This is a genomic window from Pseudomonas sp. F-14 TE3482 (assembly GCF_053629455.1).
On record NZ_JBRJII010000001.1, the window covers coordinates 5,522,961 to 5,578,042 of the forward strand.

52 protein-coding genes and 5 tRNA genes (1 of these 57 only partly in view) are annotated in these 55,082 nt (G+C 59.4%); 27 read left to right on the forward strand and 30 right to left on the reverse strand.

From position 1 onward, the window contains the following. Together AB7M26_RS24925 and AB7M26_RS24930 are read left to right on the forward strand one after the other, a co-directional pair. Positions 1 to 619: the 3' portion of a gamma-carboxygeranoyl-CoA hydratase gene (locus AB7M26_RS24925; RefSeq protein ID WP_123496604.1), read on the forward strand. 197 nt of this gene lie to the left of the window's left edge; the window shows 619 of its 816 coding nt (coding positions 198–816); its start codon lies off the left edge, out of view; it ends in the stop codon at positions 617 to 619. Beyond that, positions 619 to 2,574 (forward strand): acetyl/propionyl/methylcrotonyl-CoA carboxylase subunit alpha, encoded by a 1,956-nt coding sequence (locus AB7M26_RS24930; protein ID WP_123496602.1) that lies wholly within the window; start codon positions 619 to 621, stop codon positions 2,572 to 2,574. Before AB7M26_RS24925 ends, AB7M26_RS24930 begins: the two co-directional genes overlap by 1 nt. 39 nt (positions 2,575 to 2,613) lie before the next feature. Here AB7M26_RS24930 and AB7M26_RS24935 read toward each other — a convergent pair whose 3' ends face one another. After that, entirely contained in the window at positions 2,614 to 3,279 is a 666-nt protein-coding gene (locus tag AB7M26_RS24935) for a LexA family protein (RefSeq protein ID WP_123496600.1), read from the reverse strand. A 129-nt stretch (positions 3,280 to 3,408) separates the two neighbouring features. Between AB7M26_RS24935 and AB7M26_RS24940 the strand changes: the two genes are divergently transcribed. Both AB7M26_RS24940 and AB7M26_RS24945 read left to right on the forward strand, forming a co-directional pair. Then, entirely contained in the window at positions 3,409 to 3,750 is a 342-nt protein-coding gene (locus AB7M26_RS24940; RefSeq protein ID WP_123496598.1) for a DUF6124 family protein, read from the forward strand. A 482-nt stretch (positions 3,751 to 4,232) separates the two neighbouring features. Then, positions 4,233 to 5,384 carry a M14 family metallopeptidase gene (locus AB7M26_RS24945; RefSeq protein WP_123496596.1) on the forward strand — a complete coding sequence of 384 codons (1,152 nt, stop codon included), beginning with the start codon at positions 4,233 to 4,235 and terminating at the stop codon, positions 5,382 to 5,384. A 60-nt stretch (positions 5,385 to 5,444) separates the two neighbouring features. Here the strand turns inward: AB7M26_RS24945 and AB7M26_RS24950 are convergent, their stop codons facing one another. Then, positions 5,445 to 5,891, reverse strand: a complete 447-nt coding sequence (locus tag AB7M26_RS24950) for a winged helix-turn-helix transcriptional regulator (RefSeq protein WP_123496594.1) — start codon at positions 5,889 to 5,891, stop codon at positions 5,445 to 5,447. Between the two features lie 96 nt (positions 5,892 to 5,987). Between AB7M26_RS24950 and AB7M26_RS24955 the strand changes: the two genes are divergently transcribed. Next, positions 5,988 to 7,214: an MFS transporter gene (locus AB7M26_RS24955; protein ID WP_123496592.1), complete on the forward strand. Its 1,227-nt coding sequence runs from the start codon at positions 5,988 to 5,990 to the stop codon at positions 7,212 to 7,214. Positions 7,215 to 7,315: 101 nt separating this feature from the next. On the opposite strand, the gene AB7M26_RS24960 is transcribed toward AB7M26_RS24955, so the two are convergent. Both AB7M26_RS24960 and AB7M26_RS24965 read right to left on the reverse strand, forming a co-directional pair. Further along, the gene (locus AB7M26_RS24960; RefSeq protein WP_123496590.1) at positions 7,316 to 7,861 is read right to left on the reverse strand and encodes a cytochrome b; all 546 of its coding nucleotides are present in this window, start codon (positions 7,859 to 7,861) and stop codon (positions 7,316 to 7,318) included. Further along, positions 7,858 to 8,952 (reverse strand): catalase family peroxidase, encoded by a 1,095-nt coding sequence (locus tag AB7M26_RS24965; protein WP_123496588.1) that lies wholly within the window; start codon positions 8,950 to 8,952, stop codon positions 7,858 to 7,860. The genes AB7M26_RS24960 and AB7M26_RS24965 overlap by 4 nt, the downstream gene beginning before the upstream one ends. Positions 8,953 to 9,116: 164 nt before the next feature. On the opposite strand from AB7M26_RS24965, the gene AB7M26_RS24970 reads away from it, so the two are divergent. Continuing rightward, a complete protein-coding gene (locus AB7M26_RS24970) occupies positions 9,117 to 9,623 on the forward strand; it encodes an RNA polymerase sigma factor (RefSeq protein WP_123496673.1) in 507 nt (168 codons plus the stop codon). Further along, on the forward strand, positions 9,620 to 10,372 hold the full coding sequence (locus tag AB7M26_RS24975) for an anti-sigma factor family protein (protein ID WP_123496586.1): 753 nt from the start codon (positions 9,620 to 9,622) through the stop codon (positions 10,370 to 10,372). Before AB7M26_RS24970 ends, AB7M26_RS24975 begins: the two co-directional genes overlap by 4 nt. Positions 10,373 to 10,506: 134 nt before the next feature. On the opposite strand, the gene AB7M26_RS24980 is transcribed toward AB7M26_RS24975, so the two are convergent. Then, positions 10,507 to 11,343, reverse strand: a complete 837-nt coding sequence (locus AB7M26_RS24980) for an IclR family transcriptional regulator (RefSeq protein ID WP_123496584.1) — start codon at positions 11,341 to 11,343, stop codon at positions 10,507 to 10,509. A 244-nt stretch (positions 11,344 to 11,587) separates the two neighbouring features. Between AB7M26_RS24980 and AB7M26_RS24985 the strand changes: the two genes are divergently transcribed. From AB7M26_RS24985 to AB7M26_RS25020, 8 genes are all read left to right on the forward strand, one after another. Then, the gene (locus AB7M26_RS24985) at positions 11,588 to 12,613 is read left to right on the forward strand and encodes an ABC transporter ATP-binding protein (protein ID WP_123496582.1); all 1,026 of its coding nucleotides are present in this window, start codon (positions 11,588 to 11,590) and stop codon (positions 12,611 to 12,613) included. Continuing rightward, positions 12,610 to 13,479 carry an ABC transporter permease gene (locus AB7M26_RS24990; protein ID WP_123496580.1) on the forward strand — a complete coding sequence of 290 codons (870 nt, stop codon included), beginning with the start codon at positions 12,610 to 12,612 and terminating at the stop codon, positions 13,477 to 13,479. The genes AB7M26_RS24985 and AB7M26_RS24990 overlap by 4 nt, the downstream gene beginning before the upstream one ends. A gap of 6 nt (positions 13,480 to 13,485) precedes the next feature. Next, positions 13,486 to 14,280 (forward strand): ABC transporter permease, encoded by a 795-nt coding sequence (locus AB7M26_RS24995; protein ID WP_123496578.1) that lies wholly within the window; start codon positions 13,486 to 13,488, stop codon positions 14,278 to 14,280. Positions 14,281 to 14,287: 7 nt separating this feature from the next. After that, the gene (locus AB7M26_RS25000) at positions 14,288 to 14,578 is read left to right on the forward strand and encodes a (2Fe-2S)-binding protein (protein WP_123496576.1); all 291 of its coding nucleotides are present in this window, start codon (positions 14,288 to 14,290) and stop codon (positions 14,576 to 14,578) included. A gap of 289 nt (positions 14,579 to 14,867) precedes the next feature. Continuing rightward, entirely contained in the window at positions 14,868 to 16,223 is a 1,356-nt protein-coding gene (locus AB7M26_RS25005) for an FAD/NAD(P)-dependent oxidoreductase (protein WP_123496574.1), read from the forward strand. Beyond that, the gene (locus AB7M26_RS25010; protein ID WP_123496572.1) at positions 16,220 to 17,335 is read left to right on the forward strand and encodes an NAD(P)/FAD-dependent oxidoreductase; all 1,116 of its coding nucleotides are present in this window, start codon (positions 16,220 to 16,222) and stop codon (positions 17,333 to 17,335) included. Before AB7M26_RS25005 ends, AB7M26_RS25010 begins: the two co-directional genes overlap by 4 nt. An 18-nt stretch (positions 17,336 to 17,353) precedes the next feature. After that, positions 17,354 to 18,400 (forward strand): ABC transporter substrate-binding protein, encoded by a 1,047-nt coding sequence (locus tag AB7M26_RS25015; RefSeq protein WP_123496570.1) that lies wholly within the window; start codon positions 17,354 to 17,356, stop codon positions 18,398 to 18,400. 148 nt (positions 18,401 to 18,548) lie between these two features. Next, the gene (locus tag AB7M26_RS25020) at positions 18,549 to 19,853 is read left to right on the forward strand and encodes a leucine-rich repeat-containing protein kinase family protein (RefSeq protein WP_123496568.1); all 1,305 of its coding nucleotides are present in this window, start codon (positions 18,549 to 18,551) and stop codon (positions 19,851 to 19,853) included. A 92-nt stretch (positions 19,854 to 19,945) separates the two neighbouring features. On the opposite strand, the gene AB7M26_RS25025 is transcribed toward AB7M26_RS25020, so the two are convergent. Beyond that, the gene (locus tag AB7M26_RS25025) at positions 19,946 to 20,650 is read right to left on the reverse strand and encodes a YebC/PmpR family DNA-binding transcriptional regulator (protein WP_007903391.1); all 705 of its coding nucleotides are present in this window, start codon (positions 20,648 to 20,650) and stop codon (positions 19,946 to 19,948) included. Positions 20,651 to 20,881: 231 nt separating this feature from the next. Between AB7M26_RS25025 and AB7M26_RS25030 the strand changes: the two genes are divergently transcribed. Beyond that, entirely contained in the window at positions 20,882 to 22,306 is a 1,425-nt protein-coding gene (locus AB7M26_RS25030) for a type VI secretion system Vgr family protein (protein WP_123496566.1), read from the forward strand. Positions 22,307 to 22,464: 158 nt separating this feature from the next. On the opposite strand, the gene AB7M26_RS25035 is transcribed toward AB7M26_RS25030, so the two are convergent. Beyond that, positions 22,465 to 23,328 (reverse strand): LysR substrate-binding domain-containing protein, encoded by an 864-nt coding sequence (locus tag AB7M26_RS25035; protein WP_123496564.1) that lies wholly within the window; start codon positions 23,326 to 23,328, stop codon positions 22,465 to 22,467. 113 nt (positions 23,329 to 23,441) lie between these two features. Here AB7M26_RS25035 and AB7M26_RS25040 point away from each other — a divergent pair, with 113 nt between their 5' ends. From AB7M26_RS25040 to AB7M26_RS25050, 3 genes are all read left to right on the forward strand, one after another. Further along, entirely contained in the window at positions 23,442 to 24,551 is a 1,110-nt protein-coding gene (locus AB7M26_RS25040) for a 2-aminoethylphosphonate--pyruvate transaminase (RefSeq protein WP_123496562.1), read from the forward strand. Positions 24,552 to 24,699: 148 nt separating this feature from the next. Then, positions 24,700 to 25,527, forward strand: a complete 828-nt coding sequence (phnX, locus tag AB7M26_RS25045) for a phosphonoacetaldehyde hydrolase (RefSeq protein WP_123496560.1) — start codon at positions 24,700 to 24,702, stop codon at positions 25,525 to 25,527. Positions 25,528 to 25,717: 190 nt separating this feature from the next. After that, positions 25,718 to 26,266 carry a cytochrome b gene (locus AB7M26_RS25050; RefSeq protein ID WP_123496558.1) on the forward strand — a complete coding sequence of 183 codons (549 nt, stop codon included), beginning with the start codon at positions 25,718 to 25,720 and terminating at the stop codon, positions 26,264 to 26,266. A 170-nt stretch (positions 26,267 to 26,436) separates the two neighbouring features. Here AB7M26_RS25050 and AB7M26_RS25055 read toward each other — a convergent pair whose 3' ends face one another. Continuing rightward, positions 26,437 to 27,363, reverse strand: a complete 927-nt coding sequence (locus tag AB7M26_RS25055) for a 1-aminocyclopropane-1-carboxylate deaminase/D-cysteine desulfhydrase (RefSeq protein ID WP_123496556.1) — start codon at positions 27,361 to 27,363, stop codon at positions 26,437 to 26,439. 190 nt (positions 27,364 to 27,553) lie between these two features. Beyond that, positions 27,554 to 29,593, reverse strand: coding sequence for an NADPH-dependent 2,4-dienoyl-CoA reductase (locus tag AB7M26_RS25060; RefSeq protein WP_123496554.1), 2,040 nt, complete (start codon positions 29,591 to 29,593; stop codon positions 27,554 to 27,556). Positions 29,594 to 29,802: 209 nt separating this feature from the next. Here AB7M26_RS25060 and AB7M26_RS25065 point away from each other — a divergent pair, with 209 nt between their 5' ends. Together AB7M26_RS25065 and AB7M26_RS25070 are read left to right on the forward strand one after the other, a co-directional pair. After that, a complete protein-coding gene (locus tag AB7M26_RS25065; protein WP_123496552.1) occupies positions 29,803 to 30,933 on the forward strand; it encodes a carbon-nitrogen hydrolase family protein in 1,131 nt (376 codons plus the stop codon). 4 nt (positions 30,934 to 30,937) lie between these two features. Next, on the forward strand, positions 30,938 to 31,978 hold the full coding sequence (locus AB7M26_RS25070) for an AraC family transcriptional regulator (RefSeq protein ID WP_123496550.1): 1,041 nt from the start codon (positions 30,938 to 30,940) through the stop codon (positions 31,976 to 31,978). Positions 31,979 to 32,362: 384 nt separating this feature from the next. Here AB7M26_RS25070 and AB7M26_RS25075 read toward each other — a convergent pair whose 3' ends face one another. The 12 genes from AB7M26_RS25075 to AB7M26_RS25130 all read right to left on the reverse strand — a co-directional run bounded on the left by AB7M26_RS25075 (position 32,363) and on the right by AB7M26_RS25130 (position 42,949). After that, positions 32,363 to 33,217 carry a DUF2242 domain-containing protein gene (locus AB7M26_RS25075; RefSeq protein WP_123496546.1) on the reverse strand — a complete coding sequence of 285 codons (855 nt, stop codon included), beginning with the start codon at positions 33,215 to 33,217 and terminating at the stop codon, positions 32,363 to 32,365. Positions 33,218 to 33,445: 228 nt separating this feature from the next. Next, positions 33,446 to 35,317 (reverse strand): SurA N-terminal domain-containing protein, encoded by a 1,872-nt coding sequence (locus AB7M26_RS25080; RefSeq protein WP_123496544.1) that lies wholly within the window; start codon positions 35,315 to 35,317, stop codon positions 33,446 to 33,448. A gap of 102 nt (positions 35,318 to 35,419) precedes the next feature. Beyond that, positions 35,420 to 35,496: transfer RNA gene (locus AB7M26_RS25085), tRNA-Asp, on the reverse strand. A 53-nt stretch (positions 35,497 to 35,549) separates the two neighbouring features. Continuing rightward, positions 35,550 to 35,822, reverse strand: coding sequence for an HU family DNA-binding protein (locus AB7M26_RS25090; RefSeq protein WP_002552737.1), 273 nt, complete (start codon positions 35,820 to 35,822; stop codon positions 35,550 to 35,552). Positions 35,823 to 35,971: 149 nt separating this feature from the next. Continuing rightward, entirely contained in the window at positions 35,972 to 38,368 is a 2,397-nt protein-coding gene (gene lon, locus AB7M26_RS25095) for an endopeptidase La (protein WP_008073094.1), read from the reverse strand. Positions 38,369 to 38,631: 263 nt separating this feature from the next. Further along, positions 38,632 to 39,915, reverse strand: coding sequence for an ATP-dependent Clp protease ATP-binding subunit ClpX (gene clpX / locus AB7M26_RS25100; RefSeq protein WP_007946893.1), 1,284 nt, complete (start codon positions 39,913 to 39,915; stop codon positions 38,632 to 38,634). A 113-nt stretch (positions 39,916 to 40,028) separates the two neighbouring features. Continuing rightward, entirely contained in the window at positions 40,029 to 40,664 is a 636-nt protein-coding gene (gene clpP, locus AB7M26_RS25105) for an ATP-dependent Clp endopeptidase proteolytic subunit ClpP (RefSeq protein ID WP_007901795.1), read from the reverse strand. A 93-nt stretch (positions 40,665 to 40,757) separates the two neighbouring features. Further along, on the reverse strand, positions 40,758 to 42,068 hold the full coding sequence (gene tig / locus AB7M26_RS25110; RefSeq protein ID WP_008011426.1) for a trigger factor: 1,311 nt from the start codon (positions 42,066 to 42,068) through the stop codon (positions 40,758 to 40,760). 400 nt (positions 42,069 to 42,468) lie between these two features. Further along, positions 42,469 to 42,544, reverse strand: a tRNA-His gene (locus tag AB7M26_RS25115). A gap of 78 nt (positions 42,545 to 42,622) precedes the next feature. Next, a tRNA-Leu gene (locus tag AB7M26_RS25120) sits at positions 42,623 to 42,707 on the reverse strand. Between the two features lie 57 nt (positions 42,708 to 42,764). Further along, positions 42,765 to 42,840 (reverse strand) — tRNA-His (locus AB7M26_RS25125). A 32-nt stretch (positions 42,841 to 42,872) separates the two neighbouring features. Continuing rightward, positions 42,873 to 42,949: transfer RNA gene (locus AB7M26_RS25130), tRNA-Arg, on the reverse strand. 275 nt (positions 42,950 to 43,224) lie between these two features. Between AB7M26_RS25130 and folD the strand changes: the two genes are divergently transcribed. Both folD and pbpG read left to right on the forward strand, forming a co-directional pair. Continuing rightward, entirely contained in the window at positions 43,225 to 44,079 is an 855-nt protein-coding gene (folD, locus tag AB7M26_RS25135; RefSeq protein WP_123496542.1) for a bifunctional methylenetetrahydrofolate dehydrogenase/methenyltetrahydrofolate cyclohydrolase FolD, read from the forward strand. Between the two features lie 238 nt (positions 44,080 to 44,317). Further along, positions 44,318 to 45,256, forward strand: coding sequence for a D-alanyl-D-alanine endopeptidase (gene pbpG, locus AB7M26_RS25140; protein WP_123496540.1), 939 nt, complete (start codon positions 44,318 to 44,320; stop codon positions 45,254 to 45,256). A 68-nt stretch (positions 45,257 to 45,324) separates the two neighbouring features. Here pbpG and AB7M26_RS25145 read toward each other — a convergent pair whose 3' ends face one another. From AB7M26_RS25145 to AB7M26_RS25155, 3 genes are all read right to left on the reverse strand, one after another. Further along, on the reverse strand, positions 45,325 to 45,549 hold the full coding sequence (locus AB7M26_RS25145; protein WP_123496538.1) for a hypothetical protein: 225 nt from the start codon (positions 45,547 to 45,549) through the stop codon (positions 45,325 to 45,327). A gap of 12 nt (positions 45,550 to 45,561) precedes the next feature. Further along, entirely contained in the window at positions 45,562 to 45,777 is a 216-nt protein-coding gene (locus AB7M26_RS25150) for a DUF6021 family protein (RefSeq protein ID WP_123496536.1), read from the reverse strand. A 96-nt stretch (positions 45,778 to 45,873) separates the two neighbouring features. Beyond that, positions 45,874 to 46,602 (reverse strand): cysteine peptidase family C39 domain-containing protein, encoded by a 729-nt coding sequence (locus AB7M26_RS25155; RefSeq protein ID WP_123496534.1) that lies wholly within the window; start codon positions 46,600 to 46,602, stop codon positions 45,874 to 45,876. 172 nt (positions 46,603 to 46,774) lie between these two features. Here AB7M26_RS25155 and AB7M26_RS25160 point away from each other — a divergent pair, with 172 nt between their 5' ends. After that, on the forward strand, positions 46,775 to 46,945 hold the full coding sequence (locus tag AB7M26_RS25160) for a hypothetical protein (RefSeq protein ID WP_225603244.1): 171 nt from the start codon (positions 46,775 to 46,777) through the stop codon (positions 46,943 to 46,945). Between the two features lie 79 nt (positions 46,946 to 47,024). Here the strand turns inward: AB7M26_RS25160 and AB7M26_RS25165 are convergent, their stop codons facing one another. Together AB7M26_RS25165 and AB7M26_RS25170 are read right to left on the reverse strand one after the other, a co-directional pair. Further along, a complete protein-coding gene (locus AB7M26_RS25165; RefSeq protein WP_123496530.1) occupies positions 47,025 to 47,774 on the reverse strand; it encodes a TerC family protein in 750 nt (249 codons plus the stop codon). A 27-nt stretch (positions 47,775 to 47,801) separates the two neighbouring features. Continuing rightward, the gene (locus tag AB7M26_RS25170) at positions 47,802 to 48,044 is read right to left on the reverse strand and encodes a hypothetical protein (protein WP_123496528.1); all 243 of its coding nucleotides are present in this window, start codon (positions 48,042 to 48,044) and stop codon (positions 47,802 to 47,804) included. A gap of 158 nt (positions 48,045 to 48,202) precedes the next feature. Here AB7M26_RS25170 and nhaR point away from each other — a divergent pair, with 158 nt between their 5' ends. Next, positions 48,203 to 49,102 carry a transcriptional activator NhaR gene (gene nhaR / locus AB7M26_RS25175; RefSeq protein ID WP_123496526.1) on the forward strand — a complete coding sequence of 300 codons (900 nt, stop codon included), beginning with the start codon at positions 48,203 to 48,205 and terminating at the stop codon, positions 49,100 to 49,102. A gap of 3 nt (positions 49,103 to 49,105) precedes the next feature. On the opposite strand, the gene AB7M26_RS25180 is transcribed toward nhaR, so the two are convergent. After that, on the reverse strand, positions 49,106 to 50,260 hold the full coding sequence (locus AB7M26_RS25180) for an MFS transporter (protein ID WP_123496524.1): 1,155 nt from the start codon (positions 50,258 to 50,260) through the stop codon (positions 49,106 to 49,108). A gap of 330 nt (positions 50,261 to 50,590) precedes the next feature. Between AB7M26_RS25180 and sstT the strand changes: the two genes are divergently transcribed. Next, positions 50,591 to 51,841 (forward strand): serine/threonine transporter SstT, encoded by a 1,251-nt coding sequence (gene sstT, locus AB7M26_RS25185; RefSeq protein WP_123496522.1) that lies wholly within the window; start codon positions 50,591 to 50,593, stop codon positions 51,839 to 51,841. 79 nt (positions 51,842 to 51,920) lie between these two features. Here the strand turns inward: sstT and AB7M26_RS25190 are convergent, their stop codons facing one another. Then, entirely contained in the window at positions 51,921 to 52,430 is a 510-nt protein-coding gene (locus AB7M26_RS25190) for a DUF1993 domain-containing protein (protein WP_007901777.1), read from the reverse strand. A 140-nt stretch (positions 52,431 to 52,570) separates the two neighbouring features. Here AB7M26_RS25190 and AB7M26_RS25195 point away from each other — a divergent pair, with 140 nt between their 5' ends. Continuing rightward, entirely contained in the window at positions 52,571 to 53,218 is a 648-nt protein-coding gene (locus AB7M26_RS25195; protein ID WP_123496520.1) for a YceH family protein, read from the forward strand. Between the two features lie 184 nt (positions 53,219 to 53,402). On the opposite strand, the gene AB7M26_RS25200 is transcribed toward AB7M26_RS25195, so the two are convergent. Then, a complete protein-coding gene (locus AB7M26_RS25200) occupies positions 53,403 to 53,921 on the reverse strand; it encodes a cupin domain-containing protein (protein ID WP_007901772.1) in 519 nt (172 codons plus the stop codon). A gap of 194 nt (positions 53,922 to 54,115) precedes the next feature. Further along, on the reverse strand, positions 54,116 to 54,934 hold the full coding sequence (locus AB7M26_RS25205) for a shikimate 5-dehydrogenase (RefSeq protein WP_123496518.1): 819 nt from the start codon (positions 54,932 to 54,934) through the stop codon (positions 54,116 to 54,118). Positions 54,935 to 55,082 lie beyond the last annotated feature (148 nt).

Sequence of the window (55,082 nt, forward strand, 5' to 3'; positions counted from 1 at the left end):
TGCCGATCTGGCCTGGATGCAGCAATCGGCCGAACTCGATTACCACACCAACCTGGATGACGCCCGGGAACTGGCGGAGTTGATGTACAACCTCGCCAAACTGAAAGTTCCGACGCTGGCCGTGGTGCAAGGCGCGGCGTTCGGCGGCGCGCTGGGCCTGATCAGTTGCTGTGACATGGCCATCGGTGCCGATGACGCACAGTTCTGCCTGTCGGAAGTGCGCATCGGCCTGGCGCCGGCGGTCATCAGCCCGTTCGTGGTGCAAGCCATCGGCGAGCGCGCGGCACGCCGCTATGCCTTGACCGCAGAACGTTTCGGCGGGCAACGGGCTCGGGAAATCGGCTTGTTGTCGGAAAGCTACCCAATGGCTGAGCTGGAGCAGAAAGTCGATCAGTGGATCGACAACCTGCTGCTCAACAGTCCGGCGGCCATGCGCGCCAGCAAGGACTTGCTGCGTGAAGTCGGTCACGGCGCGCTGACCCCGGCGCTGCGGCGCTACACCGAGAACGCCATCGCCCGAATCCGCGTCAGTCCCGAAGGCCAGGAAGGCCTGCGCGCCTTCCTGCAAAAACGCTCGCCAACCTGGCAAGCCGAAACCACCCTCAAGGAGCCGCGTTGATGAGCGCACCTGTTCTCACCACCTTGCTGGTGGCCAACCGCGGCGAAATCGCTTGCCGGGTGATGCGCACCGCCAAAGCCCTGGGCCTGACCACCGTGGCCGTGCACAGCGCCACCGACCGGGATGCCCGGCACAGCCGCGAAGCCGATATCCGCGTTGACCTGGGCGGCAGCAAAGCCGCCGACAGTTACCTGCAAATCGATAAACTGATCGCCGCCGCGAAAGCCAGCGGCGCTCAGGCGATTCATCCCGGTTATGGTTTTCTCTCGGAGAACGCCGGGTTCGCCCGCGCAATCGAAGCGGCCGGTCTGATTTTTCTCGGCCCGCCCGCCTCGGCCATCGACGCCATGGGCAGCAAGTCCGCGGCCAAAGCCCTGATGGAAACTGCAGGCGTGCCACTGGTGCCCGGCTATCACGGTGAAGCCCAGGACCTCGAAACCTTCCGCGACGCCTGCGCACGCATCGGTTATCCGGTGCTGCTCAAGGCCACGGCGGGCGGCGGCGGAAAAGGCATGAAAGTGGTCGAGGACGTCAGCCAACTGGCCGAAGCCCTGGCCTCGGCGCAACGTGAAGCGCTGTCCTCGTTCGGCGACTCGCGGATGTTGGTGGAGAAGTACCTGCTCAAGCCACGCCACGTGGAAATCCAGGTATTCGCCGACCAGCATGGCAACTGCTTGTACCTCAATGAACGTGATTGCTCGATCCAGCGTCGGCATCAGAAAGTCGTCGAGGAAGCCCCGGCTCCGGGTCTGAGCCCGGAACTGCGTCGCGCCATGGGCGAAGCCGCTGTGCGCTCGGCACAGGCCATCGGTTACGTCGGCGCCGGCACCGTGGAGTTTTTGCTGGATGCGCGCGGTGAGTTCTTCTTCATGGAGATGAACACGCGCCTGCAAGTTGAACACCCGGTCACCGAAGCCATCACCGGTCTCGACCTGGTGGCCTGGCAGATTCGCGTGGCCCGCGGTGAAGTGTTGCCGATGACCCAGGATCAGGTACCGCTGATCGGCCATGCGATTGAAGTGCGGCTGTATGCCGAAGACCCGGGCAACGATTTTCTCCCGGCCACCGGGCGTCTGGCGTTGTATCGTGAATCCACCGCAGGGTCGGGGCGTCGCGTCGACAGTGGTGTCGAAGAAGGCGACGAGATTTCGCCCTTCTACGATCCGATGCTCGGCAAGCTGATTGCCTGGGGCGAAGACCGTGAGCAGGCGCGGCTGCGTTTGCTGAGCATGCTTGATGAGTTTGCCATCGGCGGGCTGAAAACCAACATCAACTTCCTGCGCCGAATCATCGGCCACCCTGCATTTGCCGCAGCGGAGCTGGATACCGGGTTTATTCCGCGTTATCAGGAACAACTGCTGCCAGCACCTTCAGACCTCAGCGATGAATTCTGGCAAGCGGCCGCGCAGGCATTTGCCCAGAGCCAGCCGAGCACGACCCGCACTGATGACCTGAGTTCGCCTTGGGGTATCGGCAACGGATTCCGCGCCGGACTGCCAACAGAAATCACCCTGCATTTGAGTTGCGAAGAGCAAGACCGGGCGTTGACTTTGGGTGATGCCGACGCTCATACCGCGCAGCTCAAGGGTGAATACCTGCTGACCGAACACAACGGTTTGCGTCGCCAGCACCGGGCAATCCGCCGGGGCGATACGCTGTATCTGCAATGGGACGGTGAGCTGCGCCGCATCGAGTCGTATGACCCGATCAGTGCCGTCGAAGCCAGTCACAGCCATCAGGGCGGACTCACCGCGCCTATGAACGGCAGCATCGTGCGAGTGCTGGTGGAGGCTGGGCAAACGGTCGAAGCCGGGGCGCAATTGGTGGTGCTGGAAGCGATGAAAATGGAGCACAGCATTCGCGCGCCACACGCTGGAATTATCAGGGCGTTGTATTGCCAGGAAGGCGAGATGGTCAGCGAAGGCAGTGCGTTGGTGGAGTTGGAACACGCGTAAAATGAAGATCGGTCCTACGCGTTGCGAGGACCGATCTGATTAGAATTTGGCAGTCGCCTGAACCACTACGCCGATAATTCGGCATTCCTCGGTGAAAAGGGCTTTCGGATAGGTCGGATTGAGCGGGACCAGGTAACGCTGCCCACCCTCTTCGATCAGCTTGCGAAAAACCGCCTCGGCGCTGCCGGGCCATTGGGCGATCACCAGTTTGCCAGGCTCGGGCACGATGGCCGGGTCCACCAGAATCAACATGTCCGCGGCAATGCTCACCCCCGTGGGTGCGGTCATCGCATCGCCAACCACCACCAGCCAGAACGCTGCGCCCTGGGCATGGTAATCGGACAACTCGAAGCGCGGCTTGCTGACAGTCGATGAGGCACCGTAAGCCGATAGTTCTCCATCGCGCACCTCTCCGGTTTCCCGCCAGTCACTGACCGGGTAGCGAAAGTACGGGTTGTACTTTTGCGTCAGAGAGATCTCCTCATCCTGTGAGATCTGCGGTTCCCTGATCACCATCGCGACTTCCAGATAGTCCATCCCCAGCGCCTTCAAGACACGGTTCATCTCTTGGATGCGGGGCTGACGACGTTTATTCAGCCAATGGCCGACGCCGCCCTGGGACATTCCGATGCGCTCGGCGAGTATTTCTTGAGTGACTTTGAGTTCACTCATTTTGGCCTTGACCAATTCAATCCATTTATCCATGTGCGGCACGATACGTGGGGTACTCCGACCAACAAAACACAAATTGTAGTATTTAAATTCAAGACACAAATACAGTACGTACTAAGCTGGGCTCACGGATTTGAATCTCTCACGGAGCTTGCCATCGTCATGACCATCCCCAGCATTACCCTGCCCGACATGCAATTCGACACCACACTCAACTCGCCAAAAGGCTCGGCTGCCGCGCAGCGGGCACTGGACTATTACTTGAAACCAGCTGTGTCAGAACAGGCCGGCGAAGAACGTTTCTTCGATGTGAACCGTAACATCAGCAGCGAAGAGGCATTGGTCCATGCTTCGGATCTGTTGCGATGTGCCGCCGCCACCGCGCATGAATCAGCCAACCAGCTGCAGGGCGCAAGCCGGGATCTGGCGTTTTCGACGGTGCACATGATCGACATGGCCAAGGCCATGGTCGATCGATCCCTGGAAGGGGCACAGCAGGGCTGAGGCGAATACGCAGGAGTAGAAAGGAAAGAATTTTCCAATCACGCAGATAAAAACATTTGACTTGCAAATGATAATGATTATTATTGCATGCAGCTGGTCGCGAGATCAGTCGATGGACCAGGAACCTTAGGTCGGTCTCCTGGACTATCTCCTCATCAGGCTAATCACGGTTTTTGACCCGGCTTTTTGCCGGGTCTTTTTTTGCCAGTTATTCTGGCTTTGGCTTCAGGCTAATGAAGTCTGTGGGTGCTGCAAAATTCGATTGGCGCGGATGATATCAAAAGAATATCTGTTGGCAAGAGAGGCCCGGTAGCATTGGGCCAAACTAACGCAAAATAGCACTTGAGAATCACTTGCACAGTCTCTAAGCTGCATCGGCGTCAAGGAGGACGCCCCCCCTTTCCACCCTCGCAATTTCCCCCGGTTTTTCCCTCCCTTGCGTGTAAAGTAGCAGCCATAAAAAACATACTCAGGAATTGATTATGGCCGTGGCTAGATCTTCTTTCGACATCAACGCGAACTTCGACAGTGGCAACATCGAAGTGCTGGACATCAGCAATCCTTTGCAAGCACTGCTGGCGATCAAGCCAGACACTCGCAGCCAGCATTTCCAGTGGTTCCACTTCAAGGCCAGCGGTCTGCACGTCGGACAGGAGCATTGGTTTCGCCTGAACAACGCCAGCAAATCCTCGTACAACAAAGCCTGGGATGGCTATCAGGCGGTAGCGTCCTATGACCACGTCAACTGGTTCCGGGTGCCGACCATCTTTGAAGGCGACTGCCTGCGTTTCAGCCTGGAAGCCACTGCCACACATGCCTGGTTCGCCTACTTCGAACCTTACAGCCGGGGCCGTCATGACTGGCTGATCGAACAGGCATTGACCAAAGCCGGCACCGAACTGCTGGCCACCGGCAAAAGCGTTGAAGGTCGTGACATCCAGTTGTTGCGCAAAGGGACGGGGGCCGAAGGTCAGCGCAAGGTCTGGATCATCGCCCAGCAACACCCCGGCGAACACATGGCTGAATGGTTCATGGAAGGCGTGATCGAGCGCCTGGAAAAACACGACGACCCGGTGCTGGAAAAACTCCTGGCCAGCGCCGACCTGTACCTGGTGCCGAACATGAACCCGGACGGCGCTTTCCACGGTCATTTGCGCACCAACGCCATGGGTCAGGACCTGAACCGCGCCTGGCAGAACGCCAGCCAGGAAGTCAGCCCGGAAGTGCTGTTCGTTCAGCAACAGATGGAAAAGTATGGCGTCGACCTGTTCCTCGACATCCATGGCGATGAAGAAATCCCCCACGTGTTCACCGCCGGTTGCGAAGGCAACCCGGGCTATACGCCGCGGATCGAAAAACTCGAAGAGCATTTCCGCAGTCATCTGAAACATCAGACCAAAGACTTCCAGACCAAGTACGGCTACACCCGCGACGAGCCTGGCAAAGCCAACATGACCCTGGCCTGCAACAGCGTCGGTCAGAAGTTCGACTGCCTGTCGCTGACCCTGGAAATGCCCTTCAAAGACCACAATGACGCACCGAACCCGCTGACCGGCTGGTCCGGCAAACGCTCCAAGCAATTGGGCAAGGACGTGCTGACGACCATCGCCGACATGGTCGATACCCTGCGCTGATTGTCCTTTAACGTCAAAAGATCGCAGGCTTCTGCCGAAGGCTGCGATCTTTTGACGTTTTCACTGGGCAGCGATCCGCACACAATCCTCCGGTCCCAACAAACGCCCATCCTCGGCACGCAACTCCAGCGCCCGCACCGGTCGACCGTTCTCACGATCGACAACCCGCGAATGCGCCTCCCCCGCCTCAAAGAAAAACGCCTCGCCCCACTGCCGCAATCCGATGATCAACGGGAACAGGCCCTTGCCCTTCTCCGTCAGCACGTATTCCTGATACGCGCTGCCATCCGACGCTGGCACCAGATCGAAAATCCCGTGAGCCACCAATGTGCGCAGGCGTGCCGAGAGGATGTTTTTGGCCATGCCCAGATTGCGCTGGAACTCACCGAATCGCCGCAAGCCATCGAACGCATCGCGCACGATCAATAACGACCACCAATCACCAATCGCGTCCAGTGAACGGGCGACCGGGCATTCGGCGCCTTCCATGCTTGTACGTTTAACCATGACCGCGTCCGCCGGCAAACAAATGTGGTTGCAATATAAAACCAGACTCCCTACCGTACAACTGGTTTTATTTTGAAACCACAAAAGGAAGCCGTGATGAAACCTGACCACCCGTTAAGCGGCGCAGTGGTGCTGCTGTTTGCCGTTGCCTGCGGCCTGGCCGTCGGTAATGTGTATTACGCACAACCGCTGCTCGATGCCATGGCCGAAGCCTTCGCCATGGACCCGGCAACCATCGGTATCGTCGTCACCCTTACCCAGATCGGTTATGGCGTGGGTCTGTTGTTGCTGGTTCCGCTAGGGGATCTGCTCAACCGCCGCCGGCTGATCGTCGTGCAAACCCTGCTGTCGGCGCTGGCCTTGTTGATGATCGGGTTTGCCTCGAACAGCATCTGGCTATTGCTCGGCATGGCGCTGACCGGATTACTGGCGGTCGTGACGCAAGTCCTGGTGGCCTACGCCGCGACCCTGGCCATCCCGGCGCAACGTGGACGTGTGGTGGGCGTGATTACCAGCGGCATTGTCGTCGGCATTCTGTTGGCACGAACGGTGGCGGGCGGCATGGCCGATCTGGCCGGTTGGCGTTCGATTTATCTGCTGTCCGCCGGGTTGACCCTGGTGATGGCGCTGCTGTTGTTTCGTGTGCTGCCCAAGCACGAAGATGCGCGACCGGATAGCGCTTACGCTGCGTTGATCGGCTCGGTATTCACGTTGTTCAAGGAAGAACCGGTATTGCGTCAACGGGCCATGCTTGCCCTGCTGACCTTCGCCAGCGCCATGGTGCTGTGGACACCCTTGGTGCTGCCGCTGAGTGCCCCGCCGCTTTCACTTTCCCACACCGAAATCGGACTGTTCGGCCTGGCCGGAGCCGCTGGTGCGCTAGCCGCTGCCCGCGCCGGGCATCTGGCCGACCGCGGTTTGGGCCAATGGACCAGTGGACTGTCGTTGCTGCTGATGCTCGCTTCATGGCTGCCCATCGCACTCACCCAATCCTCGCTATGGGCGCTGCTGCTCGGGGTGATTACGCTGGATCTGGGTTTGCAAGCCATTCATGTCACCAGCCAGAGCATGATCTACAGCGTGCGCCCCGAAGCGCAAAGCCGACTCACCGCCGGCTACATGCTGTTCTATTCGATCGGCAGCGCCTTGGGTTCTATCGGTTCAACGGCGATGTACGCTTGGGCGGGATGGATCGGGGTGTGTTGGCTGGGTGCGGGGATCAATGCCGTGGCGTTGATTTATTGGTGGCTGACGCTCGCCGCCAAAACACCCAACACCTGTGGCGAGGGAGCTTGCTCCCGCTCGGCTGCGCAGCAGTCGTAAATCAATCAGACGCAGGAGCGTCTGACTAACTGCATTTGGGGGCTGCTTCGCAGCCCAACGGGAGCAAGCTCCCTCGCCACAATGCCGTGCCAGCCTCCTGATCACCCGCGATCCTTGCCCCGCAGCATGCTGTTCAGCACATCGTCGCGGCGCACCCAACCATGAAACAACGCCGCCGCTAAATGCAGCAGCACAGTCAGAAACAGCAGATACGCCAGATACCCGTGCGCCTTGCGCAGGAACGCAAACACCTGCGCATTCGCTGGCAGAATCGACGGCAACTGCAACGAACTACTGAGCATCACTGGATCGCCGGCCGCCGAAATCATCGCCCAGCCCAGCAGCGGCAAAATCAGCATCAAGGCGTACAGCAAGGCATGCGAGGCCTTGGCCGCGACCACTTGCCAACCCGGCAGGTCCTCAGGCAGTGGTGGTTGGCGGGTCGAAAAACGCACGGCCAGGCGCACGATCACCAGCAACAGAATCGCAACGCCCAAAGGTTTGTGCAGATGGATCAGCCACTGATGGCGTTCGGACACCGAGGCCGCCATACCCGCGCCGATAAACAGCATCGAGAGGATCATCAGCGCCATCAGCCAGTGCAGCAGCCGCGCCAATGGCGCGAAATGGTTCGGTTGAGCGCTCATTGTTGAGACTCCTGTTTGGCGTTGGGCAACTGCTTCACTTCGCTGGTGCGGCGCAGGTAGGAGCGGGCGTAACCCGCTGAGCGAGCAGCAAGCAGCGGGTCGTCGGAGCCTTCGATACCGCTGGGCAATACCAGTGGGTCGTAGTTGATGTCACGGCATTCGCCATTGAGTTGCGGCTGGGTGCTTTCGAGCACCAAGGTACCGGCGTTCAGCACTTTTCGGCCGTCGGGCCACGCTTTGCTCGCGTCGTTGACCGGGTCCCCAGGGTTCGCCAGGGTGATGTTCAACTGCCAACGCAGCGGGCCGGCGGACAAGCGCTGCACCAGATCTTTCTCTAGGAAATCACCGCCCTCGGGAGCCGTCGCACCTGCCGCGTCCTGAGCAACCGGCGTCATGCTCCAACGCACCGCCTGCCGTTGCCCGGCCGCGTTCACCAGGTAAAACGCGTTGACGCTGTTATAGGTTTGCGTCGCGTAACTGGCCGACGGTTTGGCGGTTTTGATCCAGGCCAGAAACGGCGCGGCTTCCGGGTGAGAACCGAAAAACGCTGGAACAGCCGCCGGGTTTGGTTTGCCGGTAGACGGATCCGGTGACTGTGCTTGCTGCAACTGATAGAACGCCTCGGGCGTGCCCACCGGGAACACCGGCATGCTGTTCATCCCGGTGCGCCACTGCTGGCCGTTAGCCTGAGTAAAACGCAACGCCAGACTACGGATCGGCACGCTGTTGTCCGGCGCGTAAGGGTTACCGGCAGGCAGCGCGAAACGCCCGACCACCGGGGTCCGCGCTTCGCTGAACACTTGGGCGCTGGAATACTCGCGCGCTTGGCTGCTGCTCTCGAAATGCCCGATCACGCACACGCCTTTGGCGTGGTTACGACGGAATCCCGGGTGTACGCCGTTGTTTTTCTCCAGCACATTGACCAAGGCTTTCGGCGTCAGGCGCTGTGGGTCGAGTGTGCCGTTGACGTAGGCAAAAGCCCCGGCCAGCGCGGCGACCACCACGGCAATGCCGGTCAGGCGCAACGTCAAGCTCGCGGCACTCAGCGGTGGCCGGTCAGGCCCCGTTGGCGGTGATGAGCGATCTACCATGAATGACTCCAGGGCCATCGGCCACAAGTGAGAAGAATCAGGCAGACGAATCGCGCCAAGGTTTATTCCATCGCCCGGTGTTTATTTTTCCAGGCGTGGAATAACCTCGAATGCCGGGCGTCTTCCTGAACACTCACCACAGCGTAGTGACTGGTCAGAACTTCATGAACGATATCGACGAACAACTCAGGGAAGTCATTCCCAGGCTACGGCGTTTCGCCGTATCGCTGACGCGCAACCCCAGCAGCGCCGACGATCTGGTGCAGGCCTGCCTTGAGCGCGCGCTGTCGAGTTGGGGCGACAAACGTCCCGAGGGCGACTTGCGTGCCTGGCTGTTTTCGATTCTTTATCGGCAGTTTCTCGACGCTCATCGCCGCTCCCGGCGTTATGCGCGCATGCTCGAGTTCTTTACCGGCCGTGATGATGCGCAGCCTTCGGCAGAACGTACGGTGATCGCCCAATCGACCCTGCAAGCCTTCGATCAGCTCAGCACCGAACAGCGCGCACTGCTGCTTTGGGTATCGGTGGAAGGCTTGAGTTATAAGGAGGTCGCCGAAATTCTCGACGTCCCCACCGGCACCGTGATGTCGCGCCTGTCCCGCGCACGCCAGGCCTTGCGCCAGCTCAGCGACGGCGAAATCAACCGCCCTTCCCTGCGGAGACTCAAATGATCAGCATGCCTCCCAGCGAACGTGACCTGCACGCCTACGTCGATCATCAACTCAGCGATGCCGACCGACATCGGGTGGAGACTTATCTGGCCAACAACGCCGAAGTGGCCGCGCAAGTACGCGCCTGGCAACACGATGCCCAACAGTTGCGCGCGGCCCTGAGCGGCGCCTTGCAGCAACCGGCCAACCCGCAACTCGACCCGGCAATGATTCGCCAGCGAGCCAAACGCCAGTCACGCCGCCATCTGGCCAGCGCCGCAGTATTGCTGATCGCGGTCAGCGTCGGCGGATTGGGCGGTTGGCAGGCGCGACAAATGACCCTGGCCAGCGCCCCGCTGCCGATGACCGACGCCATGCAAGCCTACCGGCTGATTGCCCAGCAAGGCATCCTGCCGGCGGACTACAAAGTCAGCAATGACGGCGATATGCAAGGCTGGCTCGATCAGTACTTCAGCCAGGCCCAACGCCTGCCAAACCTGACCGCTTCCGGATACACACCCATCAGCGGGCGGCTGCTCAGCACCGAACAAGGGCCGGCGGCGATGGTGATTTATGAGGATCAGGCCGGCCACAAAGTCAGCTTCTACGTCCGCCCGCCAGGACCTAAAAACTTCCTCCTCCCTCGGGGTAGCCGCAGCGATGGTGAGTTGCAGGCCGAGTATTGGTCCGGGGCTGGGTACAATTATGCGATGGTCAGCCCAAGTGACACGCCTGCGGCGCAGATGCTCAAGCAAACTGCGCAGTTCTGATCACCACCGCCAATCCCTGTGGGAGCGGGCTTGCCCGCGATTGCGGCCGCACATCCAACACTGATGGTGACTGATCCACCGCTATCGCGGGCAAGCCCGCTCCCACAGGGTCAGCGATTATTTGGAGATTGTGGTCACCCCTGCCCGAACACCTGCGAAGGCCTTCGCAACAGCGGATCGAACGGATTGATCCGCGGCCCGATCAGGGCGGCTTCGCGTTTGAGCATCTCCACTACTGTCGGCAGGCGATCCGGCCCCAGGCGATCGCTGACCGTGGCCACACTCAACGCCGCCACCGCCCGGCCTTCGCGGTCAAGAATCGGCACGGCCACCCCGGCCATGCCTTGCAATACGCCGGTGTTGCGCCCGGCGTAACCGAGGGTGCGCACATTCTCGACTTCCGAGCGCAGGAACACCTCGTCATACAGGTGAAAATCCTTGAGCCGCGGCAAGTTGTAATGAATCACCGTGTCGCGCTCCTCTTCCGGCAGAAACGCCAGAATCGCCAGACTGCCTTGCCCTACGCCGAGCGCCACCCGCCCGCCGATGTCACCGGTAAACGTGCGGATCGGAAACGGCCCTTCACTACGGTCCAGACAGATCGCATCAAAGCCGCTGCGCGCCAGCAAAAACAACGAGTCCCCCAACGACGCCGACAGCCGCAGCAATGCCGGCCGCGCCAGCTCGCGCAAATTGCCGGTATTGCCGGCGCGGGCCGCCAAGGCAAAAAACTCCAGGCTCAGGCGATAGCGTTTGCTGCGCGCGTCCTGCTCGACCATGCCCTCGTCCATCAGGCTCCGCAGCAAGCGGTGGGTGGTCGGTTGCGACAAACCGATGCGTTGCGCCAGTTGCGTTACGCGCTCTCCACCCTCGATGGTATCCCCCAGACTGCGCAGCACTGCAAACAGTCTTGAGACCGCACCAACACCGACTTCATTTTTATTTTCATTCCGCTCAATGGAATCAGGCATGTGATTTCTCGACAATAAATTTACTCACTGAATGAAACTGAAAATAGTCATCGCTTCAGTGAAATAGGCCATTGAGCCCATCCTATTCTTCGTCCTACTCTGCGTCCATCAGGGGCGATTCGAACAACAGCGGCAGCCGACAGAAGTCGAGCGCCAACGCACCCCGGCAACACCCTTTTCGTATCTGCCCATACAAAAAAGCGCGCCTTTGGCGACGCATAACAATCTCAGGTGGAGCGCAGTCATGGCCTTCGTGCAACTTGAAAACCTCGGCAAACGTTACGGTGAGATCGACGCGGTCGTCGCCACCAACCTGTCGGTGGAAAAAGGCGAGTTCGTTTCCTTGCTCGGCCCCTCCGGCTGCGGCAAAACCACCACCCTGCAAATGATTGCCGGTTTCGTTGAAGTCAGCAGCGGGCGCATTGTGCTGGACGGTCGCGACATCACCCACGTCAAACCCGCCAGTCGTGGTCTGGGCGTGGTGTTCCAGAGTTACGCGCTGTTCCCGCACATGACCGTGCAAGACAACGTCGCCTTCGGCCTGCGTATGCGCAAAGTGCCCAACGGCGAGTTGCAGCAACGGGTGGATCGAGTGCTGAAACTGGTGCGGTTACACCTGCACGCCGAGCGTTACCCACGAGAACTCTCCGGCGGTCAGCGCCAACGTGTCGCGCTGGCCCGGGCGTTGGTGATCGAGCCGCCGGTGTTGCTGCTCGACGAACCGCTGTCCAACCTCGACGCCAATCTGCGCGAAGAGATGCAGTTCGAAATCCGTCGCATCCAGCGTGAGGTCGGCATCACCACGCTGATGGTCACCCATGACCAGTCCGAAGCGCTGTCGATCAGCGACCGGGTGGTGGTGATGCAAGCCGGGCGTATCACTCAGATTGACGCGCCCTACACCCTCTACGAACACCCGCGCACCGAGTTCATTTCCGGCTTTGTCGGCAAGGCCAATCTGCTGCCCGGCGAGCGGGACAGTGCTGGTGTTGTGCAAGTCTGCGGCCGTGGTGACGGTGAGCTGACCCTGAGCCTGCGCCCGGAAAAAATCGATCTGCGTGATGTTGGCCACGGTCGTTTGCAAGGCAGGATCGTCAGCCGCTTCTTCCTCGGCAGCCAATGGTTGTACGGCGTATCGACGACCTTGGGCGAACTCTGTGTGGTACGCCGCAACGACGGCTCGGCACCGCTGGCCGAAGGCACCGCGGTGGGGCTCGACTGGGACGCGGCGCTGCTGCGGGTGCTGAGTGTCGACGAGGTGTCGGCATGAGTACGCTTGCCGTCATCCGCCAGGGACGCCAGGGTTATTGGCTGTCAGCACCGGCCCTGGCCTTGTACCTCGGTTTACTGGTCATCCCGTTGGGCCTGACGCTGGTGCTGTCGTTCAACGTTTTCGACTACAGCTCGGGAATTAACAGCGACGCCTACACCCTCGATCACTACAGCAGCCTGCTGGGCGATCCGTACTTCTACGAGATTTTTCTGAGGACGTTCTGGATCAGCGCCCTGACCACCCTGCTCTGCGTGGTGATCGGTGTGCCCGAAGCCTACATCCTCAGTCGCATGGGCGCGCCGTGGCGCTCGATCTTCCTGATTCTGATCCTCACGCCGTTGCTGATTTCGGTGGTGGTGCGCGCCTTCGGCTGGAGCCTGTTGCTCGGCGCCGACGGCCTGGTCAACCAGACCCTGCAAGCCTTCGGTGGCTCGCCGATGAAGTTGCTTTATACGCCGTTCGCCGTGGTGATCGCGTTGGTTCACGTGATGCTGCCGTTCATGATCATTCCGGTCTGGACCTCGCTGCAGAAACTCGACCCGGCCGCCGAACAGGCCGCGCTGTCACTGGGCGCCAGCCACCTCACGGTGATGCGCAAAGTGGTGCTGCCGCAAATCATGCCCGGCGTGCTCTCCGGCACCTTGATCGTGTTCGGCCTCGCGGCCAGTTCATTTGCCATTCCCGGACTGCTCGGCGGACGCCGGATAAAGATGGTCGCCACGCTGATCTACGACCAGTACCTGTCGGAGCTGAACTGGCCGATGGGCGCGTCCATCGCCGTCGCGCTGCTGTTGCTCAACCTGCTGATCATGCTGTCGTGGAACCGGATGATCGAAGGCCGCTACAAGAAGTCATTGGGATAACTCGTCATGTCCAGAAACGGTCCTTTCGCCCTGCTGTTCCATACCCTTGTGGTGCTGTTCATGCTCGCGCCGCTGGTGGTGGTGTGCCTCGTCGCCTTCACCCCGGAAAACACCCTGAGCCTGCCGACCACGGAGTTTTCCCTGCGCTGGTTCCGTGCAGTGTTCGAGCGCGCAGACTTTGTCGATGCGTTCTACAACAGCCTGATCCTGGCGTTCTGCGCCGCCACGCTGGCGACGCTGATTGCAGTGCCGGCAGCCTTGGCGATCACTCGACTCGAGTTCCCCGGCCGGGACTTTTTCAACGGGCTGTTCCTGTCGCCGATCATCATTCCGCACCTGGTGCTGGGCGTCGCGTTGCTGCGCTTGTTTGCGCTGATGGGTGTCAACGGCAGCTTCGCCTGGCTGATCTTCGCCCATGTGCTGGTGATCACGCCGTACGTGCTGCGACTGGTGTTGGCCTCGGCCATCGGTCTGGACCGCAGTGCCGAACACGCCGCGCAATCCCTGGGCGCCGGACGCTTCACGCTGTTCCGGCAAATCACCTTGCCGATGATTTTGCCCGGGGTCGCCGGTGGCTGGCTGCTGGCGTTCATCAACAGTTTCGATGAGGTCACGTTGTCGATCTTCGTCACCTCGCCGGCCACGCAAACGCTGCCGGTGCGCATGTACGTGTACGCCACCGAATCCATCGATCCGATGATGGCGGCGGTGTCGGCCCTGGTGATTGCGCTGACGGCGTTGACGATGATTCTGCTCGATCGGGTCTATGGCCTGGATCGGGTGCTGGTGGGTAAACAATGAGGTCGCCATGGCTCTGCTGAAACGACTGGCCGAAGGCGACCGCCCGGCCCTGGACTTTATCCTCGACGGCAAGCCTGCCCGCGGCTTGCTCGGCGACACCCTGCTGACGGCCGTGCTGACCTGCAGCGAACACCTGCGCGGCAGCGACTTCAGCGCCGAACCCCGCGCCGGCTTCTGCCTGATGGGCGCCTGCCAGGACTGCTGGGTACGCCTGGGCGATGGCCGCCGGGTGCGGGCTTGCTCGACGCTGCTCGAAGCCGGCCAACACATCAACCGCGAACCAGGGCGATCGGTATGAACACCAACTTTCCCCGCAGAAACCCATTTCCCTGTGGGAGCGGGCTTGCCCGCGATAGCGGTCTATCAGCCACCACCTATGTTGAATGTGCCGCCGTCATCGCGGGCAAGCCCGCTCCCACAGGGGTGCAATGCCGATCACAAACAATGCGGCATACCTCAATCAACTGTGGGAGCGGGCTTGCCCGCGAAAGCGATCTGTCAGCCAGCATCAATGTTGGATGTGCCGCCGTCATCGCGGGCAAGCCCGCTCCCACAGGATTGGGGCGTCGATCACATATGGGGTGGGTATGAAGTCTGTGGTCGTCATCGGAGCGGGCCCCGCCGGAATCCGGGCGGCGCAAACCCTCGTTGCCCACGGCGTGCACCCCGTGCTGCTGGACGAAGCCGCCCGCGGTGGCGGGCAGATTTATCGGCGTCAGCCGGCGAATTTCAAGCGTTCGGCGGTCAAGCTGTATGGCTTCGAAGCACGCAAGGCCAACGCGCTGCACCAGACAATCGACGCACTGCGCGAGCAACTCGATTACCGTCCCGACACGCTGGTGTGGAACGCCGAAGCTGGGGCGCTCGACACCTTGCATGATGGCCGCGCCGCACGGCTGGAATTCTCCCGGGTGATCGTTGCCACGGGCGCCACCGACCGGATTCTGCCGGTGCCAGGCTGGACGTTGCCGGGGACATACAGCCTCGGTGCGGCGCAGATTGCCTTGAAGTTTCAGGGCTGTGCCATCGGCGAACGGGTGGTGTTCGCCGGCAGCGGGCCGTTGCTGTATCTGGTGGCGTACCAATACGCCAAGGCCGGCGCCAACGTGATCGCCGTGCTCGACAGCTCGCCCTTCAGCGCTCAGGCCCGCGCCCTGCCCGGTCTGCTGGCGCAACCGAGCACGTTGGCCAAAGGCATTTATTACCGCACCTGGCTGACCGCCCATGGCATCCCGGTGCACCATGGCGCTACCTTGAAACGCATCGATGGCGAACACCGCGTGCAATCGCTGAATTGGCATAACGCAGCAAGCGAACATCGAATCGAATGCGACGCCGTAGCCTTCGCCCACGGCCTACGCAGCGAAACCCAACTCGCCGACTTGCTGGGCTGTGAATTCACCTGGAACCCACTCAACCGCGCCTGGCTGCCGCAACGCGACAGCGCCGGTCGCAGCAGTGTCGCCGAGGTGTACCTGGCCGGTGACGGCGCCGGCATCATGGGTGCCGACGCCGCTGAAATGGCCGGTGAACGGGCAGCCCTGGCGCTGCTTGAAGACATCGGTTACCTGATCCCGCCACAGCGTGCCACCCAGCTGGAACAGTCGCTGAACACTATCGTCAGATTCCGCCAAGGCCTGGAGCGCGCCTTTGTCTTTCCCGAAGGCTGGGCCGCCGACGCCGCGGATGACCTGATGATCTGCCGCTGCGAAGAAGTGCGCGCCGGCGATATCCGTCAGGTGGTACGCGACGGCCATTGGGAGATCAATCGGGTCAAGGCCCATTGCCGGGTCGGCATGGGTCGCTGCCAAGGACGGATGTGTGGCGCCGCCGCAGCGGAAATCATCGCCTGCGAAAGCCAGCGCAACCTGTCCGACATCGGCCGGTTGCGGGCTCAGGCGCCGATCAAACCCCTGCCATTCGGTCTGGAGGTCGAGCCATGATCGAGGTCGATGCAATCATCATTGGCGGCGGCATTGTCGGCTCCTCCGCCGCCCTGTTCTTGAGCAAGGCCGGCCGTCGCGTCGCATTGCTGGAGCGGGACTTTTGCGGTTCGCACTCCAGCGGCGTGAACTACGGCGGCGTGCGTCGTCAGGGCCGGCCGCTGTCGCAATTGCCGCTGTCGCAACGGGCTCACGAGATCTGGGGGCAACTGCCGCAGTTGATCGGCATCAACGGCGAGTATCAGCGCAGCGGTCACCTGAAGCTCGCCCGCAGTCTCAATGACTTGCACGCCTTGCAGGATTACGCCGCCAGCAGCCAGGGGTTCAGCCTCGATTTGCAGGTACTCGACCGCAATCAGTTGCGCGCACGGTTTCCGTGGGTCGGCGAGGTCGCGGTCGGTGCTTCGTTGTGCCCGGACGACGGCCACGCCAACCCGCGACTGGTGTCTCCGGCCTTCGCGCAGGCGGCGCGTCGGCACGGTGCGCAAATCCATGAACAATGCGCAGTGACGGCGGTGGAGCATGACGGTCAGCGCTTTCACGTCAGCACTCAATCCGGCCTCGAGCTGCACGCCCCCTGGCTGCTGAATTGCGCCGGTGCCTGGGCCGGAACCCTCGCCGCGCAATTCGGCGAAGCGGTGCCAATGCATGCCGGTCACCCGGCGATGCTGGTCACCGAACCGTTGCCGTTGGTGATGAATGCCAGCACCGGCGTCGAGGGGGGCGGCATTTATGCCCGTCAGGTCGCTCGCGGCAATTGTGTGTTGGGCGGCGGCCAGGGCTTTGCCCTCGATGACGCCCGCGCCCGGCCTGGTCAGAACGCCGTCATCGAGATCTTGCGCCAGGCCGTCGAACTCTACCCGTTTCTCGAAGGCGCCCAGGCGATTCGCACCTGGAGCGGCACCGAAGGTTATCTGCCCGATCGCCAACCGGTGATCGGCCACAGCAGCACCCAACCCGGTCTGTTGCACGCGTTCGGCTTTGCCGGCGCAGGCTTTCAGATCGGGCCCGCGGTGGGCCAGGCGCTCACCGAGATCATCTGTAGCGGCGCGTCAAAGACGTCGCTGGATGCGTTTTCCATCACCCGGTTTCACTCCATCTCCGTTGCTTGATAGAGGAAGGTCGCGCCAATGAATAACCTCAAACGCACTGCACTGCTCGGTTTGTCCTGCATGAGCGCTCTGCTCACGGTCACTCAGGCCCACGCCGAACCGACGCTTTACCTGGGCATGAACGGCGGGACCATGGAGCGGCTCTACGCCGACAAGGTGCTGCCGGCTTTCGAGAAAGCCAATAACGTCAAAGTGGTGATCGTGCCGGGAACCTCCGCCGATATTCTGGCCAAGGTCCAGGCCAGCAAAGGCAACCCGCAGATGCACGTGATGTTCCTCGACGACGGCATCATGTACCGCGCCATTGCCATGGGCTTGTGCGACAAACTCGAAGACAGCCCGCCCCTGGCGCAGATTCCGGCCAAGGGTCGCATTAAGGATCAAGCGGTGGCGGTCAGCCTCGGGGTCACGGGGCTTGCGTACAACACGCGGCTGTTCAAGGAAAAAGGCTGGAGCGCGCCGACCTCATGGATGGACATGGCCGACCCGCGTTTCAAGGACAAACTGGTGTTTCAGTCAATGGCGTCTTCGACCTTCGGCCTGCACGGTTTCCTGATGTTCAACCGGATTCAGGGCGGCAGCGAAACCGACGTCGAACCGGGGTTCAAGGCGTGGCCGAACACCGTCGGGCGTAACGTGCTGGAGTACATTCCGAGTTCAGCGAAGATCTCCGAAATGCTCCAGACCGACGAAGCGGCGCTGTTCCCGCTGACGCCGACCCAGGTCACCGCGCTGAAACTCAAGGGCATGCCGGTGGAATATGCACAGCCCAAGGAAGGCTCCGTGGTGCTCAACGTCGCCGAATGCGCCATCGCCAACAACACCCAACCGGAACTGGCGCAGAAACTCGCCGCCTTCCTGCTGACGCCCGAAGCGCAAGCCGCCGCGCTTGAAGACGGCGATCAGATTCCGTCCAACCCGAATACGCCAACCACCGACAAGACCCGCGGTCAGGTCGAGGCGATGAAGCAGTATCTGACGACCGCGATCGCCATCGACTGGGATCAGGTCAACGAACAGCGCCCGGCGTGGAATGCCCGGTGGAATCGCAGTATCGAGCGCTAACGAAAATCCTGTAGGAGCGAGCGGTGCGGCGCTCCTACAGGTTCTGCATCTTGACTCACTGGTCTTAGGCCAAACCCGGCTTTCCCGCTATCATGTCGCCCATTTCCAGGCCCCCACGCCCTCCTCCTGATCAATAGCGAACCTGCCCATGGATACCCTCGCCCAACTGCGCGCCGGCCAACTGTCGGGCATCACCCGTCTGGATCTGTCCTGCGGCCTGACCGAGTTCCCCCGGGAAATCTTCGAACTGGCGGACTCGCTGGAAGTGCTCAACCTCAGCGGCAACGCCTTGCGCAGCCTGCCAGACGACCTGCACCGCCTGACCCGTTTGCGCGTGCTGTTCTGCTCGGACAATCAGTTCACCGAACTGCCCGCGTGCCTCGGCCAATGCACCGCGCTGACGATGATCGGCTTCAAGGCCAACGCCATCGAAAACGTGCCGGGCGCCGCCCTGCCGCCGCTGTTGCGCTGGCTGATCCTGACCGACAACCGCCTCACGGATCTGCCGACCAAACTGGGTGAACGCGCGCATCTGCAAAAGCTCATGCTCGCCGGCAACCGGTTACAGCGTCTCCCCGAAAGCCTGAGCCATTGCCATCGACTCGAACTGCTCCGCATCGCTGCCAATCAGCTCACCGAGCTTCCCGAGTGGCTGCTGACCCTGCCGAGCCTGACCTGGCTGGCGTACGCCGGTAACCCGCTGGAAACCGAAGCCGACGCGGCTGCGCTTGAAGCCACGGCGAGCATTCCCTGGTCCCAACTGAACCTGGAGAAAAAACTCGGCGAAGGTGCGTCGGGGGTTATCCATCAGGCGTTGTGGGAACAGACGAAACAGGTCGCGGTAAAGCTCTACAAAGGAGAAATGACCAGCGATGGCTCGCCGTTGCACGAAATGAACGCCTGCATCACCGCCGGCATCCACCCCAATCTGATCCGGGTCGAAGGGCGAATCGTCGGCCATCCGCAAGCGCAGGCCGGGCTGGTGATGCAACTGATCGATCCGAGTTATCGCAACCTGGCCGGGCTGCCGAGCCTGGCGTCCTGCACCCGCGACGTCTACGCCGACGACACCCGGTTCAGCGCTGGCGCGGCACTGCGCATCGCCAGTGGCATTGCTTCAGTGGCTGAACATTTGCACCGCCAAGGCATCACCCACGGCGACCTCTATGGTCACAACATCATGTGGAACGAGCATGGCGATTGCCTGTTGGGCGACTTTGGCGCGGCGTCTTTCCATGCCACTTCGGACAGCCTTGAAAGCCGCGCGCTGCAACGGATCGAAGTGCGGGCGTTCGGGGTGCTGCTGGGGGAATTGCTGGAGCGCATCGACTCGGGGTTGAGTGATGAACAGCGGGGCGCGTTAGAGGATCTACAGCAGCGTTGCTGTCAGCCGGATGTGCTGGCGCGGCCGGGGTTCAGCGAGGTTGTGCGGGAACTGGCTGAATTAAGCTAGCGGCAAATACAAAACCTGTGGCGAGGGAGCTTGCTCCCTCGCCACAGGCAAGCTCCCTCGCCACAAGTCAGACCACAAACTGTCGGAACCGCTTAACCCGCCAACCCGACAAACATATCCTGCACGTCATCGTGGTTATCGAGGCCTTCGAGGAACGCTTCGACTTCTGCCATCTGCTCATCGCTCAAACCACTGACCGGGTTCTTCGGCTGGTAGCCCAACTTGGCCGACAACACGGTGAAACCCTGCTCCGGCAGCGCTTTCTGTACCGCATCCAGGTCTGCAGGTTCGGTCAGGAACAGCGTCGCGCCGTCTTCACCTGGCTCGAAATCCTGGGCACCGGCTTCGATCGCAGCCATTTCCGGGTCGGCGTCAGGGCTGTCCGGGGACGCCTCGATCATGCCGACGTGGTTGAAGTCCCAGGCCACCGAACCGGAAGCGCCCAACTGGCCCTTACGGAACGCGACGCGGATTTCAGCGACGGTGCGGTTGATGTTGTCAGTCACGCATTCAACGATCAGCGGCACCTGATGCGGTGCGAACCCTTCATACGTCACGCGATGGTATTGCACGGTTTCGCCGAGCTGGCCGGAGCCTTTCTTGATCGCGCGTTCCAGGGTTTCGCGGGGCATCGAGGCTTTTTTCGCCTGTTCGACCACCAGACGCAGGTGTGCGTTGGTGGTGGTATCGGCACCGTTGCGGGCAGCGATGGTGATTTCTTTCACCAGTTTGCCGAAGATCTTGCCTTTGGCGTTAGCTGCCGCTTCTTTGTGTTTAACCTTCCACTGTGCGCCCATTACTCACTCTCTTGATCTGTGGCGCCGAGACATCTATTGGCCGACGCGTTGCGCAAGTTTATACGGCCTAAAGACGCCAATCGACCAAAAATTCCAAGATCTTCACCCCGTGACGAATCGACATCTTCATCAGTGTTTGTAGGGCGATTCTGAAAAGTCGATTTGCGGTGACGCTTCAGGGCTGTGGTTTCGTACCCTCTGCGCCCATCCTCCCTGGCAGAAGCGCGTTCGATGCACAACGACAAGGAAAGCCCCTTTACCCTGACACTGCTCGACGGCGGTTTGAGTCTGCAGGTGTTGCAGTTCAGCGGCCGTGAAGGTCTCAACCAGCCCTATCGATTCGACATCGACGTGATCGGCCTCGCACCGGCGATGCACCTCGACCAATGGCTGCAACAACCGGCGTTTTTGCGGCTGGCGGATAACCAGGGCATTCACGGCGTGATCCACAGCATCAGTCGCGAACATCGCGGCCCGCACCGGGTCGGCTATTCCCTGGTGCTGACGCCCCATCTGCAACACTTGGATCGACACAGTTTGCGTCGGGTGTTTCATCGTCTCAGCGTCCCCGCGATCGTGCGCCAGTTGCTGGAGGAGCATCAGTTGCCCGAGCACAGTTATCGTTTCGAACTGGCAAACGGCGGCTACCCGCCCCGGCCTTTTTGCATTCAGTACGATGAGAGCGATCTGGCCTTCCTGCAGCGGCTGTGTGAGGAAGAAGGCATCCACTATCACTTCGAACATCAGCCCGATGGACACGTACTGGTGCTGGCCGATGACAGCTTGAGTTTCCCCCAGGAGCCACTGTTGATGCCGTTCCAGGACGACGTATTCAACGACTCCGTCTTGCCGGTCATCAGCGAACTGTTCCAGCGCCATGAGCCGGTCCCCGCCCCGGCACGATGGGAAGCCAGAAACCGCGGCGCGCCGGTGGTCGGCGATGGAGCGGCTAATCATATGCTCGCCAGAACGGGCCCGGTCACGGCACGCCCTGCACCTGCACAGCTTCATCACGACCAGCTCAGCCGCCGACGGCTGGAACGCCTGCGTTGCCCGCAACGGCAGATCCACGGCCAAAGCAACCAGAGCGAACTGCGCAGTGGACGGATCCTGCAAGTGGCGCAGCATCCGCTCTCGAGTTTCAACGATCAGTGGCTGCTCACCGATATCCGGCACCAGGGGCAGCAGCCCTCGATTCTCGCCGAGGATCAGCCCGGCAGTGCCCGGCGCTATAGCAATCAGTTCACGGCCATTCCCTGGTCAACGGTCTTCAGGCCGGCGCTTAAACAGATCAAGCCGAGCATCCCGGGCTATCAGATCGCCCGGGTACTCGGCCCCGCCGGGCAACCGGCGGCACTCGATGATCAAGGCCGGATACAGGTCAGGTTATGGCCGACGCCGGCGTTCGAGGCGGATGAATCCGTCGGTCTCTGGCTACCGATCGCCCTCGCGGCGCCGGACGGTCGGATCGATCCGGCCAGGCTGCCCACGGCCGGCACCGACGTGCTGATCAGTTTTCTCGACAGCGATCCGGACCGGCCAGTGCTGTGTGCCGGCATGGGCCATCCAAAGCCTTCCCGGCCTGCTTCCGAGCCACGCCGCGATGGCCGTCTGCTACTCGATTGGCTGGTCAACCGCCCGGATCTCGCCCCTTGAGTTTCATCCCTTGTCGGCGCACCGGGAGTCTGGTGTAGGCAGGTCCGGCCTCTTCGCGGGCAAGCCGCGCTCCCACAGGGATTTGTGCTGGCCGCATATCTTGTGTACGACGCAAAACCTGTGGGAGCGTGGCTTGCCCGCGATCGTCGCGCCTCGGTCTACCTGACGAGCCCCAACCCAAAAAACGCCTGGATCAAGCGCAAATCCCGCCGCCGCTCCATGCACCCGATCATGTGCCGATTGACCAACCCCTCGCCAATAATCGGCACCGCCGCCACCCGCGGGTCATGGCTGACTTCCACCGACGACACCACGCCCACGCCCAACTCTGCGGCCACGGCCTCGGTCACTGCCTCGCGACTGTCCAGTTCCAGTAACACCCGTGGATTGATCCGGGCCTGAGCGCACGCCTCGTCGAACGTGCGTCGGGTAATCGAACTCGGTTCACGCAAGACCATGATCACCTGGTCCAGCTCCTTGAGCTGCACCCCTTTCGACTGCTGCGCCCACAGATGACCCGCGGGCACCAACGCGCAAATCCTCGACTCGCTCAACGCCTGCAGGTGCAGCCCCTTGCGCGGTTCGACCTCGGTCAGCACCGCCACGTCGGCATGCTCCGACAACAACGCCGCCAATGTTTCCTGAGCATTGCCCAACCGCAGGTTCACGGTGATCCCCGGATAACGCGCACGCAAACTGGCGAGCATCGGCATGACCATGTGCGGCCCGTCCGCCGCCACTTCCAGGCGCCCGGTCAGCAACTGCCGGTTGGCTTCCAGCATCACCTGCGCCTCTTCGGCCAGGCCAAACATCGCCCGAGTGATCGCTGCCAGTTTGGTGCCCTCTTCCGTCAGCTCGACGCGCCGCGCGGTGCGTCGCAACAAAGTGATCTGGTAGTGCTCCTCCAACGCCTTGATGTGCCCGGTGACCGCCGGTTGGCTGATAAACAGGCGCTCGGCGGCGCGGGTGAAGCTGCCTTCCCGAGCCACAGCGTCGAAGGCACGCAGCTGAAACAGATTCATGAATAACTCTCACTGATGGCTGGCATAACAATAAACAATTTGATTGATAGCTCACCGAATTGCAATTTATGTCCCGTAGCTTCATCCCACTGAGCTTTTGCGAGGACACAAGAATGAGTACTGCCGAGCCCATCCTGCTCACCCCCGGCCCATTGACCACATCGAGCCGCACCCGTCGGGCAATGATGGTCGACTGGGGCTCATGGGATGACCGCTTCAACCAACTGACCGCTAGCCTCTGCGAACAACTGCTGACAATCATCAACGGCGGCGACAGCCATCACTGCGTGCCGTTGCAAGGCAGCGGCACGTTCGCGGTCGAGGCAGCCATCGGCACACTGGTGCCTCGCAACGGTAAAGTTCTGGTGCTTATCAACGGCGCCTACGGCAAACGCCTGGCGAAAATCTGCGAAGTGCTCGGCCGTTCGTTCAGCACCTTCGAAACCGCCGAAGACGAACCGACCACCGCCGCCGACGTCGACCGCCTGCTGCGTGCCGATGCCAGCATCACCCACGTCGCGCTGATTCACTGCGAAACCAGCACCGGTATCCTCAACCCGCTGGCGGAAATCGCCCACGTCATCGAGCAGCACGGCAAACGCTTGATCATCGACGCCATGAGTTCGTTTGGCGCCCTGCCGATTGACGCCCAGGATGTGCCGTTCGATGCGCTGATCGCCGCCTCGGGCAAATGCCTGGAAGGTGTACCGGGGATGGGCTTCGTTTTTGCGCGAAAAGAAGCGCTGGCCAATGCCGCCGGCAATTCGCACTCACTGGCAATGGACTTGTTCGACCAGCACACCTACATGGCCAAGACCGGCCAATGGCGCTTCACCCCGCCGACCCACGTGGTCGCGGCGCTGCACGAAGCGCTGCTGCAATACAACGAAGAAGGTGGTTTGCCCGCACGGCATCAGCGCTATGCCAATAATTGCCAGGTGCTGCTCGATGACATGGCCAAACTGGGGCTGCGCAGCTTCCTGCCCACCGCGATCCAGGCGCCGATCATCGTCACCTTCCACGCGCCGAAAGACCCGCGCTATCAGTTCAAGGAATTCTACGAACGGGTCAAGGCCAAGGGATTCATCCTCTACCCCGGCAAACTGACCCAGGTCGAAACCTTCCGCGTCGGCTGCATCGGCCACGTCAACCAGGCCGAAATGCACGCTGCGGTGGCGGCAGTGGCCGAAGTGCTGCGCAAGATGGAAGTGTTGGAAATTTAATTCACCCCAGATCCCTGTGGGAGCGGGCTTGCCCGCGATAGCGGTCTGACGTTCAACATCAATGTCGACTGACAGGGCCTCATCGCGGGCAAGTCCGCTCCCACAAAAAGCCATTCAACGATTGCCAATTTTTTACAGGACTGACGCCATGAACTACAGCAACCCAACCAAACTCCAAGCCGCCATCCTCGACTGGGCCGGCACCGTGGTCGACTTCGGCTCTTTCGCCCCGACGCAGATTTTTGTCGAAGCCTTCGCCGAGTTCGACGTCCAGGTTTCCATCGAAGAGGCCCGCGGACCGATGGGCATGGGCAAATGGGATCACATTCGTACCCTGTGCGATCAGCCGCAAGTCGCCGAGCGTTACCGCAACGTGTTTGGTCGCACACCGACCGACGATGACGTCACTGCCATTTACAAACGCTTCATGCCGCTGCAGATCGAAAAAATCGCCGAACACTCGGCCCTGATTCCGGGCGCCCTGGACACCATCGCCAACCTGCGCCAACAAGGGATCAAGATCGGCTCCTGCTCCGGCTACCCGAAACAGGTCATGGACAAAGTCGTCGAACTGGCCGCCACTAACGGCTACGTCGCCGATCACGTAGTCGCCACCGACGAAGTGCCCAACGGACGCCCATGGCCGGCTCAGGCACTGGCCAACGTGATTGCCCTGGGCATCGACGACGTCGCGGCCTGCGTGAAGATCGACGACACGGTGCCGGGCATTCTCGAAGGTCGCCGCGCCGGCATGTGGACCGTGGCGTTGATTTGCTCCGGCAACGCGCTGGGTCTGGACTACGAAGGCTATCGCGCCCTGAGCAGCGATAAACTGGCCAGCGAACGCAAGCGCATTCACGCCATGTTCGAAGGCTCGCGGCCGCACTACATGATCGACACCCTCACCCATCTGCCCGAGGTGATCGCCGACATCAACAAGCGCCTGGCCAAGGGCGAGATGCCGCAAACCAACTGATTGCATCCCTCTCCCCACAAAAAAGCGTCAGTTCCTTTAACGGAACTGGCGCTTTTTTGTGGTCGATTACTTGATTCAGAGCATTGAACAGCCCATTGGTCTCAGGCAAATCCCCCAAACAGGATTACAGTTAACCCACGCCGTCGAACAAGAACGGTGACTTCAGACCAGACCTGTGAGGAAACACCGTATGCCCTGGAAGAATTCCGAATCACGCTACAGCACCGTATCGATCGCGCTGCACTGGTTGATGCTGGTTCTGCTAATCGTGGTTTACGCCTGCATCGAATTGCGCGGGATATTCCCCAAAGGCAGTGGCGGCCGGACGCTGATCAAGGAAGCCCACTTCATGCTCGGCTTGACGGTGTTCGTGCTGGTCTGGCTGCGGCTGTTCGCCCGCAGCCTGGGGCCGGCGCCGCAGATCTTTCCCGCCTCGCCTCGCTGGCAGACCCTGCTCGCCAAACTGATGCATTGGGCGCTGTATATTTTCATGATCACCATGCCGATTCTGGGCTGGCTGATTACCAGCGCCGAGGGGCATCAGGTGATGTTCTATGGCTTCGATCTGCCGTTGCTGATCGAAGAAAACAAACCGCTGGCCAAGCAGCTTGAGGGCTGGCATGTGCTCGGCGGGACGATCGGCTATTGGCTGATCGGCCTGCACGCCGTAGCCGGGCTGCACCACCACTATGTGGTGCGCGATAACACCTTGCTGCGGATGATGCCCAAGCGCGGTTGAGTTCGGTAAGTCAAGACGCAGAACCTGTGGGAGCGTGGCTTGCCCGCGAAGAACGATGACGCGTAATACCTGAAAACCGCGGTGCATTTTTCGCGGGCAAGCCACGCTCCCACAGGATTATCGTCACTCAAATTTCTTGGCCCCTCTCCACAAAAGTACAATGCGCCCATTCAGGTGCGTGAACTGAAACCCCGGCGGCCCTGCAAGCCGCCGGTATGGATGAAGATCAGTCGCGTGCCCCGGGAAAATTTACCTGCCTCGATTTGTTGCTTGAGCGCCAGCAGCGCTTTGCCGGTGTACAGCGGCTCGAGAGGAATGCCACTGACCTGTTCGGTCTGCTCGATGAACTCTAGTAACAGCGGATCGACTTTGGCAAAACCGCCACGGCTGGCGTCCAGCAGTTCATAGGCGGGATCGATCAGTCCGGCGTCCTGCACAATCATGTCGACCTGCTGCGCCACGCCATGGTCGTCAGGCACCGCCAGCGCGCCATACACCGGATGTTCGCCCGCCTCGGCCAGAACCAGACCGGCCAGGGTGGTACCCGTTCCGCAGGCCAGCCACCAGCCATCATAATTGCTCCAGCCCAAAGCACTCAGTTGCTCGCAAGCCATCTCCTTCAGCCGCATGCAGCCCTTCGCCCCAAGCAAGCCGCCGCCACCTTCCGGCACTGGATGTAGCTCGGGGTATTGCTCCCGCCATGGCTGCCAAAAGCCCGGTTCATGTCGCGCGCGATAACCGCCATAACCCAACCAGTGCAAGTGCATGCCGAATGCCTGCAAGTCCTTTATCGTCGGCGTGTCTTGCGGATGCCCACGCAGCAGTCCGACCGTGGTGAAACCAAAGCGTTTGCCTGCAGCGGCCAATGCATGGAGATGGTTGGAATGGGCACCGCCCAGGCTGATGATGCCTTGGGCGCCATTCTGGTCAGCGGCTTTGAGGTGTTCGATGAGTTTGAACCACTTGTTGCCGCTGATCAGCGGGTCGATCTGGTCCAGACGCAGGATCGCGACGTCGATGCCGGCAGTGGTGAGCCAGTCGAGGTGAAGGGATTCGAGGGGGGCTTGGGGTAGCCAGTCTGTTGGTGGGGAAAGCATTGATGCCGGCTCGATGTAAAGAGCCAGTATCTTAGCAGCCCACATGTGGCGAGGGAGCTTGCTCCCGCTTGGCTGCGCAGCAGCCACAGAATCAGCGACGTTGATTAACCTGACACTACATCATCGCTGATAGAGGGAGTCCTTCGGCCTCCAGCGGGAGCAAGCTCCCTCGCCACAGATTTTGTGTTGATTACAACTCAGCCGCCAACCGCGAACCCTGGTTGATCGCGCGCTTGGCATCCAGCTCCGCCGCCACGTCCGCGCCGCCGATCAAATGCACGTTCTGCCCCGCCGCGACCAGGCCGTCCTGCAACTCACGCAACGGATCCTGTCCGGCGCAGATCACTATGTTGTCCACCGGCAGTACCTGCGGTTCGCCGCTTTCACCGATACGGATGTGCAGGCCTTCATCGTCGATCTTCAGGTACTCGACGCTGTTGAGCATCTGCACCTGCTTGTTCTTAAGACCCGTGCGGTGAATCCAGCCGGTGGTCTTGCCCAGGCCGTCGCCGACCTTGGATGTCTTGCGTTGCAGCAGGAACACTTCACGGGCCGGCGCATGCGGTTCAGCCTTGATTCCCGCAACGCCGCCGCGCGCTTCCAGGTGTGTATCGATGCCCCATTCTTTCCAGAAGGCTTCGCGGTCCTGACTGGTGGCCACGCCCTGATGAACGAGGAATTCCGACACATCGAAACCGATACCGCCGGCGCCGATCACCGCGACGCGCTTGCCCACAGGTTTACGCTCGAGGATCACGTCCAGGTAGCTCAGCACCTTGGCGTGTTCGACGCCCGGAATCGCCGGCACCCGCGGCGCAATGCCAGTCGCCAGGATGATTTCGTCATAACCGCCATCGACCAGCTGCGCCACATCCACACGGGTGTTCAGGCACAGTTCGACGTGGGTGGTCTGCAATTTGCGGTTGAAGTAGCGCAGGGTTTCGAAGAACTCTTCTTTGCCCGGCACGCGCTTGGCGATGTTGAACTGACCGCCGATTTCGCTGGCCGAATCGAACAACGTCACCTGGTGACCACGTTCAGCAGCCACGGTCGCGGCGGACAGGCCAGCAGGGCCGGCACCGACCACGGCGATTTTCTTGATCTGCTGCACCGGCAGGTAATTGAGTTCGGTTTCATGGCAGGCCCGTGGGTTCACCAGGCAACTGGTCAACTTGCCGCCAAAGGTGTGATCCAGGCACGCCTGATTGCAACCGATGCAGGTGTTGATTTCATCGCCACGACCGGCCGCAGCCTTGTTGACGAAATCCGGATCGGCGAGGAAAGGGCGCGCCATGGACACCATGTCGGCATCTCCTTCGGCCAGAATCTGCTCGGCGACTTCCGGGGTGTTGATGCGGTTAGTGGTGATCAGCGGAATACTGACCGAGCCGCGCAGCTTGGCCGTGACTTTGCTGAACGCCGCACGCGGCACCTTGGTGGCGATGGTCGGAATCCGCGCTTCGTGCCAGCCGATGCCAGTGTTGATGATCGTTGCACCGGCCTGCTCGATGGCCTTGGCCAATTGCACGATCTCTTCCCAGCTGCTGCCGCCTTCCACCAGATCGAGCATCGACAGACGGAAGATAATGATGAAGTTCGGGCCGACCGCTTCGCGCACCCGGCGGACGATTTCCACCGGCAGGCGCATGCGGTTTTCGTAAGCGCCGCCCCAGCGGTCAGTGCGATGGTTGGTGTGGGCCGCGAGAAACTGGTTAATGAAATAACCTTCGGAGCCCATGATCTCGACGCCGTCGTACTCGGCTTTTTGCGCCAGGGTCGAGCAGGTGACGAAATCGCTGATCTGCTTCTCGATACCTTCCTCGTCCAGCTCTTTAGGCTTGAACGGGTTGATCGGCGCCTGAATCGCGCTCGGGGCCACTTGTTTCGGGCTGTAGGCATAACGCCCGGCATGGAGAATCTGCATGCAGATCTTGCCGCCCGCCTCGTGCACTGCTCGGGTGACGATCAGGTGTTTGAGTGCTTCTTCCTCGGTGGTCAGCTTGGCCGCGCCGGAGTAAACCCCGCCCTCATCATTCGGGCCGATACCGCCGGTGACCATCAGGCCAACGCCACCACGGGCACGCTCGGCGAAGTACGCGGCCATGCGCTCGAAACCGCCGGGCTTCTCCTCAAGACCCGTGTGCATCGAGCCCATCAGGGTGCGGTTGCGCAACGTGGTAAAACCCAGGTCCAGCGGGGCCAACAGGTGCGGGTAATGAGCGGCGGCCATCGGTAACTCCACAACGAGCGATCACGGAAAAAATGCAGGAGCTCTTCGGCCCCCGTCAGTCATGTTCGACAGACTAAGAGTCGCACCGCTGTCACTCAATGACCGTAACTGACAACTTATTGATCCAAATGTGCAGCGCCCCTTGGCAAGCGCGGGGATGGGCCCTACCCTAGTCGCGAACCCCGCACACGGCCGTTGACTGTTTCCCCATGCGCAAACTTTTGTACCTGACCTTCTCCATGGCGTTGATCGCCGTCCTCACGACCTACGCCATGTGGGCCGCGGACCGTCCGGTGGGTCATTACCTGTCGGATTTGCGTATCAGCCTTGCGGTCGATCAGGGCACCCCCGCCGATCGCGGCAATCTGCTGGGTATCCAGCCCGAGCTGTTCCCCACCGATTATCAAAGCCCCGAACGCTTGCACCGCAAGCTCGCGGCTTACTTGCAGAAGGCTCAGGATCAAGGCCTGCTGAATGAAAAAACCATCGTCGTACTGCCCGAACATGTCGGTACCTGGCTGATGATCAGTGGCGAAAAAGATGAGTTGTACCAGGCCACTACGCTCAAGGAAGCGATGAACTGGCTGGCGGTGAGCAATCCGTTGCAGTTCATCCGCGCCCTGATCAGTGCCGAGGGCGGTAGCCGTCTCGACGATGCGCACTTGCGGATGAAAGCCAAGAAAATGGCCAAGAGTTACCAGGCGCTGTTCGGCGGCTTGGCGAAAGAATTCGGCATCACTCTGGTGGCGGGTTCCATCGTGTTGCCCGAGCCGAGTGTCAGCGATGGCACCCTGAAGATTGGCCGCGGTGCCCTGTACAACAGCAGCGTCGTGTTCGGTCGCGACGGTTTGCCGATCGGCCAGCCGCAGCGGCAAATGCACCCGACTTTCGCTGGTCACGACACCGTCGATGCCAATTCCGAACACACGATCAACGTCGTCGACACACCGGCCGGACGCTTGGGCGTGTTGATCGGCAGCGACAGTTGGTATCCGGAAAACTATCGCAAACTCGACGATCAAGGCGCGCAATTAGTGGCGGTCCCGGCGTTCGTCGTCGGGCGCGGGTCTTGGGACCAACCGTGGCGCGGCTACAAAGGCCAGTCCACTCCGAGCTCTGTCAGTCTCAAGGCTGGCGAACTCAGCGAAGGTCAGGCCTGGCATCGGCTGACGCTGATTGCCCAACCGTCCGGCAGCCAGACCATCGCCGGCATGAGCGTGTTCCTGCGCGGTCAGTTCTGGGACAAGGGCAGCGCCGGTCAAAGCTTCCTCAGCAGCAACGGGCAACAATTCGCCGACGGCGATGCCCGGGGCGCGCGTTTGCTGAACCTCTGGCTGTAAGCCGATGAAACCGCAGCCGATGCGCCTCGGGGATTTGTCGGTGGGCTTCGTCCATAGCCTGGCCGACGCCGTGCGCAGCCATGGCCTGGACCCACAACCGTTGCTCGAACAGTACGGCCTCGACGCCGCGCGACTGGCAGAGGCCGGCGCCCGCCTCTCGATCCCGCGCTACATGCGCCTGGGTCACGGGGCCATTCAACTGACTGACGACCCGGCACTGGGTTTGCGCATGGGCCAGCTCAGCCGTCTGAGCCAGGCCGGCCTGGCCGGAGTCACCGCCGCCCAGGCCCCCACCGTGCGGGAAGCGGCGCGCTGCCTGATTCGCTTTGAAGCGCTGTATGGCTCCAACTATCGCGGCCAATCGAGCTTTCATGAAGATGCCCAAGGCGCCTGGCTGCGGTTCTATTCCATCAGTCCCTATAACGCCTACAACCGCTTCGTGGTGGATTCCATCATCGCCGGCTGGTTGCAGCAATTATCCAGCGTAAGCCCTGCCCCGCTACGCGCCGAACGGATCGAGATCGAATTCCAGGCGCCGGATTACCGTGAGGCCTACGCCGTGTTGGGGGATTGTCCGATTCAGTTTGGCGCCGAACAGAATCAACTGCGCCTGAACCTGGAGAGCCTCGCCCAGCGCAATCCGCAGCACTGCCCCAGTACCTGGCGGCACCTGCTGCAACTGTGTGAACGGGAACTGGAGCAACTGACACGCACCCGCAGCCTGCGTGAACGCATCACTCAGTTACTGGGGCCGTTGCTCAATGGTGGTCGGGAACCCGACCTGGAAGAAGTGGCGGCACGCCTGAAGCTGCCGACCTGGACCTTGCGTCGCAAACTCGCCGAGGAAGGCACGCAGTTTCGTGCAATTCTCAACGACACGCGCCGCGACCTCGCCATGACTTACATCCGAGACACCGAACTGGCATTCGGGGAAATCGCCTACCTGCTGGGATTTGCCTCTGCCGAAGCCTTTCAACGGGCTTTCAAACGCTGGAACGGCCAGACCCCCGGCGAGTTTCGCCGCAGTCATCGCCAATCCGCGTAAGGTTAGGAGGCGTTCTCAATAAGTTTCCCCGCTGCGCCCCCTAAAGCTCAGTAGCGTCTTCGGCTGGTTCCAGCGGGTCCAGTTCAAACGCCTGGTATTCGAGCAGTTCTTCTTGATAATCGTCCATTATTAAACCCCCATCGCTTGTTGAAAAAATCGCTTGAATAAATGACCAGCGCCCTGAGCATAAAGTGCCCGCATGAAAGAAAAATGACGCGGGCATTACACTACGTCGCTATGAATAAAACGTAGCAGGTGGTCAGGAATTTATCACAGGATTTTTTCGATACGAGCGGTAGGAATACGGCCCGATTTGATGTGGATCAATCTTGGAAAGTGTTGCGGGATCGGAGTCGTCTGACCCGATCCCATAACATTGGCCAATTACTGCCCGGAGACAGGCATGGCCGAAATTGGCTCAGTCGGTGCTGGCATGGTGCTTGAATCCGCCGGTGGAGCCACTGTTTCGGTGGACGAAGTCGGCTCGCTGCTCTGCACCGGGGTAATCGGCGCCGTTTCAGCAGGTGGCACAACAGGCTCCGAACTGGCTGGAGCGGTTTCAGTGGGTGCAGGTTCGGCTGCCGGCGCTGGAGCAGGCGCTGGTTCTGCCGCTGGGGTCGAGGTCGGCGCCAACTGAGCCGGCGCAGCCTTGGCTTCGGGCACACCCAGATCAGTCTTCGGCTTCTCGGTAATGTGTGCCGCCTTCTTCGCCTCCGGTGGCAGGAACAACTCGACCAAGGCAAAGAAACGCTCGTAGAACTTGGCCGAGGACACGGTTTCACTGGCGACCTTGACCATCGAATCGTCAGACGAGCCAATCGGCATCGATACCGAGCCCAACACACCGACACCGAGGCTGGCGGAGTTGTTGGTCTTCTTCAACGCATAACGGTCCTGCAGGGCGTTGGCGAACATTGTCGCGTGATGCCCTTCGCTGCCGTCATCGGCACAGACCACGCTGAAGCTGATCTCCATGTGGGTCTCGCCAGTCTGCTGGAAGCTCTTGTGTCCACTGACCAGCTTCGGATCGGCGCTGGTGATGATGTAACCCTGGCTGAGCAAAGCCCGACGGGCGGCCTCGCAGGTTTGCGCATCGGTCACTGGGTAATTGCGCGAGAACGTTCCGGAGTCGTCGAAGTTCTCATGCTCGTAGATGGCGGCTTTCTTCGACGAACAACCGGCAGCGGCGGCCAGCACCAAGGCCAGCCCGACAACACGCATGGGAATTGATTTAAACATTGAACATCCTGAGGAAAACGGTTCGGGGCGTATTGTGCAACAGATCGATGCTTAGCGTCGCACCGTTTGGTGTCTTGAAACAGTTACAAGTCTACTGACTGTTACTGACAGGAAAAAGTCGCGCGGTAAATAAGCAGGCGACGGGTAGCTCATGCCGTTTTTGTTTCACCCATAAAAAACCCCAGCCTAACGGCCGGGGTTTTGTGTCGCGCAAAGCTCAGTCAAGCATCAGAAACGCTTGATCTCAGCCTCGCTCTCCAACAGTTTGCGGTAAGCCGCGAAGTCTTGCTGGCCAATGCGCGAAGCGAGGAAGCGACGGTATTGAACCTTCTCCTCTTCGGTCGGCGCCGCAGCTTCGTTCACGCCGTTCAGACGCACGATCACCAGGCTACCATCGGCCAGGGTCACGCTGCTGAAGGTCGGCTTGTCTTTGGCAACCGGCTTGGGCATGCGGAACAGCGCTTGCAGCACAGTCGGATCGACCCCTTCCTGAGCACGCGTCGCAGCTTGAGTCACTTTCCAGTTCTGGCCATCGATCGCCTGGTCCAGTGCAGTCTTGCCATCGCGCAGGCTGACGATCAGTTGATCAGCCTTGGTCTTGGCGGCAGCACTGGCATGCTCCTTGGTCAGCTGCGCACGGATGCTGGCAGCCACGCTTTCCAGCGGCAGTTGCTCAGGCTTGCGGTGTTCCTTGGCGCGCAGCACGATCACGGTTTCCGGGTCCAGCTCGATGGCGGTGCTGTTGGCACCCTCATCCAGCACTTCAGGACTGAACGCAGCGGTCACTACGGCACGGTTGGCCGCAATTCCTTCGCCACCTTCCCGGCCGAATGGCGCGGACGTGTGGACAGTCAGCTTCAGGTCTTGTGCCGGCTGGGCCAGATCGGAGGCTTCGAACGACGAGTCTTCCAATTGCTTGGTCGCCTCGACGAAACGCTGCTCGACCTGCTGGGTTTTCAGCTCGCGGGTCAGCTTGTCTTTCAGGCTGGCAAACGTCGGCACTTCAGGGGCTTCAACGCCCAGTAGCTTGATCAGGTGGAAACCGAAATCAGTGCGAACCGGCTCCGAAACCTGATCCTTGGCCAACGAATACAGGGCTTTTTCAAACGCTGGATCGTAGACGCCTGGACCTGCATAACCGAGGTCACCGCCGTTGTTCGCCGAGCCTGGATCCTGGGAGAACTCCTTGGCCAGAGCCTCGAATTTCTCGCCTTTGGCCAGACGCGCCTGCACTTCTTCGATTTTGGCCTTGGCTTGCGCCTCGCTCACCTTATCGTTCACTTCGACCAGAATATGCGCAGCCCGGCGTTGCTCGGACAGGTTCGCGGTTTCTTTCTGATACGCCGCTTGCAAGTCTTCGTCCTTGACGCTGACCTGATCAAAGAACGACGCCTTCTTCAATTCGAGGTAGTCGATGACCACCTGATCCGGCGTCATGAATTCCTTGGCGTGTTCGTCGTAGTAGGCTTTGACTTCGTCGTCAGTCAGTTTCACCGCCGCAGGATCTGCCTTGACGTTCAAGGTGGCGAAATCGCGGGTCTGTTTTTCCAGACGGGCGAAGGCCAGAACCTGTGCATCGGTGACAAAGCCGCTACCGGCCAAGCCCGCACGTAGCTGACCGATCAGCATTTCCTGAGCCAGCATCTGGCGAAATTGCAGACGGCTATAGCCCAGTTGACGGATCACCTGATCGAAGCGATCGGCGTTGAATTTGCCTTCCACCTGGAATTCAGGCGTTTGCAGGATCACCTGATCCAAAGCCGCTTCGGAGAAAGCGAATTTCGATTTTTCTGCGCCTTGCAGCAGCAGTTTGCGATCGATCAGGCCTTTGAGGGCCGATTCGCGCAGCATTTTTTCGTCGAGCAAGGAAGCATCGAAATCCTTGCCAAGCTGTTGCATGAGCTGACGGCGTTGCATATCGACCGCCTGGTTCAGCTCGTTTTGACTGATTTCTTCACCATTGACCTTGGCCGCATCCTGGCTGTTGGTCGTCGCCTGGAAAATGGCCTCGATACCGGTGAAAGCCATCAGTACAACGATGATCCCGATAATGGTCTTGGCAATCCAGCCTTGTGAATTGTCCCTGATATTCTGCAGCATGCGTCCCCCAGAAACGGTTGAACTTCAAAATTAGGCAACCGTGGAGCGTGGGTAGAATCCGGATAGAAGAAAGGCGCATCCGAGGATGCGCCTTCTCGTAACTGGCGGAGCGGACGGGACTCGAACCCGCGACCCCCGGCGTGACAGGCCGGTATTCTAACCGACTGAACTACCGCTCCGCTGCCAAGTCAGGAATGACCCCGACCCGGATAGGCAAAAACCTGAATCGAACTTAGTTGACAGCTTCTTTCAGTGCTTTACCGGCTTTGAAACCTGGCTTTTTGGCAGCAGCGATTTCCAGCGTCTTACCGGTCTGTGGGTTACGACCAATGCGAGCTGGACGATCGGTTACGGAGAAGGTACCGAAACCAACCAGAACAACAGAGTCGCCAGCCTTGAGAGCGCCAGTGACGGATTCGATTACAGCGTCCAGCGCACGGCCAGCAGCAGCTTTCGGGATATCAGCGGATGCAGCGATAGCATCAATCAGTTCCGACTTGTTCACTCTAAGTCCCCTTATATCTATTTGAGTTTGATTCTAAGTTTTTTGGTGAAAGCAAAAAAACGAGTGCTGAATGGCCTACAGACACTTAAGAGCCGCTTTATAACAAGGGCTCTAAAAAACTGTCAACAAGCCCCCCAGGCAAATGCGTACTAATGCGTGCTAATTCTTTCCTTAGAGTCAGTCTCGCGTTTTTCATCCTTTGCAACGATCTCCGGAACCACATCCGGCAAGGGCTCCGGCGCGTATTGCAGCGCAATTTGCAGGACCTCGTCAATCCATTTAACTGGTTTAATCTGTAGATCTTGCTTGATATTGTCAGGAATTTCCTTCAGATCGCGTACGTTCTCTTCAGGAATGATCACCGTCTTGATTCCACCACGGTGAGCAGCCAGCAGTTTTTCTTTCAAACCACCAATTGCCAACACCTGACCACGCAAGGTGATTTCGCCGGTCATGGCAACATCTGCGCGTACAGGAATGCCAGTCAATGCTGACACCAGGGCCGTGCACATGCCTACACCGGCGCTAGGGCCATCTTTCGGCGTTGCCCCTTCAGGCATATGGATGTGGGTGTCGCGCTTCTCGTGGAAGTCCAGAGGAATCCCCAGGCTCTTCGCACGGCTGCGGACAACGGTCAGGGCTGCGGTGATCGATTCGACCATCACGTCACCCAGAGAACCGGTTTTGATCAACTGGCCTTTACCCGGAACGACCGCGGCTTCGATGGTCAGCAATTCGCCCCCCACCTGAGTCCACGCCAAGCCTGTGACCTGACCGATCTGATCCTGCGACTCAGCCAGACCGTAGCGGAATTTACGCACGCCCAGGAAGTGCTCGAGCATGTCGGCAGTGACCTTCACCGAGAAGCGTTTTTCCATCGCATGCTCTTTGACCGCCTTGCGGCAAACCTTGGCAATCTGGCGCTCCAGCCCACGCACACCGGCTTCGCGGGTGTAGTAGCGGATGATGTCGCGGATCGCTTCGGCGTCGAATTCCAGCTCGCCTTTCTTCAGTCCATTGGCCGTAATCTGCTTCGGCGAAAGGTATTTGACAGCGATGTTGATCTTCTCGTCTTCGGTGTAACCCGGCAGACGAATCACTTCCATCCGGTCCAGCAGCGCCGGCGGAATATTCATGGAATTGGAGGTGCACAGGAACATCACATCGGACAGGTCGTAGTCGACTTCCAGATAGTGATCGTTGAAGTTGTGGTTCTGCTCGGGGTCGAGCACTTCCAGCAACGCCGACGCCGGATCGCCACGCATGTCGCTGCCCATCTTGTCGATTTCATCGAGCAGGAACAGCGGGTTGCGGACGCCCACCTTTGTCATTTTTTGAATCAATCTTCCTGGCATCGAACCGATATAAGTCCGGCGATGACCACGAATTTCCGCCTCATCGCGCACACCACCGAGGGCCATGCGCACGAATTTGCGGTTGGTGGCGTGAGCGATCGACTCCGCCAGAGAGGTTTTACCCACCCCGGGAGGACCAACCAGGCACAGCACCGGACCACGAATCTTCTTCACGCGCTTCTGCACGGCGAGGTATTCGAGGATCCGCTCTTTGACTTCTTCCAGACCATAGTGGTCGGCGTCGAGAATGTCTTCGGCACGGGCAAGGTCCAGACGCACCTTGCTCTGGGCCTTCCACGGCACTTGAACCAGCCAGTCGATATACGAACGCACCACCGTCGCTTCCGCGGACATTGGCGACATTTGCTTGAGCTTGTTCAGTTCGGCCTGAGCCTTGGCCAACGCGTCTTTCGGCAGGCCGGCGGCATCGATACGCTTCTTCAGCTCTTCGATTTCGTTGTGGCCTTCGTCGCTGTCGCCCAGTTCTTTCTGAATGGCCTTCATCTGCTCATTCAGGTAGTACTCGCGCTGGCTGCGCTCCATTTGCTTTTTAACGCGGCCGCGAATGCGTTTTTCGACTTGCAGCAGATCGATCTCGGCATCCAGCAACGCCAGAACGTGCTCGACCCGGGCCGACAAATCGATGATTTCGAGGATTTCCTGCTTCTGCTCGATTTTCAGGGCCATGTGCGCGGCCATGGTGTCAACCAGGCGGCCTGGCTCGTCGATGCTGTTAAGCGACGACAGGACTTCAGCGGGGACTTTCTTGCCCAGCTGCACATATTGTTCGAACTGAGCCAGCAGGCTGCGGACAAACACTTCCGACTCGCGCTCAGGCGCGTCGACTTCGTCGATCAGCGAAACTTCGGCACGGCAGTGGCCGTCGACTTCGCTGAAGCGCTCCACGGCGCCCCGCTGCTCGCCTTCGACAAGAACCTTGACCGTGCCGTCAGGCAGCTTAAGCAGCTGCAGAACGGTGGCGATGGTACCTACGCGATAAAGTGCTTCTTCACCGGGATCGTCGTCAGCAGGATTTCGCTGAGCCAGCAGAAGGATCTGCTTGTCGCCCGTCATCGCTGCCTCGAGGGCTTCGATGGATTTCTCGCGCCCCACGAACAGCGGGATAACCATGTGCGGATAAACCACGACATCACGCAATGGCAGGAGAGGCAATTCGATGGTTGTCTTCATGATTTCGCCTCTACGGCGGCCATAAGGCCGTAAACAGATGGAAGTAAGCTTGAAACCAAGATGGGGGCTGTTTTCAAAAAAAACAAGCGGATAAAAAAACCACTTTAAAGATCGCCGCTTACGGTAGCGCCTGCGTGGGCCCGGATACATCCAAAAAGGTCGGATGTCATGCTGCCTTCACAGTGGTTCGACGATCCGACAAGCCAGCTCCCACAATAGCAAAGGGGCCCGAAGGCCCCTTCTTTATTTCAGCAGTGTGACGCTCAGGCGTCTGGCGCTGCCTTGGCAGCCGGCTCACTGTTTTCGTAGATATACAGTGGCTTGGACTTGCCTTCTATAACGCTTTCATCGATCACTACTTTACTCACCTCGGACTGCGAGGGGATTTCATACATAGTGTCGAGCAATACACCTTCGAGAATCGAACGCAGACCACGGGCACCGGTTTTGCGTTCCAGGGCACGTTTGGCGACCGATTTCAGCGCGTCAGCCCGGAATTCCAGGTCCACGCCTTCCATCTCGAACAGCTTGGCATACTGTTTGGTCAGAGCATTTTTCGGCTCGGTGAGAATCTGCATCAACGCAGCCTCATCAAGCTCGTCCAGCGTAGCAAGTACCGGCAGACGACCAACGAACTCCGGGATCAGACCGAACTTGACCAGATCGTCAGGCTCGACTTCACGCAGGGATTCACCGACTTTCTTGCCTTCTTCCTTGCTGCGCACTTCCGCGTTGAAACCAATGCCCCCCTTGGTGGAACGGTTTTGAATAACCTTTTCCAGACCGGAGAACGCACCACCGCAGATGAACAGGATGTTACGGGTGTCGACCTGAAGGAATTCCTGCTGCGGATGCTTGCGACCACCTTGAGGTGGAACGGAAGCGACCGTACCTTCGATCAACTTGAGCAGGGCCTGCTGTACGCCTTCACCGGAAACGTCCCGAGTGATCGACGGGTTGTCAGATTTACGTGAGATCTTGTCGATCTCATCGATGTAGACGATACCCATCTGGGCTTTTTCTACATCGTAATCGCACTTCTGCAGCAGCTTCTGAATGATGTTCTCGACATCTTCACCTACATAACCCGCCTCGGTGAGGGTGGTTGCGTCGGCGATGGTGAACGGAACGTTCAGCAAGCGGGCCAGTGTTTCGGCAAGCAGGGTTTTACCCGAGCCTGTCGGGCCGATCAGCAAGATGTTGCTTTTGCCGAGTTCGACGTCGTCATTCTTTTTGTCACGCTGGTTCAAACGCTTGTAGTGGTTGTACACCGCTACGGCCAGAACCTTTTTCGCACGCTCCTGACCAATCACGTACTGATCAAGGATGCCGCTGATTTCTTTAGGCGAAGGCAATTTATGCGCGCTGCTTTCGGCCTGGGCTTCCTGCACCTCCTCACGGATGATGTCATTGCACAGGTCGACGCACTCGTCGCAGATAAAGACCGAGGGGCCGGCAATCAATTTGCGTACTTCATGCTGGCTTTTGCCACAGAAGGAGCAATAGAGCAGCTTGCCGTTGTCCTCGCCGTTGCGGGTGTCAGTCATTCGTTCGATCCAAATCCGATAGGCTTGCAACACAAGATGAAGGCTATTGCGGGCTTTTTCAAGCCCGCCGGTGATCAGACCAGCTGACCAACCCTATTTTGAGCTGCTTATTATTAAGCGGGGCGCTGGTTGATCACTTCATCGATCAACCCGTATTCACGCGCGGCTTCAGCGCTCATGAAATTATCGCGGTTGGTATCGCGCTCGATTTCTTCAAGAGTGCGCCCGCTATGCTTGGCCATCAGCGTGTTGAGACGCTCACGAATGAAGAGGATTTCCTTGGCATGGATTTCGATATCCGAAGCCTGGCCCTGGAAACCGCCCAGTGGCTGGTGAATCATCACACGCGAGTTCGGCAGGCAGTAACGCTTGCCCTGGGCACCGGCCGTCAGAAGAAACGCGCCCATGCTGCACGCCTGACCGATACAAGTGGTCGACACGTTTGGCTTGATGAACTGCATGGTGTCATAGATCGACATGCCCGCCGTGACCGAACCGCCCGGGGAGTTGATATAGAGATGGATGTCCTTGTCCGGGTTTTCCGCTTCAAGGAACAGCAGTTGCGCACAGATCAGGTTGGCCATGTAGTCCTCTACCGGACCAACCAGAAAAATCACTCGCTCCTTGAGAAGGCGCGAGTAGATGTCATAGGCGCGCTCGCCACGAGCAGACTGCTCGACAACCATCGGGACCAGGCCGCCTGCGGCCTGGATATCAGAGTTCTGCTGAATATAGGAATTACGGAACATGCTCTGCAGTCACTCCCAAATAGTTATGTCTTGAATACGCATAAGCCAGCACGAAGGCTGGCTTATGGTGTGTGCTTCTTACCGCAAAAACGATCAGTCGGCTTGTGGAGCTTCTACCGGCTTGACAGCTTCTTCGTAAGAGACCGATTTGTCGGTCACGCTAGCTTTCTGCAGAACAGTATCCACAACTTGTTCTTCCAGCACAACCGAACGGACTTCGTTCAGTTGCTGGTCGTTCTTGTAGTACCAAGACACAACCTGCTCAGGCTCCTGGTAAGCCGAAGCCATTTCCTGAATCATCTCGCGAACGCGGGCTTCGTCAGGCTTGAGGTCGAATTGCTTGACCACTTCAGCCACGATCAGACCCAGCACAACGCGGCGCTTGGCTTGCTCTTCGAACAGCTCGGCCGGCAGTTGGTCAGGCTTGATGTTGCCACCGAACTGCTGAACAGCCTGCACGCGCAGACGGTCAACTTCGTTGGACAGCAGCGCCTTTGGCACTTCGATCGGGTTGGTGGCCAGCAGACCGTCCATAACCTGATTCTTGACCTTGGATTTGATCGCCTGACGCAGTTCGCGCTCCATGTTCTTGCGAACTTCGGTGCGGAAGCCTTCCAGACCGGTTTCCTTGATGCCGAATTGAGCGAAGAATTCTTCGGTCAGCTCTGGCAGTTTAGGCTCGGAAACAGTGTTCACGGTTACGGTGAACTCAGCGGTTTTGCCTGCCAGGTCGAGGTTCTGATAGTCCTCAGGGAAGGTCAGGTTCAGAACGCGCTCTTCGCCGGCCTTAGCGCCGACCAGACCGTCTTCGAAACCAGGGATCATGCGGCCGGAACCCAGCACCAGCTGGGTGCCTTTGGCGGAACCGCCAGCGAACACTTCACCGTCGACCTTGCCGACGAAATCGATGTTCAGTTGATCTTCGTTCTGAGCAGCGCGATCGGCGACTTCGAAACGGGTGTTCTGCTTGCGCAGGATTTCCAGCATCTTGTCCAGATCGGCATCAGCCACGTCAGCGCTCAGGCGCTCGACAGCGATACCTTCGAAACCGGCAACGGTGAACTCCGGGAACACTTCGAATACGGCTACGTATTCCAGGTCCTTGCCTGCTTCCAGGGATTTAGGCTCGATCGAAGGCTGACCAGCCGGGTTCAGCTTCTGCTCAACCACAGCTTCGTAGAAAGAAGACTGGATCACGTCGCCTACAGCTTCCTGGCGAGCGTCAGCACCGAAACGGCGCTTGATTTCGCTCATTGGCACTTTGCCTGGACGGAAGCCAGCAATCTTGGCCTTTTGGGCGGTCTGCTGCAGACGCTTGTTGACCTGGCTCTCGATGCGCTCAGCCGGCACGGTGACGCTCATGCGGCGCTCAAGAGCAGTAGTATTTTCAACAGAAACTTGCATGGATATTCCTCGTTGCACAGACGTTAGCCGGCCGTTTCCGACCCCAGAATCAAGGGCATGCATTCTAGTGGGTCAAACTCAAGAAGTCACCCTACTGAAAACGGGTAAAAAAGCAGCAGGCAATTTATAGGCGGGGACAAACGGTTGTGCCTCGCCCTGTTAGCAAATACAGCCAGTCATGCCAAGGCTCTGCACCAATCCTTCTATATATAGAAGGAATCGGCAATCCATCCCTGACAGCCGACCCCGCGAGGGGATCGGCGGGCAAATCGTGCATCATCGAGAAACATAAATACGATGAAACGACCTGCCCCTGCGACCCACAACCTGCAGTCGTCGACACTCAAACCACTGAAACAAAAAAGGCGCCAGACTGTTAAATCTGGCGCCTTTCGAAATATGGGGTGGACGATGGGGATCGAACCCACGACAACGGGAGTCACAATCCCGTGCTCTACCAACTGAGCTACGCCCACCATATTGCGTGACAAAGAAGCCAAACAACTTCTTTGCTGAGCCCCAACCAAGCCAAGCGGCAAGAGTGAAGCTTTATTTGGTGCGGATGAAGAGACTCGAACTCTTACGCCTCGCGGCGCTGGAACCTAAATCCAGTGTGTCTACCAATTCCACCACATCCGCGGATTGAAGCTGTTAAAGCAAAGGCGCCAGACTGTTAATCTGGCGCCTTTCGAAATATGGGGTGGACGATGGGGATCGAACCCACGACAACGGGAGTCACAATCCCGTGCTCTACCAACTGAGCTACGCCCACCATATCGCGTTACTTGTGCCAAAGTTGCCTAATGGCGCACCCGGCAGGACTCGAACCTGCGACCATCCGCTTAGAAGGCGGATGCTCTATCCAGCTGAGCTACGGGCGCCTTGTTAATCTGTACCCTTGAAGGACTACAAACTAAGTGCTTTTCAGCCTTGCGGAAGCGTAACCCCGCTCGACCTTCTCAACCAGTGCTAGGCTGTGCCCGACAAGTGCGACGAATAGTATAGAGCCCCCCAGAGGTCGTCAAATCCTTTTTAAAAAAAATTCATTTAATTAAAGGGGTTAGGGGAATTTGCAGACCAAGCGCCTTTGCCCTCACCTCATGACATGCGAGAATGCGCTCTCTTTTTTTCCCCTCTCGATGGTTAATCACGCGCAATGACTGCACAACTAATCGACGGCAAATCGATCGCCGCCAGCCTGCGCCAGCAGATCGCCAAACGAGTCGCCGAGCGTCGCCAGCAAGGTCTGCGCACGCCTGGCCTCGCGGTGATCCTGGTCGGCAGCGATCCTGCCTCTCAGGTTTATGTCTCGCACAAGCGTAAAGACTGTGAAGAGGTCGGCTTCCTTTCCCAAGCCTACGACCTGCCTGCCGAAACCACTCAAGAAGCACTGACCGATCTGATCGATCGCCTGAACGATGACCCGGCGATTGACGGCGTTCTGCTTCAGCTGCCCTTACCTCAACATCTGGACGCCTCCAAATTGCTGGAGCGCATTCGTCCTGATAAGGATGTCGACGGTTTCCACCCTTATAACGTCGGCCGTCTGGCCCAGCGTATTCCGCTGCTGCGTCCGTGCACACCTAAAGGCATCATGACGCTGCTGGAAAGCACCGGTGCCAATCTATACGGAATGGACGCGGTCATTGTCGGGGCGTCCAACATTGTTGGTCGCCCGATGGCAATGGAACTGCTGCTGGCCGGTTGCACCGTGACCGTTACCCACCGCTTCACCAAGGATCTGGCGGGCCATGTCGGTCGCGCCGACCTGGTGGTGGTTGCCGCCGGCAAGCCGGGCCTGGTCAAAGGTGAGTGGATCAAGGAAGGCGCGATCGTGATCGACGTTGGCATCAATCGCCAGGAAGACGGCAAGCTGGTCGGTGACGTGATCTATGAAACCGCCCTGCCCCGCGCCGGCTGGATCACTCCGGTACCGGGTGGCGTTGGCCCGATGACCCGCGCATGCCTGCTGGAAAACACGCTGTACGCCGCGGAAACGCTGCACGGCTGAGTTCACGCTGGCTTGCAGCGCCGCATAAAGGAACCCCGCCAGTCGCGGGGTTCTTTTTACCTGCAGAAAAAGCTCGACCATCCGCCGGAAAAGCCCGTTTTTATCAGGCGCCCAGGCACTTTCATCTGAACATCGAACAACCATCGACAGTTCTTCAGCCATACTCCTAAAATGCGTCGCTTTTTAAAGAAACAGCCCGTTACAAAACGGTATATCCACCCTTTATGAGTCCGCCAGCGTGAAAATCCGTCTTTCAATCCTGAGCCTGTTTTTTGCATTTACAGGGACTTTCACCACGCCAACGATCAACGCTGCAGAAACCACTGCCGCACCCCGAGACACTTCACAGCTGAAGATCGCTTCCGGCAGTGTCTTGCTGATGGATATGCAAACCAACAAAGTGATCTATGCCAGCAACCCTGACGTCGTAGTGCCAATCGCATCCGTCAGCAAACTGATGACCGGCCTGGTGGTGGTAGAAGCCCGGCAGAACATGGACGAGTATCTTTCCATCAACATCAGTGATACCCCGGAAATGAAAGGCGTGTTTTCCCGGGTCAAACTCAAAAGCGAATTGCCACGCCGAGAAATGCTGCTGATTGCCCTGATGTCCTCGGAAAACCGTGCCGCTGCGAGTCTGGCCCATCACTATCCGGGCGGCTATGTCGCGTTCATTGCCGCCATGAACGCCAAAGCCAAAGCACTGGGAATGACCAGCACCCACTTTGTCGAACCGACGGGCCTCTCTCCTCGCAATGTGTCCACCGCCCGCGATTTGAGCAAACTGCTGATCGCCGCACACAAGTACCCGCTATTGACTCAATTGAGCACCACCAAGGAAAAAACCGTTTCGTTCCGCAAACCCAACTACAGCTTGGGTTTCCGCAACACCGACCATTTGGTCAACAAGCCTAACTGGGACATCAAACTGACCAAAACCGGCTTTACCAACGCGGCCGGTCACTGCCTGGTGCTGGTGACCCACATGGGAGATCGGCCGATGGCGCTGGTGATTCTCGATGCCTTCGGCAAGTACACGCACTTTGCCGATGCCAGCCGGATTCGCAGCTGGGTCGAAACTGGCAAGAGCGCCAACGTGCCGTCCGTAGCCCTGCAGTACAAATCCGACAAGAATCTCAAGCACCGCCAAAGCGGTGTGGTTGAAGCATCGAAGTAAACTCGAAACGCCTCCAAACGAAAGCCCCGAATAAAAAGCCCCGAATATTCGGGGCTTTTTATTCGGGATTAATCATTGGGCAACGGCATCTGATCGTCATCCGGAATGCCGTCCCCCGCACTTGGGTCTTTCCAACCTTGCGGATGCTTTGTGGGTACCACGGTCGGTCTGGCCAATGGGTCCCGTAACGGACTGTCCGGGTCCATCACCGGATCCAGATCCGACTCGGGGGTTGTTGGAACACTGTCTGGAGGATCTGGACGTTTGTCGTCGAAGCTCGAATCGGTAGACATATGCACCTCTGACTAGGTCTTGGGTTTCAGATCGCCCAGTGGATCGTAAGGTTTCGCGGGAGCCTTCTTGCCCGCCTCACCCGGTTTTATATCCTTGGGCGCCTTGGCAGGGCCGATGGGATCGACCTGAGGATCGGCGAGGTCCGGAGAATCGGGGTCGAATCCCAACTCATTATCGGACGAATGCTCAGATGAGTGCGGGCCGACAGGGGTATTGGAATGAGCCATGGGCGCCTCCTGGTCACGACCCGGCAAAGTAATCCGGGCCCTTTACATGAGAGGCCAATAACCCTGAGTGGTGCCCTGCAAGATGACGAACGGAAACTACTGCGCGCTCAACGCTTTTTTTGCCCGGGCCGCCGCCTGCTCTTGACCTGACTGGGCAAGATCGCTCGCCGCCTTCAGCCAGCGCTGCTGATCGACATTGGCCGGAATCTGGTCCGGCTTCTGGATCAATACGGCCCAGCCACCGGCATTCTCGAACGCCGATTCAAAGGCGCTGAACCCCATCAGCAACCGACGATCCATCCCGGCGCGCAGCAACACCGTCTGCTTCTGACGGTTGTAACCGGCGAGAATGGCGTATCGCGGCTCAGCCCAGAACGCCGAGCCTTCAGTGAAGCGCACCATCACCGGGTAACCGGCCGCAACCTGGGCCAGCAGCGCCGGCAAATGGCTGTCGAGGGGATAAACCACCATCCCGTATTCGCGGGCGAGGTTCTGCATGTTCTGCTGCAACCTGTCTTCGGCACCCGGCAAATGCAGGGGTTTGTCGAGCAACCCCGGGGTTATCACGATGCCCTGCCGGGACAGCAGACTAGCCAGCACCTGAGGCCCGCTTTGATAACTTTGCCCACGGTAGAACGTACCACTGAGTTCGACCCGCTCCGGCAGACGCTTGATCTCAGGCGCCACGCTCCCCGCACAACCAGCCAGGCCGGCAACGCAGCCAACGATCAGCACCAAAGATCGAATTCGAGAAAATACCCGCACCATCATCACTCTCTTGTTCAGACGCCAGGCAATCGCACAGCCGGCTTGGCCGTCGATCATAGGATGCCGCGCGACAGCGGTATAGCCTTAACCGGCAGTTGACAGCATTCGATAGAGCGAACTGGTTGGTGGCAGGCGACTTTTGGTCAATAGCCTGAAATACAGCAGCGGCTAGACTGTCACTTACCAAGGACGAAATGTGTGCCCGATGCAGGGCAAAGAGGAGGCACTGATGAGCCTGACAATGACCATTGTAATGTTGATCTCCGGCTGGCTGGCCGTGGCCGCCGCCATGCTGTGGGGCGTTTTGCGTATTACCCGCCGGCACCATCACCACCCGGTTCAATCGGCGCCTGTGGCGAACACCGATCAGCCGGCTGCCCACCCCGCCACCGCGCACTGACCAGCGCTTTTCGGTCATCCAAACAAAAACGGCCACCTGGACTCTTTCGAGTTCAGGCGGCCGTTTCATTTAACGAAGGTTAAGCTTGAGCGGCGATGCGCTTCTGCCTGGCCCGACGCGACAGCATGTTCAAGCCTTCGATCGTGGCCGAGAACGCCATGGCCGCATAGACGTAGCCTTTCGGTACGTGGGCGCCAAAACCTTCGGCGATCAGCGTCATGCCAATCATGATCAGGAAGCCCAGCGCCAGCATCACCACCGTCGGGTTGTCGTTGATGAACTTGGCCAGAGGATCAGCCGCCAGCAACATCACCAGTACCGACACCACCACCGCGATGATCATGATCGGCAAATGCTCGGTCATGCCGACGGCGGTAATGATGCTGTCGATGGAGAACACCATGTCCAGCATCAGGATCTGCCCAATCGCAGCAGCAAAACCCAGGGTCACGGTCGAGGTGGCCGAGGTCGGATCATCCGGTGCCGGGTCCATGCTGTGATGGATCTCGGTGGTCGCTTTCCACAACAGGAACAGGCCGCCGGCGATCAGGATCATGTCCTTCCAGGAGAACGCATGGCCGAGTATCTCGATCACCGGCTCCGTCAGCTGGACGATGAACGCGATGGTGCTCAACAGTGCCAGGCGCAGGATCAACGCCATGCCGATACCAATCCGTCGCGCCTTCTGGCGATGCTGTTCGGGCAGCTTGTTGGTGAGGATCGAGATAAAGATCAGGTTATCAATGCCGAGCACGATTTCCATCACCACCAGCGTGGCCAGGGCGACCCAGGCAGTGGGGCTTGCAGCAAGTTCTAAAAGGTATTCCATGGGTCAGTCCTGACTCGTTTGAACGGTTTAGATTTCCTGGGACGAAGAGTCGGTTTTGTCCGTCTCTTTGGCCGGTTGTTCTTTCTTGCTGATCAAACCGCCCGTGGCATCGCTGAGCGCTTGCTCGGCCGCTTTGTGGGTATCGTCAATCGCCTGTTTGGCGGTTTCGGCAGCCTTGCCCATCAATTGCTGAGCGCTTTTCTCGGCCTGGTCGCAACCGGCCAACACCAGTAAAGACGTGATCAGCAGTGCCGTGGTTTTAAGCTTCATGATGCTTCCCTCGATAGAACAGACAGAACCGAAAAGGCGATCCGTCGATGGCGAAGCATTCTAAGGAAGCAAACACTTCAGGAAAATTCGTATTTTCAGCGGTTATACTTCGGTTTTAACGAATCAATACGTCGCAGCGAACAAGGGATTTGATCAACATGCTTAATTATCGACAGCTGCATTACTTCTGGGTGGTGGCCAAGACCGGCAGCATTGTGCGCGCCTGCGAGCAACTGAACCTGACGCCACAGACCATCAGCGGGCAGATTTCCCTGCTCGAGCAAACCTATGGCATCGAGTTGTTTCGCCGGGTCGGCCGACAGTTGGAACTCACCGAAGCCGGACGTCAGACGCTCCCTTACGCCGAGCAGATGTTCCAACTCGGTGGCGAACTGGAGTTGATGCTGCGGGCGCAGCCCAATGAGCAACAGATTCTGTTTCGGGTGGGCGTCGCCGATGTGGTGCCCAAATCCATCGTTTATCGCCTGATCGCACCGACCATGGAGTTGAGCGAGCCCCTGCGTATCACCTGTCGCGAAGACAAACTGGAACGTTTGCTTGCCGACCTGGCGATTCAACGCCTTGATCTGGTGATCTCCGACAGCCCGATGCCCTCGAATCTGGACATCAAAGGCTACAGCCAGAAGCTCGGCGAATGCGGCATCAGCTTCTTCGCCACCGCCGAACTGGCCGCGCGATATGGCCAGGACTTCCCTCATAGCCTGCACGGCGCCCCACTGCTGATTCCCGGACCGGAAACCGTGGTGCGCAGTCGCTTGCAACGCTGGTTTGCCGAACAGCAGATCCAGCCGCGGATCGTCGGCGAATTCGACGACAGCGCCCTGATGCAGGCCTTCGGCCAATCCGGCAGCGGGATATTCATCGGCCCGAGTGTGATTGCCGACGAAGTGAAACGCCAATGCGACGTGGAGTTGATCGGCCAGACCGACGCGGTGCGCGAGTCGTTCTACGCCATCTCAGTGGAACGCAAGGTCAAGCACCCCGGCATTGTCGCCATTACCGAAGGTGCCCGACGCGAGTTGTTTGTCGAGATGTGAGGCTCAGGCGCAGATTTCGCGAGGTTTGAAGGTCATCAGCGCCATCGCCAACAGAATCGAGACCAAGATAAAACCGGCCGCCGCGAAACCCAGGCCACCCAGGCCCACACTGTCGATCACTCGCCCACCGACCATCGCGCCCAGACCGATTCCGAGGTTGGCCCCGGCAATGTTCAGCGATGCAGCAAAGGCCGGAGCTTCAGGCGCAGCCTTCATCAGGCGCACGTGGCTGACCAGGAACAGCGCGGCCTGAGTCACGCCCCAAATCCCCATCGCTGCCGCCAGACCAAGGGGTGAATGAATGTTCGGCACCAAGGCCACCATGCCGGCAATCATGAACGCACAAAACGTCACAGAAGCGATCAGCGGATGCCGATCCACCGCACGACCGCCCAACGAGTTGCCGATCAAGCCGACCGCGCCAAAGCCCATCAGGCACCAGCCGACCACCGTGCCGTTGAAACCGGCGAGCCGCTCAAGAATGTCCGCCAGGTAGGTGTACGCGGTGAACATGCCGCTGAACACCAGGATCGACAACAGCACATGCCCCAGCATCAACGGGCTGCGCAGAATTTTGAACTGCGAGCGAAAACTCACCTGATGCTGGTGCAGGTTGGTTTTCGGCAGGTAGATAAACAGCAGCAACGCCTTGGCAAACGCGATCACCGCCAGAATGCCGAAAGCACTGCGCCAACCGAACGCATCGGAAATCAGCGTACCCACCGGAATGCCGAACACGGTGGCGCAGACGATACCGAAACCGATCTTGGCGATGGCCCGCCCGGCGTAGTCCGGCCCGACGATGTCCACTGCAGTTTCACTGGCCAATGCCCAGAACACCGGCAGCCCCAATGCCGGAATCAATCGCGCAATGGCCATCACTCCGATATTCGGCGCCAGTGCCGCCAGTGTGTTGGCCAGGCCGAACATGATCAGCACACTGATAAACAGTTTGCGCCGTTCAAACCTTGCAAAGTAGGCGGTCAGGAACGGCCCGAAAGCGGCCACGGTAAAGGCGAACAGGGTCACCAGCAAACCCGCTTGAGGGATGCTGACGTCCAGATCACGGGCGATTGCCGGCAACAGGCCGACGATGATGAATTCCGTGGTCAGCACCGTAAAACCGGCGGCGGACAACAGAAGAATGGGCAACAGCATGCAGAACTCCAGGAAAACGACGACACCAGCGACAGCCCGAAGGCTCACTGGCAGAACTTGAAAATGAGGATGGCGAAGCTTAACAGAGTGTTTGCGGACGAGGTTGCACGAACCTGCAAATCGCGTTGAGCAATCGGGTGGCAGATCGTCACAGGTCTGAAGGATCACGGCTACGCTGTGATAAAGTCCGCGACCTGCGGTACTTACACTTTGCTCATCGGCCATTCATTGGCATTGATGTAGCGACCCTTCGGTTCCCTCCATGTGGCCTGCCCGGCTTTTTGCTGCATGAGCACAACCCTGCACCCTAATAAAATCAGAGATGCCGTTATGACCGCTTCATCCCCTTCTCTCTTGCAACGCCTGAAACGCAGCAGCCTGGTCACGCAAATCATCATCGGCCTGATCGCCGGGATTGCCTTGGCGTTGTTCGCGCCTGAGCTGGCCAAGTCCACCGCCTTCATTGGCAAAGTATTCGTCTCGGCGCTCAAGGCTGTCGCACCGATTCTGGTATTCGTGCTGGTCATGGCCTCGATTGCCAACCATAAGCACGGCCAGGAAACCCACATCCGGCCGATTCTGTTTCTGTACCTTCTGGGCACCTTCGCGGCGGCCGTGGTGGCGGTGATAGCCAGTACGCTGTTTCCGTCGAGCCTGGTGCTGTCGACCCAAGACGTTGCGGTGACCGCACCGGGGGGCATCAGCGAAGTGTTGCAGAGTCTGTTGCTCAGCGTGGTCGACAACCCGGTCAGTGCGCTGATGAACGCCAACTTTATCGGCATTCTGGCTTGGGCGATCGGCATGGGTGTTGCGATTCGCCATGCCGGTGCAACCACCCGTGAGGTGCTGGGCGATCTGTCCAATGGCGTGACGGTTATCGTACGGGTGGTGATTCGCTTTGCGCCTCTGGGGATCTTCGGCCTAGTGGCCTCGACCCTCGCCACCTCCGGTTTCGACGCCTTGATCGGTTACATGCATCTGCTGGCTGTGTTGTTGGGCTGCATGCTGTTCGTGGCGCTGGTGATGAACCCGGTCATTGTGTTCTGGAAGCTGCGTCGCAACCCGTATCCGCTGGTATTCACCTGTCTGCGCGAGAGCGGCATCACTGCGTTTTTCACTCGCAGTTCGGCGGCGAATATTCCGGTCAACCTGGAGCTGAGCAAGCGTCTGGGCCTGCACGAAGATACCTATTCGGTGTCGATCCCGCTCGGCGCCACCATCAACATGGCCGGCGCTGCGATCACCATCACCGTGTTGACCCTGGCCGCCGTGCATACCCTGGGCATCGCTGTGGACATTCCGACGGCCATCCTGCTCAGCATTGTCGCGGCGATCTGTGCCTGTGGCGCCTCGGGCGTGGCCGGGGGTTCGCTGTTGCTGATTCCACTGGCGTGCAGCCTCTTCGGCATCCCGAGCGAAATTGCCATGCAGGTGGTGGCAGTCGGCTTCATCATCGGTGTGTTGCAGGACTCGGCGGAAACCGCGCTGAACTCCTCCACCGACGTGCTGTTCACCGCGGCGGCGTGCCAGGGTGAGGAGCAGAAGACCCAGAAAGCCCGGGAAGCGCAGCGTCTGGCATAACGACGCTGCGATCTTTCATCCCTGCAAAAAAAGCCCGCCAAGGCTTACACCTTGGCGGGCTTTTTTGTATCTGGGCGGTTTAGAACGCGCCCATGTAATCGCGCTTGCCCACTTCCACGCCGTTGTGACGCAGCAGTGCGTAAGCGGTGGTCACGTGGAAGAAGAACTGCGGCAAACCATAGCTCAGCAGGTAAGCCTGGCCAGTGAAGCGCTTCTCTTTAGGCGTGCCTGGACGGGTAACGATCTCGATGCCTTCCTTGCCGTCGATCTGCTCGGGTTTGATCTCGCCGATGAAAGCCAGGACCTTGGCGATCAACGCTTGCAGTTCGGCGAAGGTGGTTTCGGTGTCATCGTATTTCGGCAGTTCGACTTCAGCCAGACGCGCCGAAACACCTTTGGCGAAATCGACGGCGATCTGCACCTGACGCACCAGCGGGAACATGTCCGGGTACAGACGGGCTTGCAGGAACGCATTCGGGTCGATGTTTTTCGCGGTAGCGTGGGCTTCGGCCTTGCTCAGGTTGTTGCTCAGGGCATTGAGCATTTGCTGGAAAACCGGAACGGAAGCGGCGTACAGGGAAATAGTCATGATGGTCTCGTGTGGTGACAGGAGTAAAAACGTGGAGCGATTATAGCCATGCCCGACCGCCCTGCGGCTTGTCTTTTATCCTGCAAGGATTAGGCTAGGCGGCTTCGACTGCATGCTTCGACTGCATAGGGAAAAGCGCGATGAGCACTGAGCAAGAAACGACCTCCGACGAACCGCGGCTCAACAGCACGGAAATCCGCATTCTGGGCTCGTTGATCGAGAAACAGGCCACCAGCCCGGAAACCTATCCGCTGACGCTTAATGCGCTGGTGATTGCCTGCAACCAGAAAACCAGCCGAGAACCGGTGATGAACCTCAGCCAGGGCCAGGTTGGCCAGAGCCTGCGCGTTCTGGAAGGTCGCGGCTTCACAAGACTGGTAATGGGCAGCCGTGCCGACCGCTGGGAGCATCGGGTCGACAAGGCGCTGGAACTGGTGCCGGCGCAGGTGATTCTGACGGGGCTGTTATTTCTGCGCGGCCCGCAGACGGTCAACGAACTGCTGACCCGCAGCGGCCGCATGCATGACTTCGAAGATGCCGAGCAGGTGGTGCATCAACTGGAGCGCTTGATCGCCAGGGGTCTGGCGCTGTTGATCCCGCGCCAGGCCGGCCAGCGCGAAGACCGTTACATGCATGCACTGGGCGATCCGGCGGATATCGAAGCGATCCTGGCTGCCCGGCAGAACCCGGCGGAACGTGGCACCAGTGGCGGTGTGTCGGTTGAGCGAATCGAAGAGCTTGAAGCGCGGATTACGGCGCTGGAAGAGCGCTTGGCACGCCTCGAATAGACCTTGTTCCCGATGCACCGAGGGTCCTCTGTGGCGAGGGAGCTTGCTCCCGCTGGGTCGCGAAGCGGCCCCAAAAACAGTAACGCATTACATCTGGCACACCGGGTTTGCCGGGATTGCGACTGCTTCGCAGCCGAACGGGAGCAAGCCCCCTCGCCACAGGGTCCGCGCTCACTCTGAGTTGCTACTCGCCGTCCCAATAATCCACGCCATCGGCCTGCCTGGCGACGGCGACGAAGCCCGAAGCATTGCCCTGGGCATCGACCTTGAAGTCGTCCATCACCACGTATTTGCCGGAATCCGGGTATTCGCAAATGTCCGGTGATTGCTGGCTGCTGACCGCCAGATAGCGCAATTCGCCGTTGCTGGTGTTGATGATCTGGTGCGCGGCTTCAGGACCACCTGCCGGACAGGCAATCACATCACCAGCGCGGATCGGAAAGCGTTCGGCACCCAGGCGAATCTCCCCCTCCCCGGCCACGATGTAGAACATCTCCTCATTGACCCGATGGTTATGAAAAGGACTGCCACGCATGCCTGGCTCCAGGGCATACAACCGATAACCCAGCTTTTGCGCGCCCAGTTGCTGGCCGATGCGTGCCAGGCGTTGCTGATAGCGGCCGGCAGCGTCTCCGGTGGGAGCAAACTCTTCGGGCAGCGGTAAAAGTTCGGCCTGATCCAGGTTGAGAATGGCGGGATGCATGAAAACCTCGGTCACGGTGGCTGGAGAGCAAGTCTTCGCTTGCTGGTGGCCAGTATAGGCGGGGATTTGCGGGTAAATGGCCGGGGCAGACTGAAGACCGAGTCGCGGCAATCGCGGGCAAGCCCGCTCCCACAAGGACAGCGCTGGACCTGTGGGAGCGGGCTTGCCCGCGATTGGGCCAGTACAGTCAACTGTCAGCTGCGGGCAAACGCCACGGCTTTCTGGAACTGCTCATCGGTCGGCCGCACACCGGTGTACAACACGAACTGTTCCAGTGCCTGGATCGCAATCACTTCCAGCCCGGTGATCACGCGCTTGCCTTCGGCACGACCGCGCACGATCAGCGGTGTTTCCGAGGGGATCGCCACCACATCGAAGACAGTTTCCGCCGCAGCGATAGCGTCAGGCTCAAACGCCAGTTGATCGGCCTCCGGCCCGCCGGTCATGCCGATGGGCGTGACGTTGATCAGCATCTGCGGGCGCTGGCTTCCCAACTCCGCCTGCCATGAGTAACCCAACGATTCAGCCAAAGCACGCCCGGCGCGCTCGTTCCGGGCCACGATCAGGCCGTTTTTGTAGCCGCCATCGCGCAAGGCACTGGCCACAGCCTTGGCCATGCCGCCACTGCCACGCAGGGCAAAGGTCGAATCCTTGGGCACCTGATGGGTTTCAAGCAACTGGGCGATGGCAATGTAATCGGTGTTGTAGGCCTTGAGATGACCGCTGGTATTCACAATAGTGTTGATCGATTGGATGGCCTCAGCCGATGCATCCAGCTCATCGACCAACGCAATACAAGCTTCCTTGAACGGCATCGATACCCCGCAACCCCGGATGCCCAAGGCGCGAATGCCGCCCACAGCGCCCGGCAAGTCCTGGCTGCTGAAGGCCTTGTAGTAAAAATTCAGGCCCAATTGTTCGTACAGATGGTTGTGAAACCGTAGGCCGAAGTTGCCGGGGCGCCCCGAGAGTGACATGCACAGCTGAGTGTCTCTGTTGGGGTTCATCTGCATTGGAATCTCCTTCAATAGCACTTTCGGATGGACGGGATTAGCCATTCCATCGGGTCTGATCAATCATAAAAGCCTGTCCACGCGAGGCACACAGGAGCGTAAAGAAGCCGGTACAGACCTTACACAAAATTTACCCAACGGCTGTGCT

What these genes read in the sequence shown, in the direction of transcription:
- AB7M26_RS24930 (WP_123496602.1), top strand. Translation starts at nt 619, where the DNA reads ATGAGCGCACCTGTTCTCACCACCTTGCTGGTGGCCAACCGCGGCGAA.
- AB7M26_RS24935 (WP_123496600.1), bottom strand. Translation starts at nt 3,279, where the DNA reads ATGGATAAATGGATTGAATTGGTCAAGGCCAAAATGAGTGAACTCAAA.
- AB7M26_RS24940 (WP_123496598.1), top strand. Translation starts at nt 3,409, where the DNA reads ATGACCATCCCCAGCATTACCCTGCCCGACATGCAATTCGACACCACA.
- AB7M26_RS24945 (WP_123496596.1), top strand. Translation starts at nt 4,233, where the DNA reads ATGGCCGTGGCTAGATCTTCTTTCGACATCAACGCGAACTTCGACAGT.
- AB7M26_RS24950 (WP_123496594.1), bottom strand. Translation starts at nt 5,891, where the DNA reads ATGGTTAAACGTACAAGCATGGAAGGCGCCGAATGCCCGGTCGCCCGT.
- AB7M26_RS24955 (WP_123496592.1), top strand. Translation starts at nt 5,988, where the DNA reads ATGAAACCTGACCACCCGTTAAGCGGCGCAGTGGTGCTGCTGTTTGCC.
- AB7M26_RS24960 (WP_123496590.1), bottom strand. Translation starts at nt 7,861, where the DNA reads ATGAGCGCTCAACCGAACCATTTCGCGCCATTGGCGCGGCTGCTGCAC.
- AB7M26_RS24965 (WP_123496588.1), bottom strand. Translation starts at nt 8,952, where the DNA reads ATGGTAGATCGCTCATCACCGCCAACGGGGCCTGACCGGCCACCGCTG.
- AB7M26_RS24970 (WP_123496673.1), top strand. Translation starts at nt 9,117, where the DNA reads ATGAACGATATCGACGAACAACTCAGGGAAGTCATTCCCAGGCTACGG.
- AB7M26_RS24975 (WP_123496586.1), top strand. Translation starts at nt 9,620, where the DNA reads ATGATCAGCATGCCTCCCAGCGAACGTGACCTGCACGCCTACGTCGAT.
- AB7M26_RS24980 (WP_123496584.1), bottom strand. Translation starts at nt 11,343, where the DNA reads ATGCCTGATTCCATTGAGCGGAATGAAAATAAAAATGAAGTCGGTGTT.
- AB7M26_RS24985 (WP_123496582.1), top strand. Translation starts at nt 11,588, where the DNA reads ATGGCCTTCGTGCAACTTGAAAACCTCGGCAAACGTTACGGTGAGATC.
- AB7M26_RS24990 (WP_123496580.1), top strand. Translation starts at nt 12,610, where the DNA reads ATGAGTACGCTTGCCGTCATCCGCCAGGGACGCCAGGGTTATTGGCTG.
- AB7M26_RS24995 (WP_123496578.1), top strand. Translation starts at nt 13,486, where the DNA reads ATGTCCAGAAACGGTCCTTTCGCCCTGCTGTTCCATACCCTTGTGGTG.
- AB7M26_RS25000 (WP_123496576.1), top strand. Translation starts at nt 14,288, where the DNA reads ATGGCTCTGCTGAAACGACTGGCCGAAGGCGACCGCCCGGCCCTGGAC.
- AB7M26_RS25005 (WP_123496574.1), top strand. Translation starts at nt 14,868, where the DNA reads ATGAAGTCTGTGGTCGTCATCGGAGCGGGCCCCGCCGGAATCCGGGCG.
- AB7M26_RS25010 (WP_123496572.1), top strand. Translation starts at nt 16,220, where the DNA reads ATGATCGAGGTCGATGCAATCATCATTGGCGGCGGCATTGTCGGCTCC.
- AB7M26_RS25015 (WP_123496570.1), top strand. Translation starts at nt 17,354, where the DNA reads ATGAATAACCTCAAACGCACTGCACTGCTCGGTTTGTCCTGCATGAGC.
- AB7M26_RS25020 (WP_123496568.1), top strand. Translation starts at nt 18,549, where the DNA reads ATGGATACCCTCGCCCAACTGCGCGCCGGCCAACTGTCGGGCATCACC.
- AB7M26_RS25025 (WP_007903391.1), bottom strand. Translation starts at nt 20,650, where the DNA reads ATGGGCGCACAGTGGAAGGTTAAACACAAAGAAGCGGCAGCTAACGCC.
- AB7M26_RS25030 (WP_123496566.1), top strand. Translation starts at nt 20,882, where the DNA reads ATGCACAACGACAAGGAAAGCCCCTTTACCCTGACACTGCTCGACGGC.
- AB7M26_RS25035 (WP_123496564.1), bottom strand. Translation starts at nt 23,328, where the DNA reads ATGAATCTGTTTCAGCTGCGTGCCTTCGACGCTGTGGCTCGGGAAGGC.
- AB7M26_RS25040 (WP_123496562.1), top strand. Translation starts at nt 23,442, where the DNA reads ATGAGTACTGCCGAGCCCATCCTGCTCACCCCCGGCCCATTGACCACA.
- phnX (WP_123496560.1), top strand. Translation starts at nt 24,700, where the DNA reads ATGAACTACAGCAACCCAACCAAACTCCAAGCCGCCATCCTCGACTGG.
- AB7M26_RS25050 (WP_123496558.1), top strand. Translation starts at nt 25,718, where the DNA reads ATGCCCTGGAAGAATTCCGAATCACGCTACAGCACCGTATCGATCGCG.
- AB7M26_RS25055 (WP_123496556.1), bottom strand. Translation starts at nt 27,363, where the DNA reads ATGCTTTCCCCACCAACAGACTGGCTACCCCAAGCCCCCCTCGAATCC.
- AB7M26_RS25060 (WP_123496554.1), bottom strand. Translation starts at nt 29,593, where the DNA reads ATGGCCGCCGCTCATTACCCGCACCTGTTGGCCCCGCTGGACCTGGGT.
- AB7M26_RS25065 (WP_123496552.1), top strand. Translation starts at nt 29,803, where the DNA reads ATGCGCAAACTTTTGTACCTGACCTTCTCCATGGCGTTGATCGCCGTC.
- AB7M26_RS25070 (WP_123496550.1), top strand. Translation starts at nt 30,938, where the DNA reads ATGAAACCGCAGCCGATGCGCCTCGGGGATTTGTCGGTGGGCTTCGTC.
- AB7M26_RS25075 (WP_123496546.1), bottom strand. Translation starts at nt 33,217, where the DNA reads ATGTTTAAATCAATTCCCATGCGTGTTGTCGGGCTGGCCTTGGTGCTG.
- AB7M26_RS25080 (WP_123496544.1), bottom strand. Translation starts at nt 35,317, where the DNA reads ATGCTGCAGAATATCAGGGACAATTCACAAGGCTGGATTGCCAAGACC.
- lon (WP_008073094.1), bottom strand. Translation starts at nt 38,368, where the DNA reads ATGAAGACAACCATCGAATTGCCTCTCCTGCCATTGCGTGATGTCGTG.
- clpX (WP_007946893.1), bottom strand. Translation starts at nt 39,915, where the DNA reads ATGACTGACACCCGCAACGGCGAGGACAACGGCAAGCTGCTCTATTGC.
- clpP (WP_007901795.1), bottom strand. Translation starts at nt 40,664, where the DNA reads ATGTTCCGTAATTCCTATATTCAGCAGAACTCTGATATCCAGGCCGCA.
- tig (WP_008011426.1), bottom strand. Translation starts at nt 42,068, where the DNA reads ATGCAAGTTTCTGTTGAAAATACTACTGCTCTTGAGCGCCGCATGAGC.
- folD (WP_123496542.1), top strand. Translation starts at nt 43,225, where the DNA reads ATGACTGCACAACTAATCGACGGCAAATCGATCGCCGCCAGCCTGCGC.
- AB7M26_RS25145 (WP_123496538.1), bottom strand. Translation starts at nt 45,549, where the DNA reads ATGTCTACCGATTCGAGCTTCGACGACAAACGTCCAGATCCTCCAGAC.
- AB7M26_RS25150 (WP_123496536.1), bottom strand. Translation starts at nt 45,777, where the DNA reads ATGGCTCATTCCAATACCCCTGTCGGCCCGCACTCATCTGAGCATTCG.
- AB7M26_RS25155 (WP_123496534.1), bottom strand. Translation starts at nt 46,602, where the DNA reads ATGATCGACGGCCAAGCCGGCTGTGCGATTGCCTGGCGTCTGAACAAG.
- AB7M26_RS25160 (WP_225603244.1), top strand. Translation starts at nt 46,775, where the DNA reads ATGAGCCTGACAATGACCATTGTAATGTTGATCTCCGGCTGGCTGGCC.
- AB7M26_RS25165 (WP_123496530.1), bottom strand. Translation starts at nt 47,774, where the DNA reads ATGGAATACCTTTTAGAACTTGCTGCAAGCCCCACTGCCTGGGTCGCC.
- AB7M26_RS25170 (WP_123496528.1), bottom strand. Translation starts at nt 48,044, where the DNA reads ATGAAGCTTAAAACCACGGCACTGCTGATCACGTCTTTACTGGTGTTG.
- nhaR (WP_123496526.1), top strand. Translation starts at nt 48,203, where the DNA reads ATGCTTAATTATCGACAGCTGCATTACTTCTGGGTGGTGGCCAAGACC.
- AB7M26_RS25180 (WP_123496524.1), bottom strand. Translation starts at nt 50,260, where the DNA reads ATGCTGTTGCCCATTCTTCTGTTGTCCGCCGCCGGTTTTACGGTGCTG.
- sstT (WP_123496522.1), top strand. Translation starts at nt 50,591, where the DNA reads ATGACCGCTTCATCCCCTTCTCTCTTGCAACGCCTGAAACGCAGCAGC.
- AB7M26_RS25190 (WP_007901777.1), bottom strand. Translation starts at nt 52,430, where the DNA reads ATGACTATTTCCCTGTACGCCGCTTCCGTTCCGGTTTTCCAGCAAATG.
- AB7M26_RS25195 (WP_123496520.1), top strand. Translation starts at nt 52,571, where the DNA reads ATGAGCACTGAGCAAGAAACGACCTCCGACGAACCGCGGCTCAACAGC.
- AB7M26_RS25200 (WP_007901772.1), bottom strand. Translation starts at nt 53,921, where the DNA reads ATGCATCCCGCCATTCTCAACCTGGATCAGGCCGAACTTTTACCGCTG.
- AB7M26_RS25205 (WP_123496518.1), bottom strand. Translation starts at nt 54,934, where the DNA reads ATGCAGATGAACCCCAACAGAGACACTCAGCTGTGCATGTCACTCTCG.